Source organism: Burkholderia sp. Ax-1724 (assembly GCF_011752995.1).
In the GTDB taxonomy this organism is placed as follows: domain Bacteria; phylum Pseudomonadota; class Gammaproteobacteria; order Burkholderiales; family Burkholderiaceae; genus Paraburkholderia.
The window spans coordinates 1-57,671 of the sequence record NZ_VWWL01000028.1 but is presented as its reverse complement, the minus strand read 5'-3'; the positions used below and the strand labels follow the sequence as shown (position 1 = coordinate 57,671).

The following is a 57,671-nucleotide window of genomic DNA, read 5'->3' as shown; positions in this document are numbered from 1 at the left end:
CGTGATCATCATGAATCACGCCGGCGTGTGCGGCCAGCATCTGAACAACGTCGTCGTGTACACGCCGTGCTTCTTCGAAGGCAAGGTGGTGGCGTTCGCGGCCAACCGCGCGCACTGGGCCGACGTGGGTGGCCTGCGCACGGGCTTCGGCAACGTGCAGACCTACGAGATCTTCCACGAGGGCATCCAGATGCGCTCGATCAAGATCTACGAGGCCGGCCGCCGCAACGAAGGCGTGTGGCAGATGATTTCCGACAACATCCGCTTTCCCGAGGCGTCGCTCGGCGACCTGCGCGCGCAGATCGCGGCCTGCCAGCTCGGCGGCCGCCGGCTTGCCGAACTCTATGGGCGCTACACGGTGCAGACCGTGAGCGATTGCATCGAGGCCTCGTGGGACCAGGCGGAAGCCGAGGCGCGCGCGGTGGTGGCGAGCATTCCCGACGGCGTCCATACCGCCGAATCGCGGCTCGACAGCGACGGGCGCCGGCTCGATGTGCCGCTGCGCGTGAAGGTCACCGTGATCGTGGACGGCTCGAATCTCACCATCGACTATTCCGGCATGAACGAGCAGGTGCCGGGGCCGCTCAACTCCGGCTACTCGGGCGGCCTGTCGGCGGCGCGCGTCGCGTTCAAATGCATCACGATGCCGCACGCGCCCGTCAACGAGGGCTGCTTCCGCGCGCTCACGCTGATTTCGCCGGAAGGCACCATGCTCAACGCGCGCCCGCCCGCGGCGCTCGGCCTGTGGAGCATCGCCTTGCCGACCGTGATCGACACGCTGCTGCGCGCGCTCTCGCAAGCGCTGCCCGACTTCGTGCCGGCCGCTCACAAGGGCGACATGGGCGGCTGCTCCTTCTACGGGCAGCGCGAGGAAAACGGCGAGCGCTACGTGCTGATGAATATTTTCGGCGGCGGCTGGGGCGGGCGCGCGAAGGAAGACGGCGCATCGGCCTCGGTGTCGATCTGTCAGGGCGACGTGCGCAACACGCCGGTGGAGCTGCAGGAAATCCGCTATCCGTTCCTCGTCGAATGCCACCAGCTGCGCGAGGACAGCGGCGGCGCGGGCGAGCATCGCGGCGGTCTGGGCGTCGTGCTGCGCTACAAGGCGCTGCAAAAGAGCACCGTCAACGTCAACCTCGAACGCATCATCGAACCGCCGTGGGGCGCGAAGGGCGGCAATCCGGGCGCGAGCAACGCGGCCATGATCCGGCGCCACGACGGCGCGGAACGCTCGGTGACGAAGGAAAGCAATATCGCGCTGGCCGCCGGCGACACGATCACGTTCTGGACCGCGGGCGGCGGCGGTTACGGCGAGGCACGCGAGCGCGCGCGCGAGCGTATCGAGGACGATCTGCAAAAGGGCTATGTCAGCGTCGCGGGGGCACTGCGCGACTACGGCGTGCGGCTCGACGAAGAGGAGGCGACACCATGAGCGCGCAACTTCATCAGGAGCGTTCGGGCCGTCTGCGGCGCGCGATGGCCGACGCCGGGCTCGATCTGCTGGTGGTGCCGGGCGACGCGTGGCACAGCGACTATCTGCGTTACGCGCTCGACCTCACGCCGATGGAAGGCGAGGCCATCGCCTGCATCGAACGCGACGGCGCCGCGCGGGTGTTCGTCGCCAGCCACGCCGAGGCCGCGCGGTTCGCCGCCGAGCAGCCCGCGGTGCAGGTGTCGTGCTCGGCCGATCCGCTCGCGCAAGCCGAAGCCTGGATTGCCGCGCGCGGCGCGGCGCAGGCCGCGCTGGTGGCACCCGGCGTGGCGCCCACGCGTCTTGCCCGGGGGCCACTGGGCGCGGGCATGACGGCGGCCACCGCGTGGTTCGACCGGCTGATGGTCAGGAAGAGCGCGGCGGAAGCCGATGCGGTGGCGCGCGCCACCGCGCTGGCCGACGCCGGTTACGCGGTGTTCCGGGACGCGGCGCGCGTGGGCTGCAGCGAATACGAACTGATCGCCGAAGTCGAAGCGTGGTTCCGCAGCCAGGGATGCCCCGAGAACTTCGTGATTCTCGGCACGGGCGGTCGCGAAGTGCGCGGCATGCATCCGCCCGGCGACAGGCGCATCGCGGCGGGCGATCTCGTGACCACCGAACTCACGCCGTGCGTCGACGGCTACTACGCGCAGATCTGCCGCACGCTCGTGGTCGGCGAGCCGACCGACACGCAGCTGCGCGCCTATGCGGTCTACCGGGAGGCGCTCGAAGCGGGGATCGCGGCGGTGCGACCCGGCGCGACGCACGGCGACGTGGCGCGCGCGCAGAACGACGTGTTCCGCCGCCACGGTCTCGGGGACTACGTGACGTCGGCGTATACGCGGGTGCGCGGCCACGGCGTGGGCCTTTTCGTCGACGGGCCGCACGTGCTGGAAAACGTCGAACTCGTGCTCGAGCCCGATATGACGCTGATCGTGCACCCCAACACGTATCACCCCGAGGCCGGCTATATGGTGCTCGGCGATACGGTGCGCGTGACGGCGAGCGGCTGCGACGTTCTCACGGGAACGACGCGCGATCTCATCAGTGTACCGGCCTGACCGCCTGCGTAAAAGGAGTCCTGACTATGCGTCGAGGTTTGATCAGCTGGTCGCGGGAGGAAGTCCCGCAAGCGATACTGGAAGCCCGCGTGGCGCGGTTGCAGCAGGCGATGCGGGAGGCGCGCCTGGATGCGGTGCTGGCCTATACGTCGTTCGCGCAGCCCGCGCCCGTGCAGTGGCTCACGCACTTCGTGCCGTACTGGAGCGAGGCGCTCGCGGTGGTGTTGCCGCACGGCGCGCCGACGCTGCTCGCCGCGCTGACGCCGCGCGTGCATCCGTGGATTCGCGAGGTTTCGCATCTGGGCGAGGTCGTGTCGGCGCCGCGTCTTGGCGAGAAGACAGGGGAGTTTCTGCGCGAGCAGGGACTCGGAGATAGTTCTGGCGGCAAGGCGCGCATCGGCGTGATTGGTCTGGATGGGCTGCCGTGGTCCGTGGGCGAGCCGCTCGTGAAGGCATTCGGTGAAGACAGTCTCGTCGACGCCAGTGCGCTCTACGCGCAATTGCGGCAGACCGCGGATCGCGCCGAACTCGATCTCGCGAAACGCGCCACGGCGATCGGCGAGGCCGCGCTGCTCGCGATCCCGGCCGGCGCGACGCGTGCCGCCGAGGTGCTGGCGGCGATCGAAGCGTCGGCACGCCGCGCGGGCGCGGAAGAAGTGCTGCTGCGGATCGCGCCGGATTTCACGCGCAACGCCACGCTCTCGCGCATGGAGGGCGACGCGCCGCTCGGCGAACGCTACGCGGTGGAGCTGTCGGTCGCCTACAAGGGCAGCTGGGTGCGGGTGAACCGCTGTGTCGCGTCGGGTGGCGAGCCGTTGTCGTGGCAAACCTCGAGCCGCTGGCTGACGGATGCCGCTGCGTCGCTCTCCGTCGCGCGGGCGGCGCCGCGCTTCGCCGACGTGCCGGGCGGCGGCGCGCTGAACGCGTGGACGCTCGAGACCAGCGTGGGCGTGTATCCGCTGTCGGTCGTGGCCGCGCATGACCGGCCACCGGTCGCGGCGTTGTCCGCCGGCGGCCTCGCGGTGCTCTCGGTCGAACTCGCGTTGCCGGACGGCCCGTGGCGCGGCAGCGTGCCGCTCGCGGTCGCCGCCGACGGCCGCGAGAGCATCTCGCTCGCCTCATGAGCGGCACGCCTGTGTCCACGTTCATCGAGGAACTCGCCGGGTTCGCGGCGTCGGCGTCGAGCGAGCCGCATCGCGAGGCGATCGGCCTGCAACTCGCCGATTCGGCCATTGCTTTGCTCGCGGGCGCGGCGAGCGCGGAAGGCCAGGCCGTGCGGCGCTTCGTCGCCGATACCGACGGCGGGCCGCTCGCCGCCTGCGCGAGCCTCGCCGCGACGATGCGGCTGACCGAAGTCGATGACATTCACCGGTCTAGCGCCGTCACGCCGAGCGCGATCGTGCTGCCCGCGGCGCTGACGCTGCGTATGTCGTTCGCGCGGGAGGCTGCGCCGTCGCGCTTTGCCGATGCACTGTTCGTCGGCGAGGAACTGTCGATTCGCCTTGCGCTCGCGCTGGGCGGCGTGTCGTTGCTCACGCGCGGCGGATGGCCGAGCTACATGGTGGCGCCGTTCGGCGCGGCGGCGACGGCGGGCCGGCTACTCGGCCTGACGCCGGAGCGGATGCGTCATGCGCTCGCGCTGGCGGCGGCGCAAACGCCGCCGCCGATCGGCCGTGCCACGGGACAGCGTCCGGGCCGCTGGCTGCTGTTCGGCCAGGCGGTCCGTGCCGGTTGCGTCGCGGCGTTGGCGGCGGCCGACGGCATCGACGGCGACGTCGCTTTGCTCAACGATGCGTGGCTCGGGCGCATCGGCGGCGAAGCGGCGAATGCTGCGTGGCTGGCGCGCAAAGACAGCGATGCGCCCGCGCGCGAGTCGATCAGCGTCAAGCCTCACTGCGCGGCCAAGCAGGCGTTGGCGGCGGTGCACGGTTTGCAGGCGCTGCTTGCCGATGGCCTTGATCCCGCAGCGATCGAAGCGGTAGAGGTGCGTGTGCCGTCCGCCTACGCGGCGATGCTCGATCGCGAGCCGCCCGAGGCCGGCCGGCTCGCGAGCCTCGTCAGCGTGCGCGGGCAACTCGCGCTCACGGCGTTGCAGCCGGCGTCGCTCGACGACGTCGCGCGCGACGGCTTGCGATGGACGGCCGATCTCGCCGACTTTGCGGCGCGTGTGCGAGTGACGGCCGACCCGTCGCTCGACGGCCTGTACCCCGCCAAATGGCCGGCACGCGTGAGTGTGCGGGCGGGTGCGCGCACGCACGAGCTTACCGTTGCAGACAGCGCCGGCGATCCGGCCCTGCGTTTCGGCATGGACGAACTCGCCGGCAAGGCGACGCGGATGCTCGGCGCGCACCCGGCGGCGGACCTCGTCGACACGGCCCGTCGCGCCGCGACGGAGCCTGCGCAACTCGATGCGTTGTGCGCGCGGTTTTGGCATGATCTGCCGGGCTCATAGTGTTCGGGCTATAGAGGCATAGCCCAATGGCCGCTTGCTTCGGCCGGAACCGATTCGCTAACGTGTTCGCGTCCGCCGCGGCCTGCTTGCGCGGGCCGGATCGCGGTCACCGTCATCACGACATAAAGACAATGGAGACAACAGCATGAACGAAACGACGACGCTCAACGTCGGGACGTTACTGGGCAATCAGCCGCTGCGGTGGCTGCATATCCTGATCGTTGCGCTGCTGGCGGCGACGATGGTCGTCGACGGCTATGACATCTTCATGGTGGGGCTGATTCTGCCCGCGCTTTCGCACGGGCTGAACGTACATCCGGCCGCGCTGACCCAGGTCTTCGTCCTTCAGCAACTGGCGCTATTGATCGGCACGCTGGTTTCCGGCCCGATGCTGGACCGCTTCGGCAGACGGCGCGTGCTGCTCGTCGCCATGCCCGTGTTTGCCGTGCTGACGATCGCCACCTCGCAGGTTCGCAGCGTGCTGGAACTCGACGTCATGCGCTTCGCGGCGGCGCTGTTCTTCAGTGCCGTGATTCCCGCCGCCATTACGCTCGCCAACGAGTTCGCGCCCGCGAAGTATCGCTCGGCGGCGGTTTCGGTGGTGTTTTGCGGCTATGCGGGCGGCAACCTCATCGGCGCGAGCGTGCAGGCGTGGATACTGCCGTTCGGCTGGCAGGCGGCGTTCTGGGTGGGCGGCCTGCTGCCGCTCGTGCTGGCGGGCTGCCTGTGGCTATGGCTGCCCGAGTCGCTGCAATTCCTGGCGATGCGCGACCCCGCGAACCCGGCGATCGGCAACACGCTGCGCCGCCTCGATCCGGCGTTCGTGGCGGCGCCCGGGCAACGCTATGCCGTGCACGACAAGCATCAGCGCGTGTACAAGCTTTCGCCGAAGGTGTTGTTCACGAACGGCCGTGCGGCCGTTACGCTGCTGCTCTGGGGGGCTTACCTCGCGACCGGCATTTTCAGCTACATCAACAACTCGTGGACCACGACGCTGCTGCACCTCACGCGTCACATGCCCATGGCGCACATCGCAGGACTGCTTGCCGTCAGCGCGATTGCGGGCGTGATCGGCACGGCGAGCAGCGGCTTCGTGATGGACCGCTTCGGCGCGGCGCGCGTGTTGCCGAGCTATCTGACGGCGTCCGCGCTGATCGTCGCGGTCATTGCGACCATGGACGTGTATTCGCAATGGGCACCGTTCGCGTTCGCGGCGCTCGGCTTTCTGTACAACAGCAGTTGGGGCGCGCTGAATGCCTTTTGCGCGACGATCTCTCCCGCTGAGATGCGCGCGACCAGCGTGGCGTGGGCGCATGGCGCTTCCAAGGTGGCGGGCATGATCGGTCCGGCGATTGGCGGCGCGATGGTCCGGGCGCAATGGGACTTCACGCCGATCTTTCTCGTGGCCGCCGCGTTCGAACTCCTGTCGGCGTGCGCGGTATTGCTGCTCGTGACCCGTCGCAAGGCGGCGCCGGTTCCGCTGCGCGCGTGAGGGTTGCCATGGGGTGATCGGAATCGTTGATCGCGATAACCCTGATCTGGCTTGTGCGCCGCATTCCGCGCACATAGGATGGTCGGCCGACATTGCCATGTCATCGAATCGCGACAACGTGTGCCACCGCCCCATGACGACTTCACACCCGCCTGTACCGGAATACGATCTGGAACATTTCATTGCCACGGGGCAATCGCTTGCGATCGGCGCGCAGGGTGCGCCTGCGCTCGCCACGCCGCTCCAGCGCACGCTCATGTACGACACCGGTATCCGGGCGCTCGGCAAGCAGCCTCAAGCATTGGTCGATGCGTTCGAAGCGGAAGTCGAAACCTGTCTGTCCGGATTTGCCCATTGGCTTGGCCGTCTGCGGCCGGTGAGCCGGCCGGCGCATCGGACTATCGTCAGTGCGGTCGGCGTGGGCGGCGAAGAAATCGCCAACCTGCAACGCGACACGCCGCCCTATCGCGACATCGTCGAGCAGGTACGGTGGGCGCGCGCGGAAGCGCAGCGCCGCGGACTGACCTACCGCGTATCGGCGCTGGCGCTGATGCAGGGTGAAGCCGATGCGTTGCTCGGCACGGGACTCGTCGGATATCGCGCTCAGGTCGCCTTGCTGCAACGCACGCTCGAAGCGGACCTGCAAGCGGTGACCGGCGTGACCTGTCCGATTCCGATGTTTCTCTATCAGACCGCCAGCCATGGGCGCTATGCGGGAACCGCTCTGCATCCCTCGGTTGAAATTCCGCTCGCGCATTGGCAGGAAGCACGCGACAACCCGAACCTGCATCTCGTGGCGCCCATGTACCCGTTCCCGTATGCGGACGGGCTGCATCTGACCAATCACGGCTATCGCTGGTACGGGCACTATCTGGCAAAAAGCATCGCCCATTGGCTGACGACGGGCGAGAAATGGCGGCCGCTCGAGCCGACGCGTGCACGGCAACGGGACAGCGTTCGCGTTGGCGTCGACTTTCACGCGCCGGTGCCGCCGCTGCGCTTCGATACGTCGCTGGTCCGGCAACTCGACGACGGGATGAACGGCTTCGAACTGTATGACCAGACGGGCCGCGTCCCGATCTCGCACACGCGGATCGTCGATGGGACACAGGTCGAACTGGTTGCTGCTCGTGCGCTGAGTGGTGCCGTAATGGTCGGCTATGGCCTGACGCCGGTCAATCAGATGAACTGCGATGACACGGGGCGGTTTCTCGCCTGGAACGCGGGGCCGGCCTCGGGTGTGCGCGGTACGCTGTGCGATTCGGATCGATCGGCAAGCGATCTGAGCGACATGCACGGCAATCGCTATGCGCTTGCGAACTATTGCGTGATTTTCCGCTTGCCCTGCGATTGAACGGGCGCGGCGGGTGGTCCGCGACGCACCCGTGACGTGATCGCCGCGTGATGTGTTGAGCCCCGGCATCCGGCCATGCCGGGCACCGGGCGCATGCCGTCAGGTGCCCGGCATGCCTCGACGTTGCAGTGCTTAGAAGCGGTGGCGAATACCGAACGTGGTGGCGAACTGGCGATCATTCGACGACGCCGTCAGCCCGTCGATCGCCGCCACCGCGCTCTTGCCGGTCGTGTCCTGGCCGCTCGCGTGCTGATAGATAGCGACGAGATAAAGATCGGTGCGCTTGGACAGCGCATAGTCGGCGGCCAGATTGACCTGGTTATAGGTCGCGTTCTCCAGAGCGCCCACCGATGAACGGTTCGTCAGCGCGTATGAGGCGCCGAGCTGGAATGCCGGCGTAAGGTGGTACGACGCGGAAATTTCGCCGATATTGAAGATGCTTTCCCCGCTCAGGTGCTGCGGATTCAGGCCATTGCCCGGCTCATGGCCGAGATCCTGATATCGAACATTGCTATAGGCGCCTTTGAGCGTCACGCTGCCGAAGTTATACAGCGCACCGGCCACGATCCCCTGCATGAGTCCCGCCGAAGCGAGACCGCTGATCACCGGACTGGACATATTGAGGGAACTGGCGGACGTTGCCGTCGCGCTGCTCGGCTTGTCGCCCCAGTACGAATAGTTCGGATCGCGCTGATTCATATAGCCGACGCCGGCTGCGAAGCCGCCGTGCCGGTAGACGGATGCGAAGCTATAGATCTGATTCTGCGTGAAATTGCCGGCCACGCCGCCGAGGCTGTAGAACGCGCTGAACGTCAGGCCATGAAAGTCCGGCGAATTGTATTTGATCGAGTTGTTCGTGCGATTGGTGCCGCCGAGGTTATCGAGGTCGGCCGGGTGAGCGCCGAAGGGGCCGGCCCATTCCGTGACTTCGCCGTTGCCCGCGGCGCCGGCCGACGTGAACTGGGCGAGGCTGACGGTGACGGGGTCGTACTGGCGGCCGAGCAGCAGTGCGCCGTATTGATCGTTGTGCAAGCCAACCCAGGCGGCCCGGCCGAACAGGTCGCCGCCCTGGCCCAATGCACCGTTGTTGACGGTATAACCGCTCTCGAGCTTGAAGAGCACCTGCAGACCGCCGCCCAGGTCTTCCGTGCCGGTCATCCCCCAGCGCGAGCCCTGAAGATTGCCGGACGTCATCTCGAACTGCCGCTTGCCGCCCGCATTGCTGTTGATGACGAACCCGCTATCGATCAAGCCATAGAGCGTTACCGAACTCTGTGCAAAGGCACTGCCGCTTAAGGTCGCACCGATCAATGCGGAAAGTAGGGTCTTTTTCATTGCGATTTTTCTCAAGTTTAATATGGACTATCGTCGTGGTGATTCAGGAATGCCTTGATTGATTCGTATGGCTAAGTAATGACCGTTGTGAGGCGGCCGTTGCGAGGCGCGAGCATGCCAGGTCCGCATGAACGCAGGTTAAAGGGGGGCCGGGCACGCTGGATTCCCGGTCGGGGAATCGGAATGAGCGCGGGTGTGTCCGGCGCAGGACGCTACGCCACGCGGCGTTTCCTGCTTAGGAACGTTGCGGCGAGACAGGCGAAAGGCAGCCGGTCGGATTGCCTCTCGTCAAAAACGCGGTCCGGTTTGATAATCCCGCACGATTCACGGAGCAGTCCATTGCGAACCTGCGTACCTGTTTGGGGCGATCCATGAAGATCGCTTTCGCAATTCGTCCGACGAGATGAACCATGACGTTGTCAGCCTCCAAGATGACAGCCTGTTCTGAGCGATGGTTCTGTCGGTTCGCTCATCCGGCTTTGTATTGGGATGGAGTCTGCCACGCCATATTGGCGATAACGATTGCTTTTGGAGATCGCGATAGGCCTGATCGTCCGCCTGGCGAGCCGCCATCGCGGCGCGCGGGGAGGGTGGGTGCGAACGCGGAGTGCCGCGGCCGTCGAGCGGATCGGGACCTCGGATGGCGCGGATCGATGTGCTACGATCGCACGTCCTCCCTTCAGTGGCGCTCTTCGGTTGAACAGGCTTCCGTATGACGTTGAATCAGCTTCGGGTCTTTTGCACGGTATTCGATCAAGGTGGATTTCGCGCGGCCTCACGCTCTCTCGACATCTCGCAGAGCACGCTGACTCAGTCCATCCAGAGTCTTGAAACCGAACTCGGCGTTACGCTGCTCAGCCGCTCGCATCAGGGCGTTAGCCTGACTCCGCATGGAGAGCGTTTGCTGGCGCGCGCCCGGGCGATCATCAGCGACTGCGATCGCGTTTCCGAAGATATGCAGCAGTTGAGCGGGGAACCGACCGGCACGATCTCGCTCGGCATGACATCGGAGCCGCTCGGGGAAGTGCTGCTGCCGGTGCTCAAGCGATTCATGGCGAGCTACCCGCGTGTACGCGTGCATGTTTCGAGCGGATCGTCATTGCAATTGCTCGAACGGATTCGCGACGGCCGGCTCGATTTCGCGATCTTCCCCATCTCGCCGCAGGTCACCGATGCGGACATGAACATCGAGCGTCTTTACGAATCGACGGCCGGCATCATCGCGCGCAAAGGGCATCCGAAGGCATCCGCAACGTCGATCCGGGAACTGGCTAACTGCGAATGGATTGGCTTGCTGACGCGCAATATCATCGGCGGAGCCGAGAGCCGGCTCGTCAGCCTGTTCAGGTCGCAGGGCCTGGGGGTTCCGAAGGTCGTCATTACCGCGGAGTCGCTGCTCGAAACACTGCACATGGTTTCGGAAACGGACTATCTGACGCTTGAGCCGCGCGCGCTGGTCGATTTCAAACTGTATAAATCCTCGCTGATTTCCATACCGATCAAGGAAGGTTTCGATCCGCGCGAAGTCTGCCTCGTTCGCAGGCGCAATGCGCCATCCACGCCGGTCATGCAGGAACTCATCACCATGATGATTTCGTACTCGCGCATGGCGCATCGGCAGATTCTCTGACACGCCAGTCCGCTCACTCGACGGCTCGACCGGCGCAGCGTCGATTCCGCGCCGCGAGCGTGCTCGTGCTCGTTCTTTCGCACCCGGTCCCGTAGCCGTCGTCGCCTCGACGCAGGCTGCCGGCGCCACCATAACGCGGCCATAGCGCGCCGGCTTTCCCGGCAGTTTTCCCGACCTCCGTTTGCCGTTGCCGCTTTGGGCTTCGCGGTACGCGTGTGCTTCATCCGGTGATCGGAAATATGGATCGCGATATTTTGACCAGACTTCCTTGCGCCTATCCGTGTGCTTAGCATCGTCGTCAGCGGCGCGATAAACGCGCTCGCGCACCGTACACCGTGGCACTCAGGTTTGCCCGGCGCGACAGGGATATCGATCAGGAGACCGGATGTCAGATTCGAATGTCAGCACGCCAGCGCCATGGCCGCTTTCTTTTGCTTGCGCAGGGCACCTGCTCAGGACATCGCTCGGGATACCGTTATGACATCGCGCCGCTTCCGCGCCGGCCGCCTCGCGGGTCTGACTGCGGCAGGGCGCGCCGTGGCGATGCTCGGCGTGCTCGCGTGCGCGCATATCGGACTGCTGCCGGCCCTCGCCATGGCCGAGACGAACACGGCGGCGCAAAGCGAGATTCGCGTGGCCCAGGTCGCGGACACGCCGACCTCGATGCCCGGCAACGTCGCCCGCAACACCACGACCGACAATATCCTCGGCAACGTCGTCGAATCGCTGGTCGCCTTGCGGGCCGACCAGAGCGTGGGGCCGATGCTCGCGGATAGCTGGGACATTTCGCCCGATGGCCGGACCTATACGTTCCATCTGCGCCACGGTGTGCTGTTTCATGACGGCACGCCGATGACCTCGAAAGAGGTCAAGTGGAGTTTTGAATTCCTGATGAAGCGCAGCTCCGGCTTCGAGTGCCGTAATGCCTACGACGGCAGCCGAGGCGTGCGCGTCGTCGAGGTCCGCACGCCGGACCCCCATACGGTGGTGTTCGAACTCGATCGGCCCTACGCGCTGTTTCTGACGCGCATGGTCGATCCGCGCTGTCCGCTCGCCGTGCTGAGTCCGTCGAGCGTCGATGCCGACGGCCACTGGCTCAAGCCGGTAGCCACCGGGCCGTTCGTGTTTTCGGAGTGGAAGCGCGGACAGTATGTGCTGCTCAAGCCGTTTGCCGGCTATCGTCCGCGCCCGGAACCGTCCAGCGGTTACGCCGGCGCGAAGCTCGCGCACGGCGACGTGCGTTTCGTCGTGATTCCCGATGCGGCCGCGCAGAAGTCGGCGCTGGTCGCGGGCCAGATCGATCTGACATCGGTCGGCGAGAACGGCGTGCTGCCTCCGGACCCGCGCTGGCGTCTCGTCACCGGGCCCGGCACCGATCCGGCCGCGCTGCTGATGCAGACGCGCGACCCGCTGCTCTCCGACGTACGCATCCGGCGCGCGATTGCCCTCGCACTCGATCTGCCGGGCATCGTCAACGCGGTGACCGACGGGCACGCACGCTACAACCCGTCGCTCGTGCCCGACGCGAACACGCTGTTCACGCGGGCCGATGCGGTGGGCTACACGAAGAATCTCGCGCAGGTGAAGCAGCTGCTTGCGGCCGCGGGCTACAAGGGACAACCGCTGACGCTGGAGACGAACCGCAGTTTCGAGTCCATGTACACGCTGGCGGTGTATGTGCAATCGCTGCTGACCCAGGCCGGCATTCCGACGAAACTCGACATCGTCGAATGGGGCAAGCAGGAAGCGGACTTTCATTCGGGTCATTTTCAGATGATGGCGTTCGACTACTCCGCGCGTCTCGATCCGGCCTTGATGTATAGCGACGTGCTCGGCGACAAGACCAAGATTCCGATGGCGCAATGGGAGAACCCCGCGGCGCGCGCGCTGTTGCGCAGCCTGCAAGGCGAGACGGACGAAACCGTGCGCAGGAAGGTTTTCGAGCAGCTGCACGCCATGATGATCGCCGATGTGCCGATGATCATGCTGTATTACACGCCGGACCTGCTGCTCGTGAGCAGCCGCCTCGAAGGCGTGGCTTCGTGGCCGATGCGGCGCATCCGCGTATTCAACATCATCAAGCACTAAGGATCAGCATGGTGTCCTATCTACTCAAGCGCATTGCAATGGCGGTGCCGACCGTGGCGATCGTCACCGTGCTCGTGTTCGGCATGATGCGCGCCATTCCCGGCGACCCCGCCACGCTGATGCTCGGCGACATCAACGACCCGGCGTTGCTCGCGCAGATGCGTCACCAGTTCGGGCTCGACCGCTCCGTCGCCGATCAGTTTCTGCTGTGGCTCTCGCATCTGATGCATGGCGACCTCGGCATGTCGATCGTGCGGCATCAGCCGGTTTCCGAACTGATCGCCACCACCTTTCCGGTGACCGCCGAGATCGTGCTGGCCGCGACGTTCATGGCCAGCCTGATCGCGATTCCGGCAGGTCTTATCGCGGCATGGTCGCAGAACCGGCGCGCGGACCCCGCGATCGTCTTCACCGCGATCCTGTTCGTGTCGCTGCCGAGCTTCTGGGTCGGCATTCTGCTGATGTGGGTGTTCGGCGTGAAGCTGCACTGGCTGCCGACCTTCGGCTACCAGAGCTTCGGCGATGCGGGCTGGGGCACCGTGCGCTATCTCGTGCTGCCCGTGGTGGCGGTCGCGCTCGGCGAGATCGCGGTAATCATCCGCATCATGCGCGCGAGCAGCCTCGAAGTGTTGCGGCTCGAATACATCGCGCACGCGCGCGCCAAGGGCCTTTCCGAGCCGCGCGTGCTGATGCGCCACGCGCTGCCGAATGCGTTCGGTCCGGCGCTCACCGTGATCGGGCTTGTGCTCGGCCATCTGCTGGCGGGCGGGGCCGTGATCGAAACGGTCTTCACGCTGCCGGGCATGGGCCGTCTGCTCGTCGACAGCATCTACGCGCGCGACTATCCGGTGGTGCAAGGCTGTCTGCTCGTGATCGCGCTGCTCTACGTGCTCGTCAATCTGATCGTCGACCTGCTGCATCCGGTTTTCGATCCGCGCCTGAAAATGTAAATGAAACTCTCCCTGTTCAAACGGCTCAATCTCGCGATCGGCACGGTACTGGTGGGCTGGCTCGTGCTGACCGCGCTGCTCGGTCTCGTCTATACGCCCTACGATCCGACCGCGGTCGATCTCGTTACGCGCTATGCGGCCCCGAGCCTGCACCACTGGTTCGGCACCGACGAATTCGGCCGCGACGTTCTCTCGCGCGTGATGGCGGGCGCCGCCGTCAGCGTGACGGTCAGCATCGGCTCGGTGCTGTTCGCGCTCGTCGTCGGCACGACGCTCGGCACCGTGTCGGGCTATGTCGGCGGCTGGTTTGACCGGCTGGTGCTGATGCTGACCGATGCGCTGATGGCGTTTCCCGGCCTGCTGCTCGCGCTCGGCATCATGACCGTGCTCGGCGCTTCGGAAGGCGCGGTCGTGCTGGCGCTCGGACTGGCCTACACGCCCTCGGTCACGCGGCTCGCCCATAGCGGCACGCTTTCGCTGCGCAGCCGCGACTTCGTCGTCGCTTCTCAGGCGATGGGCAATGGCGGCGCGTGGACCTTGTGGCGGCATGTCCTGCCGAATACGGTCGCGCCGTTACTGGTCTTCGCGACCTCGCTGTTCGGCTCGGCGCTGCTCGCGGAAAGCGCACTGAGCTTTCTCGGTCTCGGCGTGCCGCCGCCCGCGCCGACCTGGGGCGGCATGCTGGCCGACAGCCGCGATGCGATCGACCGCGCGATCTGGCTTGCCATCTTTCCGGGCGTGGCGATTTCGCTCGCGCTGCTCGGCATCAACATGCTCGGCGATGCGCTGCGCGATCTGCTCGACCCACGCATGAAAGGAGTGACGCGATGAGCGCGCCTGTTTCGAACACGGCGCGGCCCGACGTGTCCGCGTTGCCCGGGTCCGGCGCGCCGCTGCTGAGCGTACGCGACCTGACGCTCGCCTTCAACGTGCCGGGCGGCGCGCCGAAGAAAGTCGTGGATGCCGTCAGCTTCGATCTCGACGTGGGCCGTTCGCTCGCGATCGTCGGCGAATCGGGCAGCGGCAAGACGATGATCGGCAAGACGCTGCTGGGGCTGCTGCCCGACTCCGCGCGGATCGCGGGCGGCGACGTTCGCTTCGACGGCCATTCGTTGCGCGAGCAGACGCGCGCGCAATGGTGCGAGGCGCGCGGCGTCGGTATCGGCATGGTGTTTCAGGAGCCGATGGTGTCGCTCAATCCGGCATTCAGGATCGGCGTGCAACTGACCGAGGCGCTGGTGCGCAGGCGCGGACTCGTGCGCGACGAAGCGGTGCGCCGCGCGGAAGTCATGCTCGAACGGGTGCGCGTGCGCAATCCGCAAGACTGCATGAAGCGCTATCCGCACGAATTTTCGGGCGGCATGCGGCAGCGGATCATGCTCGCCTCGGCGATGCTGCTGCGCCCGAAGCTGCTAGTGGCGGACGAGCCGACCACCGCGCTCGATTGCGTGGTTCAGAAGGAAGTGCTCGACGTGATGACGGAACTCACGCGCGAGGAAGGAACGGCGCTGATCTTCATCAGCCACAATCTCGCGCTTGTCGCCGCCTATACCGAGAGCGTGCTGGTCATGCGCGCAGGCGTCGCGGTCGAAACGGGGCCGGCCGCGCGCGTGCTGTCGCGACCTTCGCATCCTTATACGCTGGCGCTGCTCGATGCGTTGCCGCGCCGTACTGCATTGCTTGCCGACACGTCGCGTGAAGCGCCAGGTGATGAGCCAAGTGAGGCGCCAGGTGAAGCGCCAGGCGAGAGCGTGCCACCCGTGCTCGAAATGCGCGACGTCGCGATCGACTACGCCGCGCCGCGCGCGACTCTCGCGAACTGGCTGCGCGCGAAACTGCAACCGCACGGTGGTGCGCCCGCGCGCGTACGCACCGTTTTTCCCACGTCGTTGCGGCTGCGCGCCGGCGAAACACTCGCGATCGTCGGCGAATCCGGCAGCGGCAAGACGACTCTCGCGAAGGCGGTGCTCGGCCTCGTGAACCCGGCCGAGGGCAACGTGCTGCTGAATGGCGCGACCTATCTCGACGGCGGGCCGAAGTCGTTGCAGGCGGCGCGGCGTGCCATCCAGATCGTGTTTCAGGACCCGTACTCGTCGCTCGATCCGCGCATGCGCGTGGGCGAACTCGTCGCCGAAGGGCTGCGCGCGGACCGGACGCTCGACGCGGCGCAGCGCGACGAACGGGTGCGCTCGGCACTGGCCGACGTGGGGCTTGCCGAGCATGCGCAGCGCTTCGTGCACGAGCTATCCGGCGGCCAGCGGCAGCGTGTCGCCATCGCGCGCGCCCTGGTGAGCCGTCCCGCCGTCATCATCGCGGACGAGCCCGTGTCGGCGCTCGACGTGACCGTGCAGAAGCAGGTGCTCGACATGCTCACGTCGCTGCAGGCGCGCTACGGCTTCGCGTGCCTGCTGATCTCGCACGATCTCGGCGTGGTCGAGCAGATCGCCTCGCATGTGTTGGTGATGCTGCGCGGCCATATCGTCGAGGCGGGCACCCGCGATGCCGTGTTCGACGACCCGTGTCATCCGTACACGCGACGCCTGCTGCGAGCCGTGCCGGAACTGCGGGGCGACCGCGAGAGCGGATTTCGCGTGCAGGTGCGCGAGGTGCCGCCGCCGCGCCAGCCCGACGACGCCTATTTCGACCCGGATCGCGCGCAGGGCGCGCTGCCGCGGATGACCCGCGTGGACGGCGCGGCGGCGCACACGGTCGCGCTGCGTTGAAGGCGGGCCAGGACGCCGTGCGTGGCCGATGCCGGACCTGCGGGCCGCGCGCCCGGTTTGCGGCGGCGTTTGTGCCGGTGCCGGTGCGCGGCCACGGCAAGGCGGTGCTGCGCCCGCACCCGGCAGCGCGCCCGCCGATCCGCTCAATGGAGAAGTTCAGATGACCTTAGGCCAGCTGAAGGCATTTTGCACCGTGGTCGAGCAGGGCAGTTTCCGGGCCGCGGCCCGTTCGCTCGGCATCGCGCAGAGCGCGTTGACGCATGCGATCCAGAGCCTCGAAGCCGAGCTCTCGGTGTCGCTGCTGACGCGCTCGCATCTCGGCATCAGCCTCACGTCGTTCGGCGAAATGCTGCTCATGCGCGCAACCGCGATCCTCAAGAACTGCGAACGGATCGAGCAGGACATCCGCGAGGTCGAGGGCATGCCGTCGGGGCGAATCGCGCTCGGCGTGACCTCGGAACCGCTCGCCGATCTGTTGATGCCGGTGCTCAAGCGCTTCATGGCCGACTATCCGAACGTGCTCGTGCATATCTCGAGCGGCCCGTCGCTGATGCTGCTGGAGCGTATCCGCGACGGCCGTCTGGACTTCGCGCTCTGTCCGCTCTCGCCCGATATCGACGATGCCGATCTCGAGATCGACCGGCTCTATCGTTCGTCGCCCGCCGTGATCGCGCGCGCGGGGCATCCCAAGGCGAATGCCACCTCGATCGACGAGCTGGCCGACTGCGAGTGGATCGGCTTCAAACGCGAAGGTATTACCGGATTCGCCGCCAACCGGCTCGTCGGCATATTTTCGGAGCGCGGGCTCGGCGTGCCGAAGATCGTCATCACGGCCGAGACGCTGCTCGAATCGCTCTATTTCGTGAGCGAAACCGACTATCTGACGATGGACCCCGGCGTGCTGGTCGATTTCAAGCTGTTCTCCGGCTCGCTGATCCGGATTCCGGTTCGCGAAACCTTTAGCCCCGGCGACATTTGTCTGACCCGTCGCAGCGCGTCGCCGCTCACCACCTCGGCACAACTGCTGGCGAGCATGCTCGCGTCCTACGCGCGCCTGCGGCGCGGCGTGACGAGCGGCGCGAAGACGTAGCGCAGCGGGCGCGCGCCCCGCGCGGAATGCAAGCGAAATGCCAACTGCTTGCGAACCGGGCGCGAACCCAATGCGAACCAGATGCGAACTGGATACTAGTGATCTGAATCGTGGATCGCGATAGCCCGGAGCTGGCTTCCTGAGCTTGCCGCGCGTACTTAAGATGGTGTCATCCATGATGCGCTGCCTTTTCAGCCGTGCATCGCAACCGAGGAACTCCAGGTCCATGTCAATTCGCGACACTCACCGGCTGCTGCCGGGCGCCGACGGTACGGCGCATCATTTGTATGTTGATCGCTTCGGCCCGTCGGGCACCGGCAGGAAGGTTTACGTGCAGGCCGGCCTGCATGCGGACGAAGTGCCCGGCATGCTGGTCGCCGCGTGGCTGAAGACGCGCCTGCGGGCACTCGAGGAAGCGGGCAGCCTGCGCGCCGAGTGCGTGGTGCTGAGCGTGGCCAACCCGATCGGGCTCGGCCAGGCCGTGCTCGGCTACCCGCTTGGCCGTTTCGACCTGGCGAGCGGCCGCAACTTCAATCGCGGTTTTCCGATGCTCGCGGCGCAGATCGGCGACGCCATCGAAGGCCGGCTGAACGGCGACGCGCTCCACAACCGCGCAGTGGTGCACGAAGCCTGGCGCGAGCTGCTCGACAAGGCCGCGCCGCGCCACCCCGTGGACGACCTGCAGCGCACGCTCATGCAGCTCTCGATCGACGCCGACATCGTGCTCGACCTGCATTGCTCGCGCGAGGCGGCCATGCACATCTACACGGGCGAGGCCATCTGGAACGAGGCCGAGCCGCTCGCGCGCTATCTCGGCGCGCGGGCCTCGCTGCTGGCGTTCGATTCCGGCGGCCAGTCGTTCGACGAGGCGCACAGCCTCACATGGTGGCAATTGCAGGAGCGCTTTCGCGGGCGCTATCCGATTCCCAACGGATGCGTTTCGGTGACGGTCGAGCATCGCGGCCAACGCGACGTCAGCGACGAACTGGCTCGGCAGGATGCCGAAGCAATTATTTCGTACCTGACCTATGCGGGCATGATCGACGCAGCGGTCGAACCGCTGCCGCCCTTGCCGCATCCCGCCACGCCGCTCGCCGGCAGCGAGCAGTTCTACGCGCCGGCCACGGGCGTGCTGCTGCATCGCGTGGAAGAGGGCGCGCACGTGCAGGCCGGCGACGAGATGTTCGTGGTCGTCGATCCGGTCGAGGGCACGCGCACGGCCGTGCATAGCAGCACGAGCGGCGTGTTCTACATGCGGCGCGACGTGCGCTACGTGCGGGCGGGCGATCCGCTTGGCCGCGTGACCGGAGAAAAGACCCTGCGCAGCGGCTATCTGCTGGGCGCCTGATCCTGAACCATCGCACCAGACTGACGAGTGAGAACATGACTAGATATATCGACGTAAGCGACATGCGCCATCTGGCCGCATCGGTCGGCACGCAACGGCTCATCACGGAGATGGCCGAGTACATTCGCGCGGACTACCTGCGCTGGAACGAATTCGAGAAGTCCGCCCGGGTGGCGAACCATGTGCCGGGCGGCGTGATCGAGCTGATGCCGGCGTCGGACTCGACGCTCTACGGCTTCAAGTACGTGAACGGCCATCCGAAGAACACCCGCATCAACATGCTGACCGTCATGGCGTTCGGCGTGCTGGCGGAAGTGGAGACGGGTTTCCCCGTGCTCTTCAGCGAATTCACCATCATGACGGCGCTGCGCACGGCGGCAACCTCCGCGCTCGTCGCGAAGGCGCTGGCAAGACCCGACTCGCGCACGATGGCGCTGATCGGCAACGGCGCGCAAAGCGAATTCCAGATCCTCGCGTTTCGCGCGATGCTCGGCATCGAGGAAGTGCGTCTCTTCGACGTGGACCCGGCGGCCACCGACAAGCTGATGCGCAATCTCGCCGACGTGCCGGGGCTGAAGCTCGTGCGCGCGGCGAGCGCGGCCGAGGCCGTGCGCGGCGCCGACATCGTCTCCACCGTGACGGCCGACAAGACCAACGCGACCATTCTCACACCCGACATGATCGAGCCGGGCATGCACGTTAACGCCGTCGGCGGCGACTGCCCGGGCAAGACCGAACTGCATGCGGACGTGCTGACCGACGCGCGCGTGGTGGTCGAGTTCGAACCACAAACGCGCATCGAAGGGGATATCCAGCAACTGCCGCCGGAATTCCCGGTGATCGAGCTGTGGCGCGTGCTGTCGGGCGAGGTGGCGGGGCGCACGAGCGCCTCGGAAGTGACGGTGTTCGATTCGGTGGGCTTCGCGCTCGAAGATTTCTCGGCGCTGCGCTATCTGCGCGATGCCGCGAACCAGTACGGTATCGGCCGCGATATCGATCTGATTCCGGCGCCCGAGAATCCTAAGGATCTCTACCAGTTCGTGGCGGCGCCGCTCGACGCGCCGGCGCTGACTCCGGCGCATGCTCCGGCGGCGAGAGCCGCCTGAGCCCGACGGCAGCGTTGCATCATCCGGCCTTTCTGACCCTTCTGGCCGTTCGTCATTGCTTTATCGCCAACCGGTTTTCTTCTCCATGACGCGCTTCAACTGGCAAAACCCGTATCCGACACCGCGCTCGCCCGTGTTCGCCCGCAATATCGTTTCGACCTCGCATCCGCTCGCCGCGCAGGCCGGCCTGCGCATGCTGTGGAAGGGCGGCAACGCCGTCGACGCGGCCATCGCCGCGGCGGCGGCCATCACCGTGGTCGAGCCGGTCTCGTGCGGCCTGGGCGGCGACGCGTTCGCGCTCGTGTGGGACGGCCAGAAGCTGCATGGCCTGAACGCGTCGGGCGCGGCGCCCGCCGCGTGGAACCTCGACTATTTCCGCAGCCGCTACGGCGAGGAAAACGGCATCGCGAAACGGCCCCGACGCGGCTGGGACGTGGCGACAGTGCCGGGCGTGATCGCCGGTTGGGAAGCCTTGCATGCGAAGTTCGGTTCGCTGCCGTTCGCCGATCTGATGGAGCCGGCCATCGAAATCGCCGAACGCGGCCACGCGGTGGCCGGGGTGGTGGCGCGCAAGTGGAATGCCGCGATTCCCGAATTGCAGAATCAGCCCGGTTTTGCCGGCACGTTCATGCCGCATGGACGCGCTCCCGAGGTCAGCGAGCGCGTGTGCTTTCCGGGCCACGCGGCGACCTTGCGCCTGCTCGCGGAGCAGGGTCCGCGCGCCTATTACGAAGGCGAGATTGCCGAGCGCATCGCCGCGTTTTCGCGCGAGTGCGGCGGTGCGATGACGCTGGACGATCTGCGCAACTGTCGCGCGGACTGGGTCGAGCCGATCGGCAAGGAGTATCGCGGCCATACCGTGCACGAGATTCCGCCGAACGGGCAGGGCATTGCCGCGCTGATCGCGCTCGGCATTCTCAAGCAGTTCGACGTGAAATCGCTGAAGGTGGACAGCGTCGAGTCGCAGCATCTGCAGATCGAAGCGATGAAGCTCGCGTTCGCGGACATCTATCGCTATGTGGCCGACCCGCGTTCGATGGAAGTCACGCCCGAACAGATGCTCGACGACGCTTACCTCGAATCGCGCGCGAAGCTGATCGACCCGAAGCGCGCGACGCATTTCGGCTTCGGCATGCCCGCCTCGGGCGGCACGATCTATATGTCGGCCGTGGACGAGCGCGGCATGATGGTCAGCTTCATCCAGTCGAACTACATGGGCTTCGGCTCCGGTGTGGTGGTGCCCGGCACCGGTATCGCGCTGCATAACCGCGGCTGGGGCTTTTCGATGGACCCGAAATCGCCGAACGTGGTGGCGGGCGGCAAACGGCCGTTTCATACCATCATTCCGGCGTTCCTCACGCAGCAGGTCGATGGCCGGCAGGAAGCGGTGATGAGCTTCGGCGTGATGGGCGGCGACATGCAGCCGCAAGGCCATCTGCAAACGGTGGTGCGCATGCTCGACTACGGCCAGCAGCCGCAGGCCGCATGCGATGCGCCGCGCTGGAAGATCAACCGCGACTTCACGCTCGACCTCGAAGCGACGCTCGATCCCGCGACCGTGCAGGGGCTGCGCGAACGCGGCCATCAGATCAAGAGCATGAACGACCCGTATATGGACTTCGGTTCGGGCCAGTTCATCTGGAGGCTCGATCGCAACGACCCGGAGCGCGGCTACGTGGCCGCGAGCGATTCGCGGCGTGACGGACTCGCCGCGGGCTTCTAGGCGTTTTCTCATTCTTTATAAGGTATTTCGCACGATGCACGGTGGAGGCCCGTCATATGACCAATGATAAAAACAGCGAAACCAGCAAGCTCCGGAAAGTCATCGTATCGACCATAGTCGGCGGCATGCTCGAATGGTTCGACTTCATGGTGTACGGCTACTTTTCGACGCTGATCGCACAGACGTTCTTCGTCGGCGTCAGTCGCGCCGAATCCTTGTTGCTCACGTTCGCGACGTTTGCCGTCGGCTTTCTGGTGCGGCCCATCGGCGGCGCCGTGATGGGCATGTACGCGGACCGGGCCGGCCGGGTCAAGGCCCTGTCGATGATCATGGTGGCGATGTCGGTCGGTTCGCTGCTGCTCGGTTTGACGCCGGGCTATGCCGCGATCGGCATCGCCGCGCCGCTGCTGGTGGTGGCCGGACGGCTGGTGCAGGGCTTCGCGGTCGGCGCGCAGTTCGCGCTTTCGTCGGTGACGATTTACGAAATGGCGCCGCCGGGCAAGAAGATGTTCTACGGCAGTTTCAACATGCTGACGTGGGGAATCGCAGCCATCCTGTCTTCGGGGTGCAGCTATCTGCTGTCGCGGCATCTGTCGCACGAGGCCATGCTGGCCTGGGGCTGGCGCCTGCCGTTCCTGGTCGGCGCGCTGGTCGGGCCGTTCGGTTTCTACATCCGGCATAGCGTCGGGGAGTCGGCGGAGTTCCGTCAGATGCAGGCGAATGCCGTCGCGCGTCTGCCGCTCGGTCGCCGCATACGCGACTTCGTCGGCGAGAATGGCGACGCGCTCGTTTGCGCGATCGGCATCATCATGGGCGGCACGTCGCTGCTCTATGTGTGGCATGCGTACCTGCCGCACTACGCGCAAAGCCAGCTGCATCTGCCGATCAGTTCCTCGCTGCAGGCGGTGTTCGTCACGAGCATCATCTCGTGCGTGCTGTCGCCGGTATTCGGCGCGCTGGCCGATCGTGTCGGACCGTACCGGGTGTTCTGCTTCTTTATCGGCAGCTGGCTGATCTGCGTGTTCCCGCTGTTCTGGTTCCTGCTGGCCACGCCCACGGCGACGCGGCTGATACTCGTGCAACTGGTCGGCATTCTGTTCGTGACGCTGCAAGGCGCCGCGCATCCGGGCATGCTGGTGAGGCTCTTCACGGTGCAGGGCCGCTCGACGGGCGTGGCGATCTCCTACAACATCGGCGTGATGCTGTTCGGCGGGCTCGCGCCATTCTATATCTCGGTGGTCTCGCGCTTTACCGATGCCCGGTTCGTTCCGCCGGCTTATCTGGTCGGTACGACCGTACTGTCGTTCGTGCTGGTCGTGGGCACGCGCACGGGGCGGCGCGCGTTCAGGCTCGAGAGCGAGGAGCGGCGGCAGGCAGCCGCTGCGCGCGACGAGGCCGGTGCGGCAGGCGCCGTTCCTTCCAGCAAATAGATAGACCGGCAAGATGCATCGGCTTTAGCGCGTGGCCGCCGAAGCCGATAAAAATGGCGCCTTGATGCGAATCAAGGCGCCATTTTTCCTGTAGCGCATTTGAAAATTGTTCCCGGATGTGGTTTAAATGCGGGACGTGGAAAAAGAACCTCGGGATCGTCAGACGGTACCGGCCGCAAGGGAGGCAGGTGTTTGTCGAGGGGGATACGATCGCCTGGCGTTGACGGACAAAGGCGGCAACGCTCGGGTTCGTCGCTGAGGTGGTGAATTTTCAAACACGCTACAAGAAAACCATGAAGCAACAGACGTCGAGAAAAACAACATGGAAGCACTATGTCGCCGTGGCTTGTCTGTCGGTTGCGAGTGGATATGCGAATGCGCAAACGGTGAAAATAGATTTGCCGGCATTGCCCTTGTCGGAAGCACTGGCGAAGCTCTCCCTGCAAGGCAAAGTTAACATTCTTGCGTCGGACGCATCGGTGGCAAATCGCATGGCGCCGGCGGTCTCGGGCACGCTGAGTATCCATGACGCGCTGGATCAACTGCTCAAAGGCACGAATCTCAAAGCCGAACAGAAGCAGGAGGGGACATGGGTCATCTCGGCGTCGTCAAAACAGGCGGCAACGGGTGCCACGGATGCCGCTACGGTGTTGCCGGCGATTACGGTAACGGGCAATGTCCTCTCGGATAACACGGGCTTCCTCGCGTATTCGAGCAATACCGCTACGCGTACCGACACGCCGATTAGCGAAACGCCGCAGTCGATCCAGGTGATTACGGCGGATCAACTCAAAAGCCACCAGACGCAATCGGTTCTGGACGCACTCGAGATGGCCGGCTTGCCGATCGTGAGCCAGTCTCAGGGAAATAGTGCGGCCATTATTTCCAGAGGTTTCACGGCCAATGTCATGAGAAACGGAATCAATGACGTCAGCGGGAACCAGACCGCGCTTTCGATTCCCATGGCCGGTATCGAGCGGATCGAGGTGATCAAGGGCGCGGATTCGATCGTGGCCGGCGTCATGTATCCGGGCGGCGTGGTCAATATCGTGACGAAGCAGCCGACCGCGGACCCGGTTCGCGAATTAACCGTTCAGACGGGATCGTATGGGGACTGGCTGGGCGCAGTCGATCTGGGCGGGCCACTGACGCCGGATAACCATCTGACCTACCGGCTGGTGGTGTCAGGTGAGCGTTCTGGTGAAAGCTATGGCGGATACGATGGTAACCGGACGTTCTATGTGGCGCCGACGCTGGGCTGGAAATCGGGGGGGACGGACATCGTGGTCGGCTATCAGCATCAGGCCCAGAACCTCCCGGCCACGGCCATTACTTTTGTCGGCCCGGATGGGCCGCTTCGACTCGACGCGCGTGCTACCCCTCCGGACAACCAGTTCATTAAATCCGACACGCTGTTTTATGACATCAAACAGAAACTGGGGCATGACTGGGAAGTCGAGAGCCGGACGCAGTATCAGAATATCAATGACTGGAGTGAAAATAATTATTTCCCCTTCGGATACGACCTGACATCAATGCCCTATTCGGGCGGGACATACACCACCAGTTCATCTTCGATTGAAACTGATAATCATATAAAAACGGCATTCCAGATCGGCGCCGTCAAGAATAGCCTGATGTTCGGGGGGGAGTACCAGATTTACCGGACGAATATCAATGAAATCGCCTCCGGGGTCCTCGCCCCTTTTCCTTCGCCGACACTCCCGCCGGTCGCAGGGGATTTCTACAACATCAGTTCAAGGCAGTACTTCAACAACCTGTATCTGCAAGACCAGATGAGCTGGGGGCGACTGCGCGTATTGGCGAGTCTCGCGCGCGGAACCTCCTGGTCGAACAGTCAGCCGGCGCAATCGGCCTGGTTGCCTAATATCGGTGTGCTGTATCAGTTGAGTGATGATGTGTCCGTCTTCGCCAACACCTTCCGGAGTTTCGTTCCCAATACATTCAGTCCTCTGATTCAGGGCGTGCTCGTGCCGCCGGCACTGGGGCGTTCGGTAGAGGCCGGCGTCAAGCTCAATCTGCTCGACGATCAACTGAGTGTCACGGCCGACGTATTTCGGACCGCAATGTCAAATACGTTCTATCCGGCGCCGGGATCTCCCAGCGGATACCTTCCGGCGGAAAATGAAGCCTATCGGGGTGCCGAAATAAATGTGGCGGGCCAGGTACTGCCCGGCTTGAACCTGACGTTCAACTATACGTACACCACTGGGCAGCAGTTACCGACAAACAATACTCCACCCGTGCGTCATATGGGCGGCCTGTGGCTGAGCTACGACCTGCAGTCCGAGCATCTGCGGGGATGGGGAGCCGGCATCGGCCTGCAGGCGCGCAGCAGCTACGAGATACCGGTGCAACCGCTGGTGTACAAGATTCCCGGGCAGATGCAGACCGATCTGAATGTGCATTATCAAACCAAAAACTGGTCGACCATTCTTGGCATCAAGAACGTCTTTAATCGCACGCTTTACCAGGACGCTGTGTACTACGTAGATTTCGTCACGCTCAATCCGGGCCGCTTGGTTTTCTTGACCAGTTCCTATAAATTCTGAGTGCATGAATCGAATCAACTCAGCGCAAGACGGTAGGCGTGGGCCGCCGTTGCGCTAAACAACGCGCGTTTCTCGTCAGGCGAGCATCGCGCGGTCAAGCGCTTGAATGCATTCCAGACGACACTGTAGCTCGCGCTCTGCTGGTCCACGGGGAAATTGCTTTCGAACATGCAGCGAGTCACACCGAACGCTTCCAGACATTCGTGAACATACGGGGCCCATGAGCGTGCGAGTACTTCCGAGCCGGGGGGCACCGCGTTCAGATGGAATGGAAAGCCGGTGTATAGCATGCCGAGTCCGCCCAGCTTCATATACACGTTCGAATGCGCGGCGACTTGTGCGAGCCCCGACTTCCATTCGGCAAAGACGGCATCGCGTTGGCCCTCGTAAGGACCGACGCCCAAGGGACCGCCGACGTGGTTCACGATGATGCGGGTCTCGGGAAAACTTCCCGCCAGAGCGGCGATTTCGTTCAACTGATGGTGGTAGACGAACGCATCGAAACTCAGGTCGAACGCGCGAAGGTGGCGGAATGCCGCGCGAAAGGATCGGTCGGCGCTGCGTCCTTGCGCGTACGTGTGCCCCCACATGCCGATGCCGGCTGCATCCCAGCGGATCGGGAAACGGATGCCCCGCAAGCGGCCTGCCGCCGCTTCATGCTGCGCTTCCAGCACCGGCACCACCTGGTCGCCCAGCATCAGGTCGGCTCTCGCGACAATGCCGGCGCAGATTGCGTTACGCCATCGCGCGGGCGCCGCGAGCGCGGATGCCACCGCAAACCGCGTTTCTCCGACGGGGCGCAACGCCGGACTTGCATGCTCGCAATAGGAGGTGCCGCCTTCCACGAAAACGGTCGCTCGAATATGGTGGCCGGTCGTCAGGTCCGCGAGAAAGTCGTCGACGAGATAGTCTCCGTTCTTGCGCTGCCAAAGATGATGATGACAATCGACGATCGGCAGATCGGGGTCGAGAGCCGGCTCGGAACTTTGCCGATGCCATGCGTCGAGTTCTGCCGCTGTTCGAAAACTACTGGTTCTGAAGTCGTAGGCGAGGCGCATGGGAATGGGTAGGGAATCATCAGGCCGATCGGAGCGGGCGCGATTTACTTGCTCTCGACGAGGCGCACGAGGACGGCGGCGAGAATCGCCGAGACGAACAGGAAACCCGACATTGCCCATATGCCGGCCGAGAAAGCACCAGTCGTCTCTTTGAGTATGCCGATGATGTACGGCCCCGCAAAGCCGCCGAGTGTCCCGATCGAATTGATGAATGCGAGTCCGCCCGCCGCGGCCCGCTCGCTCAGGAAGGTGGTGGGGATCGTCCAGAGAATACCGACGGCCGAGATGGTTGACGCGGAGGTCAGGGTGATGCCCAGCATGACGACCCCCAGCGAGTTGAAGTGCGCCGCCAGTGCGAGGCCGATGCCGCCGATCAGGCACATGATCGCGAGGTTCGTCACGGGCCTCCCCCTGAGCGTGACGACATACGACCAGGTCAACAGGACGCAGGCGGAGGCGAGCGGCGGGATGGTGGCGAGCAGGCCGATTTCCGACAGCCGCAGGCCGTGGCCCCGCAGGATTTGCGGCAGCCACACTCCCACCCCATAGCCGCCCAGCACGAAGCCGCACTGAATGGCCGCCAGCATGAGAACGCGCGGGTCCTTCAAGGCGGAGGTCAGGTCTTTCTTGATGTGCTGACCCGTGCCTTCATTGAGCATCTGGGCGAGTTCGGTCCGCTCGTCCGGTGTCAGCCAGTGGGCGTCTTCCGGCTTGTTCCGCAGGACGGCGTACACGACGAAGCCGACGAGCACGGCCGGCAAGCCCTCGATGATAAACATGGCCTGCCAGCCATGCATCCCCGCGAATCCGCCCCACCGCAGAATGGAGGTCGACAGCGGCGCGCCGATGATCGCCGACAGCGGAATGCCGAGCGCGAACAGCGCCTGCACGCGTACTCGCTCCCGTGGCGGGAACCAGCACGAAAGAAACAGCGTGACCCCGGGAAAGAAACCGGCCTCGGCGACACCGAGCAGGAAGCGCATGATGTAGAAACTGGTCGGGCCTTGCACGAGCGAGGTCGCCGCTTCGGCGAGTCCCCACGTAATCATGATGCGGGCGAGCCAGCGCCGGGCCCCGTAGTGATGCAAGGCCAGGTTGCTCGGGATTTCAAAAAAACAATAGCCGGCAAACAGGATGCCGGCGCCCCATCCGAACTGCGCGGGCGTCAGGCGCAGGTCTGAGTTCATCGTCAGGGCCGCGTAACCGACGCTGGTGCGGTCCAGATAGTTGATGATGAACGCGACCAGAAGCAATGGCATGAAGCGCCACGTATTCTTGCGCAGCGCACTTCGCTGTATCTCGGTTCTTGCTTCCTGGGCCGTGTGAACGCCGTTTCGCCCGATCGATTCGACTTGCATCTTCCGTTCTCCGCTATTGCTGCGTCTTTTTCCTGGCGAGGCACACGACCGCTTGCGTTGCCGTGCGCTCCCGATGAAAGGCTCTCCCGCTTGCCTGCTTGATGCAGTCCTGTACGAGTGGCGAGCGACGTTCTCCGGCCTGATTACGCGCCAGCGAGCGCTTGCGCGACCTGCTTGCCGAAAGCGCTGCAACCCATCGTGCCGCCCAGGTCCGCCGTGCGAGTCAGCGGGTTTTCGAGCGTGGCGTCCACGGCGGCTTCGATGGCCGTTGCGGCTGCCACGAAGTTCGCCAGCCGGCGTCGTTCGCCGATCCAGCGCATCAGCATGCCGACCGACAGCATCATCGAGGTCGGGTTGGCGGTGTCCTTGCCTTCGAGGTCGGGTGCGGAACCGTGCTGGGCCTGTGCGCAGCAGAGCGTTTCTCCGGCCATGACCGAGCCGGCCAGCCCGAGACTGCCGGACAATTCGGCCGCGAGGTCGCTCAGGATGTCGCCGTAGAAATTCGTCGCGACGATCACGTCGAAGCGTTCCGGCGAGCGCACCAGGTGCGCGGTCGAGGCGTCGATCAGAAGATCGTCGAATTCGACTTCCGGAAAATCCTTGCTCACGTTGCGCACGCATTCGAGAAACAGGCCGTCGGTCATGTGGAAGCTGTTGGCCTTATGAATCGCGGTGACGCGCCGCTTGCGCTTCATGGCCAGTTCGAAAGCGCGCCGCGCGATGCGCTCGCTGCAATGGCGCGTAATCTTGCGGACCGACAGCGCCATATCTTTCGACGGCATCATTTCGCCCCAGCCGAGATGCATGTTGCGATCGGGATAGAACCCCTCCGTCGCTTCGCGCATGATGACGAGATCCATCTGCCTGCCTTCGCGAAGGTTCGAGCTGAGAAACGGGCGCGTACGGGCCGGGCGGATATTCGCGTACAGATCGAGATCGCAGCGGAATGCCGCCGAGACATTGCGGCCGCCCTGGTCCGGCGGCGGGTAGTCGGCGTGCGAGATGGTGCCGAGAATCAGGCCGTCGTAGCCGGCGGCTTTTTCGAGTACTTCCGGCCTGAGGGTCGTGCCGTATTTTGCGAGGCTCGCGAAGCCGATGTCTTCGACGTCGTACTGCAAACGCAGATCGAACACGCGATCGGCCTGGGCGAGAACGGTCATGGAGGCGGCGATGATTTCGGGACCGATACCGTCGCCGGGACAAACGAGAATACGCATGGCGGATGTTGACGCTCAGGGAGAGGGAGTCTGATGTTCGGCCGAGACGGGGCGCGTTTCGCCGCTGGCGACGAGCGTGCGGGTGGCATCGAGCCGCGCGTAGATCCAGAGGATCTTCATGGGATTCGTCTTCGACATGTTGCGAAAGCGATGCGGCACGTTCGGCGGAATAAAGGTCGTATCGAGTGGCTTCAAACGGTATTCGAGCCCGTCGATGTCGAGGATCGCATCGCCCTCGACCAGCACCACGCTTTCCTCGCAGTTATGGCTGTGAAACGGGATTTCCATGCCCGGCTCGAACGACGTGTACCCGGTGATGAAGCTCGCGGACCCGACGTTCTTGCCGACGAGCGGCGTCGTGCTCGCGCCGCCGCCGCGATCGTAGCGCGGCAGGTCTTCGGGGCGCAGCAGGGCCGCGCCCGATGGTGTTTTGATCGTCATGATGTTCTCCTGAAGGTGGATCGGGCTCAGCGAGCCGGATTGATCCAGACGGTCTTGATGTTGGTGAATTCACGCATGCCGACGGCGCCGAGTTCGCGCCCGTAACCGGACTGCTTGATGCCGCCGAACGGCAGCCGCGCGTCGGACGCCACCACGCTGTTGACGAAAACGGCGCCCGCCTCGATCTTCCGCACGAGTTGCTGTGCCCGCGTCAGGTCGGTGGTCCAGAGCGCGGCGCCGAGACCGAACTCCGTATCGTTCGCCAGCGCGATGGCCGCATCGGTATCCTTGACCCGCATGACCGCCGCAACGGGGCCGAAGGTTTCCTCGCGAGCGGCGGCCATGTCGGGCGTCACGTGGTCGAGAACGGTCGGCGCGTAGAAAAAGCCCTGGCCCGGCAGCGGCTGTCCGCCGGTCTTCAGCACGGCACCGGCGGCAACGCTCAGTTCAACCTGGCGATGCAGCTCGTCGCGAAGATTGGCGCGCGCGAGCGGCCCGATGGTTACGCTGCGATCGGTGGGGGCGCCGACTTTCAGTTGAGCCACACCGGCACAGAACAACTCGACGAAGCGGTCCGCGACGGCTGCGTCGACGATGAAGCGCTTCGAGGAAATGCAGCTTTGACCGGTGTTCGAAAAGCGTGCCTTGACGGCCGCTTGCGCGGCGCGCTCCACATCCGCGTCCGCCAGCACGATGAAGGGATCGGAGCCGCCGAGTTCGAGTACCTGCTTTTTCATGGCGGCGCCCGCTTGCGAGGCGACGAGCTTGCCGACTGCGGTCGAGCCGGTCAGCGTGACCGCGGCGATTCGCGAGTCGCTAATCAGTGCCGCCACGTTCTCGGGCTGGATCAGCAGGGACGCAGCGAGTCCTGGCGGCACACCGGCATCGGCGAATACTGAGTTGATCGCCAGCGCGCATTGCGGCACGTTGCCGGCGTGTTTGAGGATGATCCCGTTGCCGGCGCAGAGCGCGGGCGCGGCGAAGCGGATGAACTGCCATATCGGGTAATTCCACGGCATGACCGCGAGCACGACACCCAGCGGGTCGTAGACGATCTGGCTGCCCGTGGCACTGGCGACCGGTTCGTCGGCGAGGAACTGCGCCGCGTTGGCGGCATAGAACCCGCAGGTCGCGGCCGACTTCTCGATCTCGGCTTCGGCCTCGACGATGGGCTTGCCCATCTCCAGCGTAATCAGTTGCGACAACGTTTCCTTGCGACGCAGCAGTACTTCGCCGATGCGCGCGACGACTGCCGCGCGCTGCGCGATCGGCACTTGCGACCACGGCCGCTGAGTGGCGACGGCGTCGTCGAGCGCCTGTTCGATGCGGGCCGGCGAAGCGGCGTCGAACATTGCCACGACGGATTCGGTGGCCGGATTCAAGGTGCGAAACATGAAGGTTTGCCTTTCGATGAGGGTTCCGTTTCCGTGCGTGCCGCGGGTTGCCGCACATGAAATCTGTTTGGTATTTTGTTTTTTCAATATACCATTCGATTGGTCTTTTGAAGATGATTTGTACCACTGGGGTATACCCGTTCTATGGTCGCTACGGTGCTATCGCGCAGAATATCCCGAGAAATATGCAGTGGCATGGAGGTGTATTGAAAGCCTGTTCGGTCGGCAAAGCGGTGAGAGAGGTATATTTATCAATCAAAATACCTGATAGTGGCATGCTACAATCCCCGGCAAATCTATTACTCTGGACGACAGAATGAGCCGCCCATTAGCCGATGCGCTCGCGGCACATATTCATCAGCACATTCGCGTTGCCGGCATCGAACCCGGGACACGCCTGCCCGAGCGGACCCTCGCGGAGCAGTTCAACGTGTCGCGCTCGCCGGTGCGGGAAGCCTTGAAGCGCCTTGCGGTGCAGGAGATCGTCATGGCGCATCCCGACGGCGGCTATGCCGTCTCGGAAGCGGCATTCCGCAGGTCGGCCGACGCCGGTGAGATGGCCGCCGCCGGCGATGACGAAGCGGTCTATCTCGCGATCGCCGAAGACCGGCTGGCCGGCAAGCTGGCCGACCGCTTCACGGAAAACGCGTTGATGCGCAGTTACGGCGTGACCCGCGCGCAACTGAATGCGATCCTGCGCCGCATGGCGCAGGAGGGCTGGATCGAACGGCGGCCCGGGCACGGCTGGATGTTCCTGCCGATGCTGACTTCGGCCGAAACCTATCGGCAGGGCTATCGCTACCGGTTGCTGATCGAATCGGCCGGCATTCTGGAGCCGACTTTTCAGCTCGATCGCGAGGCGCTGCTGCAATGCCGGGCGGAGCAGGAGGCGCTCGTCAACGGTGAGGTGCGCACGGCTTCGCCCGCCGCGCTGTTCGACGCGAATAGCCGGCTGCACGAAACCATTGCCGCCTGCTCGGGCAATGCGTTCATTCTCGATGGCCTGCGGCGTCTCGACCGGTTGCGTCGCCTGATGGAGTATCGGAAAGCCGTCGATCGCAATCAGGCGGAGAGACGTTGCCGCGAGCACCTGACCTTGATCGATCTTCTGCTGTCCGACCAGCGCGAGGCCGCGGCCAATTTTCTCAAGATGCACCTTCACAACGCGGCCCGGGAAAAGGCCGGCGACTGATGCGATGCCGCGATCGCATGCCCGTGAGCGTACAGGCCGGGCGGCGGCGGGGTGATCGGAATTACACATAGTGATCGGCTGTAGCGACTTCCTCAATCCGGTTCGCGCCGCTACAGTCTTTTCGTGTGGTCAGCCCCGATGAGGGAGACCGTGTCATGTCTGTTTGTCATTGAATCAGGGTGCCTATGCCAGAGTCGACCGCTGTTTCCAATGGGCTGCCTTCAGCGTCGCCGTCGAATGTTTTCAGCGACGGGCTGGAGCGTGCCGTGCCATCCATGACCGGCGTGAATGCCGATGCCGTGGTCTCGTTTCTCGACGATGTCGAGGCCGCGGGTCTCGATCTGCACGGTTTCATGCTGAGCCGTGATGGCCGCGTCGTGGCGGAAGGGTTTCGCTGGCCTTATCGGGCCGATCGCACGCGCATCATGCACTCGGCGACCAAGAGCTTTGTCGCGTCGGCAATCGCGTTCGCGCTTGCAGAGGGCCGACTCAAGCTGACCGACAAAGTCGTCTCGTTCTTTCCGGAGCTTTATGCCGGTCCCGTGGAAGGCTGGCTCGCGCAGATGACGGTCGAAGATTTGCTGACCATGCGCGCCGGGCATGAAAGCGAAACATCGGGCGCGGTGTGGCGCGTTCTGAATACCAGCTGGATCGCCGAATTCTTCAAGATTCCGCTCGCTCATGAACCGGGTTCGACCTTCGTGTACACGAGCGCGGCCAGCTACATGCTTTCGGCGATCCTGAGCCGTGTGACCGGTCAATTGGCGCACGACTATCTGAAGCCGCGTCTGCTCGAACCGCTAGGCGTGACGGGCGAAACGTGGGACGTCAGCCCGGACGGCATCAATCCCGGCGGCAACGGATTCTCGGCCAGGCTGGTCGATCTGCTCAAGCTCGGCATGCTGCATGCTCAGGACGGCGTGTGGAACGGGCAGCGCGTGCTGCCGGAAGATTGGGTGCGCGTGGCGACCCAGCCGCATGGCGAGCCCTTCAAATATGGTTATCACTGGTGGACCCGGCCGGACGGCAGCTATAGCGCAATCGGACGATTCGTGCAGATGGTGACGGTATTTCCGGAGCACAACGCGGCGCTTGCCGTGATGGGGGCGATCCAGGGCAGTTTCAGGCTCTTTCCTCATATCGAACAGCATTTTCCCGCGGCATTCACGAATGGCGATACCGCGGCTTCTGCTTCCGCCTCGGCCGATAAGCGGCTTATCGAAAAGCTCGCGCACTGGCAGCACGAAGAGGCGCCGACTCTCTGGAAGGAGCCGCTCAGGAAATCCGCGACGGCGGCATGGACCGGCGCGCGACGCTTCGAGATCGAAGCGAATCGGTATGGTGTCGAAGCGGTCCAGTTCGCATGCTCGGACGATCGATGCTCCTTCACGCAGTTCGATGCGCGCGGGGCACACACGATCGTGGCCGGAATCGGGCATTGGATCGAAGGTCGAACCGATATGCCGGGCAGCGATCTGCACCACGGTTACGAGATGAATAACAGCGCGGTGGTCGCGCGCGCGACGTGGATCGACGACAAGCGTTTGCAGATGGTCTGGATTTTCCCCGAGACCGCATTCCGCGATACCGTTGAAGTTCTGTTCGACGGCACCGGCATCACGGCTCAGAGGTCGGTCAATGTCAACGGCAGTTCGCTTCGGCATGACGAGCTGGTCGGCCGCGAAGCGCGGTAGACGATCCGGAGCGTGATGAGGTTCGCTCCGTTTTTTGCCGGCGTGGATCGTCCCGCACGGCGGGTCGAGTGCAAATTGCAGGTGGCTTTGAGGGATGCTGCGGGGCTTTGACGGGGCGGCCACTTTTATCGCAACCGGCGCGAGGTTGCATGGGTGGCGGGCGAGAACAGTCGCTTCGAAGTACTGCGAATGGACTGGGTGTGGTTTGGCGGGTGTTTGGGAGGCAACGGCTGGCGTCCGCCGCATTTCTTCAGATCAATGCTTCCGGAGTGCTGCCGATATTTTTCTCAGGCTCGATTCACCATAAAACTTCCAGGCGGAAGCTTTATGGTGTCTTCTTCTCTATGTACAGGCGCCTCATCCCGCATCCGGCGCAGCGCGCTTTCTTCTGGCAAAGAAAGCCGCTTGTGCTTCCTTCTGCGCGGCCGAGCCCCACAGCCGGCCCACTCCGCGAGCTTCCGCTTCGAGGCCGGTTGCGCGACCCTCGCGCAATCCGGTGCGCACTACCGATTTCAACTCGGCCAGCGCTTCGCCGGCATGCCGCGCGATCGCGTTCGCAAGCGTCAGCGCCTGATCGCGCAGCGTGTCCGCGTTGGCCACCTCGTTCGCCAAACCCGCATCGAGTGCCCACTGTGCCGATACGGGATCGCCCGTGAGCATCATTCGCATGGCGCGCGATGCGCCGATCAGCGCGGGCAGGCGCTGAGTTCCGCCCCATCCCGGGAAACTCGCCAGCGTGATTTCGGGCAGGCCGAGCCGCGCGGTGTCGGCGACGATCCGCAGGTCGCACGCCAGCGCCAGCTCGAGGCCGCCACCGAAGGCGACGCCGTTGATGGCGGCGATCGTCGGTTTGGCAAACGTCTCGATGCGATCGAAAATCGCCTGCCCCCAACGCATATGCTCGTAGGCGTCCGTGGGCGAGAAGTCGCGCTGCTCGTTGATATCCGCGCCCGCGGAGAAAGCCTTCGTGCCCGCGCCCGTCAGCACGACGACGCGCGTTTGCGCATCGTCGGCAAGGCGTGTCAGCGCGTCGTCGAGACTTTGCAGCAAAGGCTTGCTGAGCGCGTTCATGCGCTCGGGCCGGTTCAGCGTGAGTACGGCGACGGCGTCAAAGCGTTCCTGCGTGATCGTTTCCATGATGATTCACTCGCGTCGAGTCTTGTCGTGTTCTATCCGTTCGAGGTCTGTGCGAGCGAGCCTTGCGCGCCGCTTCCGCGTTGCCCATTCTGTTCCTTGATGCCGCGCAACGTCAGCAGTGCCTTGAGGAAATAGTAGTCGCCATAGATGACCGATTCATCGATGCCGAGGCCGTGCGGCAAATCCGCCGTGGCGTGCGCGAGAATCGGCGCGCGGTCGTCGCTCGCGAGGCAATCTTCGCACAGCGCTTTGAGCATCGCTTCGGCGAGGGCAAGATGGCGCGCATCGGAACTGAGTTCCCAGAGCCGGATGAGGCCATACGCGGTGATCGCGCCCGCCGACGAATCCTTGACCGGTACGCCGTCCGCCGAGTAATCCCACGGCGGAACGCGATCTTCCGGCAAGTGCTTTTCCACGTAGTCGGCAACGCGCTGGGCCGCCGCGAAGTACTCCTGCGAGCCGGTCATGTCCGCGAGCATCGCGAGGCCGGCGAGCGCCCAGCCCTGGCCGCGCGACCATGCGCTCGATGCGTCGAGACCCTGGTAGGTGTCGCCGGCAATCGGCGTGCCGTCGGCGGTATTGAACTTGTACACATGAAAGACCGAGCCGTCCTCGCGCTGATGGTTGGCGAGCGCCGTTTTCGTATGGCGCTGCACGACCTTGAGCAACTGCGCGTCGGCGCCATGATTGACGGCCCAGACGAGCAGCGGAAGATTCATCAGCGTGTCGATCAGGACCGAGCCCGACCAGTCTTCGCTGCCGAAGAAGCCCCAGCCCGGAATGAAGCCGCCTTGCGGATTGAACTGCCCGGCGAGGCTGTTGGCGGCGGTGAGCGCGGCCTGGAAATAGCGCTCGTCGCCGGTGAGACGCCAGCCCTTGATCGCGCTCGGATAGAACATGAAGCCGAGATCGTGGTTGACGGGGTCCGACGCGCGCGGCAGCAGGCGCTCGGTGAACGACACCGCGGCCGCGAGCAGTGCGTCGCTCTTCTGTTCTTCGTAGCTGAGCCAGAGCAGGCCCGCCCAGAAGCCGCCGGTCCATACGCCGTCGGGCGTCGTGCACCATTGCCCGGCCTCGGTGATATGCGGAAAGTCGCCGCCGCGGCTCGCCTGGGCGCGTACCTTGTTTACGGCCGCTTCGATGCCGTCGTTCAACCAGCTGCTCATGTTTTCTCCTGTCATGGATATGCCCGGCGTAATGACAGAGCCAGGCAGGAATTTGACAACGTTGTCACTGTGCGTCAATTTGCCTGCGAAGGCAAGACCCAGTGGCAAGAGACGGCAACGTGAAAATCTCCTAAAGGCCCTTGATATAAGGCTATTCAGAGAAATGCCAGGGTTTACAGGGTGATCGAAATGAAAAAGAGTGGATTGACAACGATGCCAAATCGGGCCTATTGTTCTTGCAATCGTTGTCAGAGATGGATCAGGACGCGAGCAACGGACCGCGCATCGCGGCCGAATCGACAGCAAACCAGAACACAAGGAGACCGGAGATGGCCGGAACAACCCTTCCCATCAAGCGATGGTGGATCATCCTGCCCGTCGCGTTTATCACCTACAGCCTCGCGTATCTCGATCGCGCGAACTACGGTTTCGCGGCCGCCGCGGGCATCGACCACGATCTCGGCATCAGCCGCTCGACCTCTTCGCTACTCGGCTCGCTGTTCTTTCTCGGCTATTTCTTCTTCCAGATTCCGGGCGGCATGTACGCGGAACGACGCAGCGTGCGGCGCCTGATCTTCTTCAGCCTGATCGCGTGGGGCGGCCTCGCCGCGCTGACGGGCGTCGTCACCAGCGTGCCGATGCTGATGGCCGTGCGCTTCGCGCTCGGGATCGTCGAGGCGGCCGTGATGCCGTGCATGCTCGTGTACGTGTCCAACTGGTTCGTGAGGCGCGAGCGCTCGCGGGCCAACACGATCTTCCTGCTCGGCAATCCGGCGACCATCCTGTGGATGTCGGTCGTGTCGGGCTATCTCGTGCAGTCGTGGGGCTGGCGCGTGATGTTCATTGCGCAAGGTCTGCCGGCGGTGCTGTGGGCGTTCGTCTGGATTGCCGTCGTGCGCGACCGGCCTTCGCAAGTGGGCTGGTTGAGCGCCGAGGAAAAGGCCGCGATCGAGAACTCGCTGGCCGAAGAGCAGAAGGACCTCGCGCCGGTGAAGAACTATCGCGAAGCGTTCCGCACGGCCGCGGTGTGGAAGCTGGCGGGCGTGCTGTTCTTCCAGAGCCTCGGTTTCTACGGTTTCCTGTTGTGGCTGCCGTCGATCCTGCGGCACGGCGCGACGCTCAGCATGGTCAACACGGGATGGCTGTCGGCCGTGCCGTACTTCGGCGCCGTGGTCTGCATGCTGCCGGTCGCGTGGATGTCGGATCGCCTGCAGAACCGCAAGCTCTTCGTCGCGGTGCCGCTCGCGATCGCCTCGCTGGCGTTCTTCGCGCTGTACTTCGTGGGCGCGTCGAATTTCTGGCTGTCGTTCGCTCTGCTGACCGTTGCCGGTATCGCCATGTACGTCGTCTTTCCGCCGTTCTTCTCGATTGCGCCCGAAGTCCTGCCGCGGACCGTGGCAGGCGGTGCGTTAGCATTGATCAATAGCGTGGGCGCACTCGGCTCGTTCCTCGGCTCCTACGCGGTCGGTTATCTGACGGGGCTCACGGGCGACCCGGCCTCGTCGTATCTGTTCATGGGCGGCGCGCTGATCGTGGCCGTGTTGCTGGCGAGCAGCGTGAAGCGTGCTCACGCGGCGGCGTCGCTGCCGCTCGCGGCCAACTCCGCGCGCTAGGCCGATTTCAACAAGCGGATTTCAATCTATCGTTTTCTGGAGAAAACAATGCTCGAAGGTATGCGCATCGTCAGCTTTTGCCACTATCTGCAAGGGCCGGCATCGACTCAATATCTCGCCGACATGGGTGCGGACGTCGTCAAGATCGAGGCGATCGGCGGTGCCTACGAGCGGCACTGGTCCGGCGCGGGCGTGTTCGTCGAGGACGTCAGCGCGTTCTTTCTCTGCGCGAACCGCAACAAGCGTGTCATCGCGCTGAACCTGAAGTCGCAGGAAGGCCGCGAGATTGCGTTGAAGCTGATCGACGAGGCCGACGCCGTGGTCGAGAACTTCCGGCCCGGCGTGCTCGATCGCCTCGGCCTCGGCTATGACGCGGTGAAGGCGCGCAAGCCCGGCATCATCTACGCGTCGGCGAGCGGCTTCGGCGGTTCCGGCCCGATGCGCGACATGCCCGGCCAGGACCTGATGATTCAGGCACGCACCGGGCTCGTGGCCGCCTCGGGCGGCGGCGCGACGGCGGTCGGTGCGGCGATCTGCGACCAGCATGGCGGCGCGTTGCTCGCAATGGGCATTCTCGGCGCTTACGTGAAGCGCATGAAGACCGGCGAGGGCACGCGCGTGGAAGGCAACCTGTTCAACGCGGGCATCGATTTGCAGGCCGAAGCGATCACCAACTATCTGACCGCGGAGAAAAGCGCGGCCGTATTCGAGCGCGACGCGCATCTGTCGACGTGGTTCCATCAGGCGCCGTATGGCATCTATCGCACGGCGGACGATCGCGCGGTGGCGATCTCGCTGAACAATCCCGCGGTGTTTGCCGAAGCGCTCGACGACGATGGGCTGCGCGCGCTCGCGAACTGCAACCCCTACGAGGAGCGCGATGCCTACGCGCGTGCCACGGCGAACGCGGTGAAGCGCTACCGTCTCGATGCGCTGGCCGAAGCGCTCGATGCCAAGGCCATGTGGTGGGCGCCCGTGCAGGACTATAGCGACTTGCGCGACAACCCTCAGGCGCAGCACAACCGCGTGTTCGAAACGGTCGATATCAAGGGCGGCACGGCGACGCTCATCAATCATCCTCTGCGTTACGACGGAGAAGTGCCCGCGGTACGGCACCTCGCCATCGAGATCGGACACGATACGCAGCAGATTCTGCAAGAACTCGGCTATGGCGCCGACCGGATCCAGACGCTCGCCAACGAGGGCGTCGTGTCCGGACGCGGTCTCGCGAACACGAACGCGCCGGCCTGATGCCATCGGAGAGGCCAATGAGCGATTTCTATCTGAAGCCGGGCGATACCGTTTCGCTCGAACAACACGTCAGTGCCGAGGCAATTCGCGCATTTGCCGATGTCAGCGGCGACCACTCGCCGAACCACGTCGACGAACAGGCCATGGCCGCCAGCGCGTATGGCCGCGTGATCGCGCACGGCGCACTGATGGTGGCCTATATGTCGGCCTGCTCGACGGCGATCGTGGAGCGCGTGCAAGGCGTGCGCGAGCGCGAGACGCCGGTGTCGCTCGGCTACGACCGCGTGCGCTTTCTGAAGCCCGTTTTCGCGGGCGATACGCTCAGGCTCGACTATACGATTCGCGATGTCGATCCCGAACGCCGCCGCACGGTGGCCGAGATTCGCATCGTCAATCAGGAGGGCGAACTGGTGAGCGTGGCCGAGCATATTCTCAAATGGGTGGTGACGCCGTGAACGCAGCGAATCAGGACATGAGCATGGCAGGGCGCGACTTCGACGGCCTGAATGTGGGCGACTCGGTCGAGCTGGGCGGCTTCACGATCACCGATGCGAACATCGTCGCCTTCGCGGGCGTCGGCGGCGATTTCTACGAGGTTCATACCGACGACGAGGCGGCCCGCGCGCTCGGCTTCGAGCGGCGCATCGCGCATGGCCTGTTGATCGTCTCGCTCGTCGATGCGATGAAAATGCGTTGTGCGTGGCGCTTGCAGGCGGTCGCCACGCTTTCGCTGACGTGGGACTACAAGCAGGCCGTGCTGAGCGGCGACCGTATCACGGCCGTGATGCGCGTGGAATCGAAGCGCGAGACGAAGCGCGCCGACCGTGGCATCGTGGTGCTCGCGATCGACGTGTTCAATCAGCGCGGCGAGTGCGTGCAACAAGGCAGGACGACGACGATGATGGTCCGGCGCAGCGGACTATAAGGCAGCCTCGCGGGCCGTATGGTCCGCGCGCCGCGCAGCCGCGCGCTTGCTCAGGCGCGGCGTTTCTTCGAAGCGGCCGGCTGTCCCGTGGTGCCGCGAATGATGAGCCGTGCTTCGAGCTCGACGCGGTCGAGCGGCGACTTGCCCTCCAGCGTATCGATCAGAAAGCGCCCGGCCTGGGTGCCCATTTCAATCGCGGGAACCTGCATCGTCGTGAGCGGCGGGTTCAGATGCGCGGCGAAGTCGAGGTCGTCGAAGCCGGTGATCGACAGTTCGCGCGGCACGGCAATGCCCGCGCTCACGCATTCCGCGAGACAGCCGAACGCGAGAATGTCGCTCGTGCAGATGACGGCCTCGGGCCGCACGGCAAGATTCAGCAGCCGGCGCATGCCGTTGCGTCCGGCCGTAATCGAATAAGGCCCTTCGATGATGCGTTCCTGCGCGATCGTCAGGCCGCGTTCCTTCAATGCTTCCTCGACACCCTGGATGCGCGCGCGAACGCGGTCGTTGTCCTTGCGTACGCCGGTGAGCATCGCGATCCCGGTATGGCCGAGGCTCAGCAGATAGTCGGTGGCCTGCCGCGCCGCGCGCCGGTTGTCGAAGCCGACGCACGGATGCGCCGCTTGCCGCGTATAGACATAGGTGTTGATATACGGCACGTTGCGCAGGCTCAGGAATTCGTAGAGCGCGCGCTCGTGCGCATCGCCCACGAGCACCACGCCTTCCGCGCCGCGCTCGATCATCAGTTGCGTCTGCTCCAGTTCCTTGTGCGCGTCGAATCCCGAGGTCGTGACGATCAGCGAGTAGCCGTCGGCCGCGAGATCGCTTTCGAGCGCATTGGCGAGGCGAGCGTAGATCGCATGTTCAAGCGTGGGCAGCACGGCGCCGATCATTCGCGTGCGGCGCGAGCGCAGCGCCCGCGCCGCGTTGTTCGGGGTGTAGCCGAGCTTGCGCACGGCCGCGAGCACGCGCTGCACGACTTCATCGCGCACGACGTGCGGCGTGCGCAGTACGCGCGAAACCGTAGAGGCGGAACAACCGGCCGCGCGAGCGACGTCGTTTAAACTAACCGGAGCCATGGAGCTTGCAATCGTTATCTGAATTATTGAGTGTCGCGTTGTGAATTGCCGCTCGTACCTGGGTACGCCGACACTCGGGCACTGACCTGTTGAAGGGTAACACGATAGCGTATGCGGGCGGCTACGCTCATCACTCTGTCAGTGACGACGTTTTCATTATTTTGCGGGTTTTTATGATCAGACTTTGCATCCTCGATTTCGACGGTACGCTGTGCGGCAGTCATGACGCCATTCGTCACTGCATCAATCTGACTTTCGATCACTATGGCGTCGAGCGGCCCGCACCCGATCGCCTCGAAGCCGCGATCGCAGCCGGTGTGGTGATGAGCGAAGCGATGTCGATGCTGACGGACGGGCGCCTCGGCACGGACGGCGCCGGGCAGTGGGCGGCGACGTATCGCGCGCTCTATCTGCAGCATGGTCTCGCTCACTCGTTTATCTTTCCGGACGTCGAGCGGACTTTGGCGGCTTTGAAGCAGAAGGGCGTGGCGATGGTGATCGCCAGTAACAAATCGGAAGCCGCGGTGCAACAGGCCATCGATCATTTCGGTATTGGCCGCTTTATCGATCTGCTCGTTTGCGATCCACCGGGCATCGCGAAGAAGCCCGATCCGGCGTGTTATAGCACCTTGATCGCGCCGGCGTTTCCCGATGTCTTGCCGGAGCAGATCGTCGTGGTCGGCGACACGCATGCCGATCTGGGGCTCGCGCGCAATATCGGCGCTCACGCGTGCTGGGCCGCTTACGGTTACGGCGATCGCGAGCAGTGCCAGCGAATGTCGCCGGACATGGTGCTCGAAGGATTCGGCGAGCTTGCCGAACGGCTGGACGTTTTCGTTTAGACGACGTGGCCGGCGCGCGGAATCCGTCCGCGCGCCGCGGATCGTTCCACGAGCCGGCAACATACCTAAGCAGTACTCCGCATATCGGTTTCACTCGCTGCACGGCTCGTGCGTGAGCAGCGGCTCGATCTCGATGCGGCGGCCCGTCACTTGCGCGGCTCGCACGCCTTAATGTGCCGATCATCGGGGGTGTAGCAGGCGGAAATCGTGGGCCCGCCGGGCTTCCCATGGCCTTAGGTGTTTATACCAATGCCGGTTTTGATATGAGAAAGAGCGAATATTTCATTAGAAGGATATCGCGTTTATCCCTAGACTAAGCCGAACATTGAATCCCACACCACGCACCCATGTCGGCAACCAAACCCAAACTACGCTCCCAACAGTGGTTCGGCACCACGGATAAAAACGGCTTCATGTACCGAAGCTGGATGAAGAACCAGGGCATTCCCGAGCACGAATTCGACGGCAGGCCGATCGTCGGCATCTGCAATACGTGGTCGGAGCTGACGCCCTGCAACTCGCATTTCCGCAAGCTCGCCGAACACGTGAAGCGCGGCATCTACGAGGCGGGCGGCTTTCCGGTCGAATTCCCGGTGTTCTCGAACGGCGAATCGAACCTGCGCCCCTCGGCCATGCTCACGCGCAATCTCGCCGCGATGGACGTGGAAGAGGCGATTCGCGGCAACCCGATCGACGCCGTCGTGCTGCTGTGCGGCTGCGACAAGACCACGCCCGCGCTGCTGATGGGCGCGGCGAGCGTGGACGTGCCGGCCATCGTCGTGACGGGCGGCCCGATGCTGAACGGCAAGCTCGAAGGCCAGGACATCGGCTCGGGCACGGCGGTGTGGCGGCTGCACGAATCGCTGAAGGCGGGCGAGATCGACCTGCATCATTTCCTCGCGGCCGAAGCGGGCATGTCGCGCTCGGCGGGCACCTGCAACACGATGGGCACGGCCTCGACGATGGCCTGCATGGCCGAATCGCTCGGCGTTTCGCTGCCGCACAACGCCGCGATTCCCGCCGTCGATGCGCGCCGTTACGTGCTCGCGCATATGTCGGGCATCCGCATCGTGCAGATGGCGCTCGAAGACCTGACGCTCTCGAAGATCCTCACGCGCGAAGCGTTCGAGAACGCGATTCGCACCAATGCGGCGATCGGCGGCTCGACCAATGCGGTGATTCACCTGAAGGCGATTGCGGGCCGCATCGGCGTGCATCTCGAACTCGAAGACTGGCAGCGCATTGGCCGCAATACGCCGACCATCGTCGATCTTCAGCCTTCTGGCCGCTTCCTGATGGAAGAGTTCTATTACGCGGGCGGCCTGCCGGCGGTGCTGCGCCGGCTCGGCGAAGCGAACCTGCTGCCGCATCCGGGCGCGTTGACGGTCAACGGCAAATCCCTCTGGGACAACGTGCGCGAAGCGCCCAACTATAACGACGAGGTGATTCGCCAGATCGACAATCCGCTTATCGCGGACGGCGGCATCTGCATCCTGCGCGGTAATCTCGCGCCGCGCGGCGCGGTGTTGAAGCCGTCGGCGGCTACCCCCGAGCTTTTGAAGCATCGCGGCCGTGCCGTCGTGTTCGAGAACTTCGATCACTACAAGGCGACGATCGGCGACGAATCGCTCGACGTCGACAAGGACTCGATTCTCGTGATGAAGAACTGCGGTCCGCGCGGCTACCCCGGCATGGCCGAGGTCGGCAACATGGGCCTGCCGCCCAAGCTGCTGCGCCAGGGCGTGAAGGACATGGTGCGGATTTCCGATGCACGCATGAGCGGCACGGCCTACGGCACGGTGGTGCTGCACGTCGCGCCCGAAGCGGCGGCGGGCGGACCGCTGGCGGCGGTGCGCAACGGCGACTGGATCGAACTGGACTGCGAAGCGGGGCGCCTGCATCTCGACATCAGCGACGAAGAACTGAAGCGCCGCTTGAGCGACGTCGATCCCGCCGCCGCGCCCGGCGTGGCGGAGCAGATGGGCAAGGGCGGTTACGCGCGCCTCTATGTCGATCATGTGCTGCAAGCCGATGAGGGCTGCGATCTCGACTTTCTCGTCGGCAAGCGCGGGTCGGCCGTGCCGCGTCACTCGCATTGACGGATTTAAAAAACTAATCAGGGCGATCCGGCTCGCCGGCTGACGCCCGCTCGATGGCCGTGCGCGACGCGGCCATCCGCGTGCCCGACGCGCCAGCCGGCGGCGCGGCACGACGTCGGCTGGCGAGCGCAATCAAGGAGACAGTATGACGAACGCGTTGCAATCCGGTGAGGCGGTCGCGCCGGCGGCCGCTGAAAGCGGAGAGGAAAAGCAGATCGTCGGCCATATCGCGCGCCGGCTCGTGCCGTTTCTCGCGCTGATCTACGTGGTCGCGTATGTCGATCGCACGGTGGTCGGCTTCGCGAAGCTGCATATGAACGCGGCCGTGGGCCTGTCCGATGCCGCCTATGGACTCGGCGCGGGCCTCTTCTTTATCGGCTATTTCCTCTGCGAAGTGCCGAGCAATCTCGCGCTCGCGCGCTTCGGCGCGCGCGTATGGTTCGCGCGAATTCTCTTCACGTGGGGCGTGATCACGATGGCGATGGCGCTCGTGAGCGGCCCGACCAGTTTCTATGCGCTGCGCTTTCTGTTGGGCGCGGCCGAGGCCGGGCTCTATCCCGGCATTCTGTATTTCCTCACACACTGGTTTCCGATGCGCCACCGCGCGCGCGTGATCGGTCTGCTGGTACTCGCTCAGCCCATCGCGGGCATCGTTACCGGCCCGATCGCCGGCGCGCTGCTCGAAACGCACGGCTTTCTCGGCATGTCGAACTGGCAGACGCTGTTCGTCGTGAGCGGCTTGCCGGCCGTGCTGCTGTGCATTCCCACGCTGCGTCTGTTGCCGGAGTCGCCCGCGCACGCGCATTGGCTCGGCGAAACCGAGCGCCGCTGGATCGAGCGCGAGCTTGCCGCCGACCAGCGCGCCTACCAGCTCGACACGCATCGCAATCCGTTCAGTGCGCTCAAGGATCACCGCGTGCTGCTGCTCGCGCTGCTGTTCCTGCCGTTTCCGCTGTGCATCTATGGTTTGTCGCTCTGGTTGCCGACCATCATCAAGGCGTTCGGCGTGAGCGATTCGACGGCGGGCCTGCTTTCCGCCGTGCCGTATCTGTTCGCGGTGGTGGGGCTGCTCGTCGTGCCGCGTCATTCGGACAGGCATCGCGAACGCTACGGCCATATCGTCGTGGTCTCTGCCGCCGCGGCGCTGACGATGGCCGCAAGCGCATGGTTCCGCGCGCCGGCGCTGCAACTGCTGTTTATCTGCCTGACCGCTTTCTCGATCTATTCGATTCAGGCCGTGGTCTGGGCGCTGCCCGGCGAGTTTCTGACGGGCGCGAGCGCGGCCGTCGGGATCGCGACGATCAATTCGCTTGCCAATCTCGGCGGCTATTTCGGCCCCTATGGCATCGGGCTCATCAAGGACGCAACGGGCAGCCTCGCGGCCGGCCTATACTTTCTCGCGGCCACGCTCGTGTTCGCGGTGCTCGTGACGTTCGCCGTGCGCGCGGCGTTGCGCACGCCGCCGCGTGCCGCGAGCGGGTCGTGAAAGCGTGGACGCTGATTCTTTCTCAAGCAGGACTGACGATATGACTACGAGCCGTACGCCCCGTTATCAGGGCATTTTCCCCGTCGTGCCGACAACCTTTACCGAAACCGGCGAACTCGATTTGCGCAGCCAGAAGCGCGCCGTCGACTTCATGATCGACACGGGCTCGGACGGGTTGTGCATTCTCGCGAATTTCTCGGAGCAGTTCTCGCTCTCGGACGACGAGCGCGAGATCATCACGCGCAGCGTGCTCGAACACGTGGCGGGCCGCGTGCCCGTGATCGTCACGACCACGCACTATGGCACGAACGTGGCCGCCGCGCGCAGCAGGCGCGCGCAGGAGCAGGGCGCGGCGATGGTCATGCTGATGCCGCCGTATCACGGCGCGACCTTTCGCGTGCCCGAGCCGCAGATTTACGACTTCTACGCGCGCGTGTCCGACGCGATCGACATTCCGATCATGATCCAGGACGCGCCCGCGAGCGGCACGGTGCTGAGCGCCGCGTTCCTCGCGCGCATGGCGCGCGAGATCGAGCAGGTCTCGTACTTCAAGATCGAAACGCCAGGCGCGGCGAACAAACTGCGCGAACTCATCAGGCTCGCGGGCGAGGCGGCCGAAGGACCATGGGACGGCGAAGAAGGCATCACGCTGCTCGCGGACCTCAACGCGGGCGCAACCGGCTCGATGACGGGCGGCGGCTTTCCGGACGGCATTCGCCCGATTATCGAAGCGCATCGTCAGGGCCGCACCGACGAAGCCTTCGCGCTCTATCAGAAGTGGCTCCCGCTGATCAATCACGAAAACCGCCAGGCGGGTCTGCTCGCCTGCAAGTCGCTGATGAAGGAAGGCGGCGTGATCGACTGCGAACTGCCGCGTCATCCGCTACCCTCGATGCATCCCGAGACGCGCAAGGAACTGGTCGATATCGCTCGCCGGCTCGACCCGCTCGTGCTGCGCTGGGCGAAATAGCCCGGTAGCGATCCAGTTCCAGTCAGAATAACAAGGTGACGGAGACACTCATGAATGCGTCGTACAAGCTGGGTATCGTCGGCGTCGGCAAGATCGCGCGCGACCAGCACCTGCCCGCCATCGCCGGCAATGCGGGCTTCGAGCTCGTGGCCAGCGCGAGCCGCAATGCGCAGGTGGAGCGCGTGCGCAACTACACCGATATCGGCGCGCTGCTGGCCGCCGAGCCCGACCTCGACGCCGTCTCGCTCTGCGCGCCACCCCAGGTGCGTTATGCGCAGGCGCGCGCCGTGCTCGAAGCAGGCAAGCATGTGATGCTCGAAAAACCGCCGGGCGCGAGCGTGAGCGAAGTCGAGGCATTGCGCGAGCTTGCGCAAAAACGCGGCCGTACGCTGTTCGCGACGTGGCATTCGCGCTGTGCGAGCGCCGTCGAACCGGCGCGCGCGTGGCTCGCCGGGAGAACGCTTCGCGCCGTGCACGTGCGCTGGAAGGAAGACGTGCGCCGCTGGCATCCGGGCCAGCAATGGATCTGGGAGCCGGGCGGGCTCGGCGTGTTCGATCCGGGCATCAACGCGCTCTCGATCGTCACGCGCATCTTGCCGCGCGAGGTGCTGCTGCGCGGCGCGACGCTGCATGTGCCGCGCGACTGCTCGACGCCGATCGCCGCCGAACTCGATTGCATCGATACCGACGGCGTGCCGGTGCGCGCCGAATTCGACTGGCGCCACGGCCCTGTCGAGCAATGGGAAATCGATGTCGAAACGACCGACGGTTTGCTCTCGATCGCGGCGGGCGGCAAGCGCCTCGCTATCGCGGGCGAGCCGGTCGAGCTCGAAGCCGAGCGCGAATACGCGGCGCTCTACGAGCGCTTTCACGAGCTTATCGCGCAGGGCATCGACGACGTGGACGTGCGTCCGTTGCGCCTCGTCGCCGACGCGTTCCTGCTCGGCAGGCACGTCGAGGTCGAGGCCTTCGGTCACTGAACGCTTGCCGTGCGCTACCATGCGGTGCGGCCGATTCCGGTGCGGCAAGCGCGGTCCGAGTTAACTGCGACGGCGCGCATGAAGCGCCCGGGTGATTCACTACGGTTCCCTAACCATTTCGGCGCGGCCTTGCGCGGGTCTCGCGAAGATTATTCGAGAAGATCATGAGCGACCTACCCATTCTCGAAATGACCGGCATCGACAAGACGTTCCCGGGCGTCAAGGCGTTGCAGCAGGTCGATTTCCGGCTTTTCTCCGGTGAGATTCATACGCTGATGGGCCAGAACGGCGCGGGAAAATCCACGCTCATCAATGTGCTGACGGGCGTGTTTCCGCATGATCTCGGCGAGATTCGCCTTGGCGGGCGGCCGGTCCGCTTCGCCGCGCCGCTCGAAGCCGAAGCGGCCGGCATCCAGACGCTCTACCAGGAAGTGAATCTTTGTCCGAACCTGTCGGTGGCCGAAAACATCTTTGCCGGCCGGCATCCGAAGAAGCGCGGAACGATCGACTGGAAGGCGATCAATACCAAAGCGCGCGAGGCCCTGGCCGCGCTGGATCTGTTCGTCGACGTCACGCGTTCGCTGGACTCCTATCCGATTGCGGTTCAGCAGATGGTGGCGATTGCGCGCGCCGTGTCGGTTGACGCGAGCGTGCTGATTCTCGACGAACCCACTTCGAGTCTCGACGACGGCGAAGTCGCGCGGCTTTTCGCCGTGCTGCGCCGCTTGAGGGAAGCGGGCATGGCGATTCTGTTCGTGACGCACTTTCTCGAACAGACCTATGCGGTATCGGACCGCATTACCGTGATGCGCAATGGCACGCGCGAAGGCGAGTATCTGGCCAAAGACTTGCCCGTCGACGTACTGGTGGCCAAGATGACCGGCCGCGAAGGCGCGAACGAGGCGCTCAAGGCCGATGCGTCGGACGCTGCACGTTCGGCGAGCGCGGCTGCGCCTTTCCTTTCCATGCAGGGAGTAGGGCGGCGCGGGCTGATGAGTCCCGTCGATCTCGACGTATGCCCCGGCCAGATCGTCGGCCTTGCGGGACTGCTCGGCTCGGGCCGCACCGAGACTGCGCGGCTGGTGTTCGGCGCCGAACGCGCGGACACCGGAACGATGCGGATCGACGGGCACAGCGTGAAGCTCGCTTCACCGCGCGACGCGGTGCGCCACGGCATCGCCTGTTGTCCCGAGGACCGCAAGAAGGAAGGCATCGTCGCCGCATTGTCGATCCGGGAGAACATCATCCTGGCATTGCAGGCGCGACGCGGCTGGTGGCGTCCGCTGAGCTACGCCCGCCAGCGGAAAATGGCCGAGCAGTACATCGCGCAACTCGGCATCAAGGCACACGACGCCGAGCAGCCGATCGGGCTGCTGTCGGGCGGCAATCAGCAGAAAGTACTGCTGGCGCGCTGGCTTGCCACGGAGCCCAAACTCCTGATTCTGGACGAGCCGACACGCGGCATCGACGTGGCCGCGAAGTTCGAGATCATGGACCGCGTGCGCTCGCTGTGCGCGAAAGGCCTCGCGATTCTGTTCATCTCCTCCGAAATGAGCGAAGTGGTGCGCGTCAGCCACAAGATCGCCGTTTTGCGCGACCGGCGCAAGGTCGCCGAGATTGCCGGCGAACATCTTTCGGAGGACCAGGTGTATCAACTCATTGCAGGAGGTCAGTCATGAAACGGCTCCACGCGCTGGCGCGGCATCAGTTGCTCTGGCCCGCCCTCACGCTGATCCTGCTGATTCTTCTCGACGTTGCGCATCGCGCGAGTTTCCTTTCCCTGACGATTCTCGACGGCCATCTTTTCGGCGCACCGATCGACATCCTCAATCGTGCCGCCCCGCTCGTGATCGTCTCGCTCGGCATGACGCTGGTCATCGCGACGCGCGGCATCGACATCTCGGTCGGGGCGACGGTGGCGATGGCCGGCGCGGCTGCCGCGGTCATTCTCGAAGCGGACCCGTCGCGCGTCGGCATGGCGCTTGGCGCGGCGCTCGCCGTCGGGCTGCTGGCCGGGATGTGGAACGGCCTGCTGGTCGCGTTCGTCGGCATGCAGCCGATCATCGCCACGCTCATCCTGATGGTGGCCGGGCGAGGCGTGGCGCAACTGCTGACCGGCGGGCAGATCATTCCCATCGGCGCGGAAGGCTACCTCAGGCTCGGCGACGGCTATCTGGCGATGGTGCCGTGCTCGGTCTGGATCGCGCTCGTCGTCAGCGTGGTGCTCACGCTGCTCGTGAACCGCACGGCGCTCGGACTTTTCGTGCGCGCCATCGGCATCAACCCCGTTGCAACGCGGCTGGTCGGGCTGCGCTCCAGCGCGATCGTGTTCGGCGTGTATGTGATCTGCGGGTTGATGGCGGCGGTGGCCGGGATCATCATCAGCTCGAACGTGCGGAGTGCTGATGGAAACAATGCCGGGTTGCTGCTCGAACTCGATGCGATCCTGGCCGTGACGCTCGGCGGCACGTCGCTGCTGGGCGGGCGCTTCAGCCTGGGCGGCACGGTGCTCGGGGCCCTGATTATCCAGACGCTGACGTATACGACCTATTCGATCGGCGTGCCGCCCGAGGCCACGCTCGTCGTCAAGGCGGTCGTGGTGATCGTGGTCAGCGTGATCCAGTCGGAAGCCGCGCGGGCGATGCTGCTCAAACCGATGAAAAATCTTTTTTCCCCGGCGCGTCAGCGCGCATCCACCGGAACGAGCACATCATGAGAAAGTTGACTGGCCGGCTGGCCGATCCGAGAACCTTGCCCATTGTCGCCACGATCGTGCTGTTCGTCGCGCTGTTCGGCTTTGGCTCCGTCATGTACACCGGATTCTTTTCGATGCAGGTACTCACGGGCCTGCTCGTCGACAACGCGTTCCTGCTCGTCGTGGCTATCGGCATGACGTTCGTGATCCTGTCGGGGGGCATCGACCTGTCGGTCGGGGCGGTGGTCGCGTTGACCACGATACTGTGCGCGGTGGGCGCGGAGTGGCTGCATTGGCCCATCTGGATCGTCGTGCCGATCGTGCTCGTATTCGGCACGCTGTATGGCGCGGCGATGGGAGTGCTGATTCACTTCTTCCGTCTGCAGCCGTTCATCATCACACTGGCCGGGATGTTTCTTGCGCGCGGCGCGTGCTTTCTGATTACGACACAGTCCATCACGATCAACGAGCCGACTTTCCATGCGGTTGCGTCATTGAGCCTGCCGCTGGGCGGCGGTTCCCTGAATGCGGGGGCGCTGATCGGCATCGCGGCGCTCGTCGTCGCGATTTTTATCGCGCACTTTACGCGCTTCGGGCGCAACGTCTATGCGATCGGCGGCAATGAGCGTTCCGCGTTGCTGATGGGCTTGCCGGTCGCGCGAACGAAGATCGCCGTCTATGCGTTGAGCGGTTTCTGCGCGGCGCTCGGCGGCGTGATCTTTACGCTGTACGTGCTCTCGGGCTACGGGCTTCAGGCGCAGGGCATGGAACTCGACGCTATTGCCGCGACGGTGATCGGCGGAACGCTATTGACGGGGGGCGTCGGCTACGTCATCGGTTCGCTTTTCGGCGTCGGCATTCTCGGCACGATTCAGACGCTGATTACTTTCGACGGAACGCTGAGTTCGTGGTGGACGCGCATTGTCATCGGCGCACTGCTCTGCGTGTTCTGCCTTCTGCAACGGATGATCGAGCGACAGGCGGGACGCCGCCGCACGGGCGGCGCCGGTCTGGGGCCCCGCTCGAAAGAGCCGTCGAACGGCGGGCAGCGCAGGCCGGAGCAGCATGGCGGCGGCGATCCTGTCACGATGGTCTGAGCGTTTCCGGTTGCCATCCAGTCTGTCTGATCGGGGAGAGGAACGTGCTCGATACATGGGAAGCGGATTTACGAGAACCTGTCTTCGTGAAGGCCGCGAGCCTCGGTGGCCCCGATTGCGGCGCAGCGGAGAGGATGCACCGGCAAACGATGCTTTCGAACGCTTATCTGCGGCTCGGCATCGAGGCGGGGCCGCACGGCGGCATCACGCAACTGGACTGGCATGACCGGGGCATCTGGACACCCGTTTTTCGACGGGCGGAACGATCGGGTCATATGCCGGCTCGTGGGCTATCGTGTCAGCCGTTGATTCGGATAACGAAGCCGGGAAAGGTACTCGGGGCTTCGAGGAAGTCGTCGGGGGTGCGGCTGACCGGTGTCGGACGACCGTTTCCGCTTGCCTACGTCGTGCTCGCGGATGACTGGAACGTCGAATCCGCCGACGAGCGAACCGCCCGTCTCAAGACTGAAGTTGCCGGTTCCTGTCGGGCGATCCAGACCTACGAGCTTGATGGGCCGACATTGGCCATCACCGTGGAACTCGAGAATTGCGGCCGTGCGCCGCTACAGTGCGGAATCGATATCAAGCCTGTTCTGACGCGGGATCTGGATACGCGCATTAGCGCACCAGCAGGCGGAATCTGGCTGGCCGGAGAAAGCGGCCATGCGCCGAGGCTCGTGCCGACGCCGGTGGCCTGGCAGTTCGGAGTGACGCACCATTTGCCGGCGACAAAGATCGATCACACGTTTACTCGCTGGGGCGGGAGAGCGCTGGTTGAATGGCCTGCGCGCCAGTTTTCTCTCGCGATCGTGGGCAATACGGACTGTTATCGGCTTCGCGCGCATCCGCAGGAAGATTCGTTTTCGTTTCAGGTGGTCAATGACCAGTCGGAACACAACTGCATTCAGGACGGCGATAACGTGTGCGGGCTGACGGTTCTCGGCGCGGGAAAGACGCTGACGCGCCGGGTCAGTTTCACGGTCGAACGTCTTGTGTCCTTGACCCGGACCACGCGCCCGTCATACGCGTCGTTGTGAGATCAATGGGCAAAAAAGCGGGAAAAACATGAACAAGGCTGCCTTCTGGGGAACACTCCCCGATGGACGAAACGTGCGAACGTATCTTCTTGCAAATTCGCAGGGAGGTTGTGTACGGATCAGCGAACTTGGCGCGGCGTTCGTATCGTGGCTCACGCCGGACAGGACCGGCCGATGCGCGGAGATCCTGCTCGGGAACGATACGCCGGCGGAGTACCTGGCCGCGGGTGCTTATATGGGCGCGCTCGTGGGCCGTTGGGCTAACAGGATCGCAGGTGCCAGATTCGCACTTGACGGTATCGACTACAGGCTCACGCCAAACGAAGGTCAGAACCTGCTGCATGGTGGTGCCGGCGGGTTTCACGCCAGGTTGTGGATGGCCGAATACGAGGGGCAATCCCTGGTCATGCGGCTGGAATCGCGTGACGGAGAAGAAGGCTTTCCGGGAAACGTGCAGGTCGAGGTGCGTTATACGTTGAGTGAAGATCACGCACTGACTATCGAATACACCGCCCATACCGATCGCGCGACTCCGTTGAACCTGACCAGTCATCCGTATTTCAATCTGTCGGGGCGGCATGATGGCGATATTCGCAATCATCGCCTGACCATAGATTCCGGTGAGTACTTTGAAATTGACGAGGAACTGATTCCGCAACGGCGTGCATTCGTGGAAGGCAGTCCGTTCGACTTTCGCGAGGGCGCGACGATCGGTTCGCGGCTGGACGTGTCGAATCGGCAACTGGAACTCGCCTACGGTTTTGACCATTGCTATGTGCTTGATCGCGCGGGGAACGAGCAAGCGGACTGGACCCGCAAACCGCGTACCGTGGCGAAGGTGGTCGAACCCGAAAGCGGGCGTGTGCTTTCGGTCGAGACTGACCAGCCAGGGCTGCAGTTCTATAGCGGAAACCGGCTCGAAGGAGTACGAGGGAGAGACGGCTCGACATACAGGCGGAATTCCGGACTCTGCCTCGAAGCCGGCGGCTTTCCGAACCAGATCAATATGCCCGATCGTGAGAGCATGATTGTGACGCGCGAGAAGCCTTATAGGCAGGTCACGGTCTATCGCGCTGGCGTGATGGAGTAGGGCGCGCAAATTGGCACCGGAGACATAACGAGTGGGGCGGCTTGCGACTGCATGCAGCGAATGCGAGAAGTCTCAGTGCAGGAAGTCAACCTGCCGCCCACTTTGGCCACGCGAAACCCTGTCGCGTGTTCGGCGCTTTACCAGCGATGGTGAACATGAGGCGCAATATGGCGCTCGTAGACTTCCCGCGCACGTCGCATGGCCTCTTCGGACAGTGAAGCGAGGCTTGCCGCCGAGACATTCGACGCCGCCTGAGCTGCGTTCTTGCTGCCCGGAATAATGACCGAGACGGCCTCTTCCATGAGAATCCAGCGCAGAGCCAGTTGTGCCATCGATGCCTCTACCGGTACGAGGCCGCGCAGTTCGTCGACCGCTTTCAACGCGACGTCATAGGGTACGCCGGAGAACGTTTCGCCAACGTCGAACGCCTCGCCATGGCGATTGAAGGCGCGATGGTCGTCGGGCGCGAAAACGGAATCGGCGGACATCTTGCCTGTGAGCATGCCGCTCGCGAGCGGTACTCGCGCAATGACCGCGATGTTCTTCTTTTGTGCCTGATCGAAGAACAGACCGGCGGGACGTTGACGGAACATGTTGTAGATAATCTGCACCGAAACCACATTGGGATATTCGATCGCCTTCAGTGCTTCTTCCACTTTTTCGACCGACACGCCGTAGAAGCGGATCTTGCCGGCAGCGACGAAGCTCTCCATCGCGTCGAACACTTCGGGGCGGTAATAGACTTCGGTCGGCGGGCAATGCAATTGCACGAGGTCGAGCGTGTCGACGCCGAGATTCGACAGACTCCGGTCGATAAAGCCTTCGAGCGCCTGCTTGTTCATATAGCCGCTGGTCACGTGCGGGTCGAGCCGGCGGCCGAGCTTGGTGGCGACGATGGGACGTTCGCCACCCCGCTGCCGCAATACGTCGCGAATGATTCGTTCCGAGCGGCCGTCGCCGTAGACGTCGGCGGTGTCGATGAAATTGACGCCGTTATCGAGAGAGGCGTTGAGCGCGGCCTTGGCATCGTCTTCCGCGACATCGCCCCACGAGCCGCCGATCGCCCATGCCCCAAAACCGATTTCCGACACGTCCCAGCCCGTGCGGCCGAATTTTCTTTTCGAAAGCGTCATTGAAGTACTTGTCCTCTATTTATGAAGTGACGTCGCAGGCGTTGCAATTGCCTTTGCATAAAGGTCGCCGTTCTCTTCGTAGTGTAACAGGCAGAGCGATAGATACGGAGTGACTGAATATCTGACTGGCATGAATTGAAATGAGCCTGGAAATAGGCCTTGATTTTGCGTAGTGAATATCTTGAGCCATTCGCAAAAGAATTATCTGTCCACTTCATAACTTGGTCACCTGAAATCTCTAATTTCATTCGTGCTGTACTCCTTCAACTAATGAGAGCCTGAATGACAAAGATCAAGTGGAATCATGCAGCAGCCCTCGCACTCTTCGCGGCGTCCCAGGTCGCCCACGCCGGCGCACCGAGCGTCGGCAGCCGCGAATACAAGGTACTGCTTATGCCGTCCGCATTCGACAGTTCTCCCGTCGATACCGCCAACCGCTTTCTGACCGACCTGCAGGCGAGCCTCGCGGCCAATGGTTTCGACAGCACCGTGAAGAAGAGCTTCAAGGCCGACCACGACCGCACCGTGCTGTACTACGATTCGCCGGGCACCTGCGTCGTCAGGCAGACCGGCTATTCGATGCGTGAGCGCGACGAAAGCGGCGATCGCAAGATCGAGTTGAAGTTCGGTTCGCTGAACGAAACCACGTCGGCCAATACCGATGTCACCGGCAGTTCGTCGAAGGCAAGCAGCAAGCTCGAAGACGACATCACGCCGCCGTCGAACGAAACCTTCTCGCATTCCACGAGCGAGCCGCTTTCGGATTCGAAGAACATCAACCACCTCAGCGATATCAACGATCTGTTCCCGACTACGCACGCGTTCGACAGCATCAGCTCGCAGCCGCTTGTGCCGGTGAGCGGTCTGTCGATCCATGAACTGACCTTCGATGGGCCCACCAGCGATATCGGTCAGGAAGATGCCGACTTCACGATGACCGTTTGGTATGCGAATGGCTCGACCACGCCGGCACTTGCGGAAATTTCATTCGAAGTCGACGTGAGCGACAAGGGTGTGTTTACCGACAAGGTCACTGCGCGCTCGCAGCTGATCTTCAACACGATTCAGGGCATGACGAACTGGGTGCAGTCGCCGAGTTCGACGAAAACGGCCTGGGTCTACAAGTACCAGCCGAGCTTCTGTAGCCAGTAACGTTCGTGGCGGCACCGCGCTGGCGTATTGCGATAGCCGGTGCGGTGCGATTCAGAGGTGGATACGGAGGTCGTTGCAGAGGCGCAGTGGTGCAGAGACGGATCAATGCAGCGTATCGAGCCGTCGCGTCCAGAGCGACGCAAACGCTACGTCCGACGCGTGGCGGGACGCTGCGCGAGCACGCCGGCCATCAGTGTTCGCCGAACAGTGCGTTAAAACGCGAGAGCACTTCGGTTCGCGATTTCGTGTTGCCGCCGCCATCCTGCGGCAACAGCTTGAGGTCTTTCAGACGCGGGCGCGGCGTGTCGATGTCGTCGCGCGCGGGCATCAGGTGCGCGGCCGTGATCCGTTGCTGGCCTTCGTCCGAGAGCACGTAATCGATAAAGGCGCGCGCGTCCGCCTGCGCATGCGACGATTTGAGGATCATCATCGGACGCGGCGCGATCACGGTGCCGCTGCTCGGGAAGATCACTTTCACCGATTCGCCGTTGGCCGCCGCGCCGTAGGCGACATAGTCGACCGCGCCGAACACCGCGGATTTCGCGCCCTGCAGAACCGGGTTGATCGCCTGCGCGTTCGGCCCGAGCATGACCATGCCGTTCTTGTGCAGATTGTCGAACAGCGTCCATGCGGCTTCGCCGAGACGCGCCTGCAAGCCGCCGCCGAGGTTTTCGTTGCTGGTGATGCCCCAGCAGGGGCCGGACATGTCGCCCGACGCCATGCGCGTGATGCTATGGGTTTGTCCGTTCGACGACGATGCGTGGGTGAGGTATTCGAGTCCGCTATCGAGAATGCCGTAGAGCGTGACCGAGGAACCGGAGATGGCTGCCGTTTTGCTGGCGTGTGCGCAGGCATCGAGAATTACGTGGCTGGCGGTTTGTCGCTATCGCTTGCATTCGTTGTGATGGCGAGGTGGCTTTGCAGCGAGGGATAGCGTCCAGCTAAAGTCAGCAGGATTGTTGCACCAAGCTTGCGCGCAAACTCATCGTCGAGCGTGTATCCGAAATCCGCGATTGGAACATCGAAGCTGGTGCTTTTCGCCATTGCGCTGGTGATCGCGCTTTGCGCGACGTGATGATGGGAGATCGTTTGTGTTTCTTCGTCGTGGAGAGTGATGATGCATGTTGGGCGTTTGGGTTGCATTAAGAGCCTCTGCATTGGGTCTTTTTCGATGGATCACGATGCGACCAATTGACTGGCGCTTCGGTAGATATCTGCAAGCGCGATCGCAATTCCGGATTAGGCCCGGAAAGAGCCATGATGGCCATGCCACCTAGCTTGCGTGCGTCGTCGTCGGTGAAGGGGGCTGAGGAATGTTCGGGCGCGTCCGGCGGTACTGTAATAGCCATGACGCGGTTGATCGCGGTCTGCACAAATGGACGTGGAACGACGCAAAATTTCACCTGACCTGTTTGCTCGTCGTAGAAAGTGATGAAAGCGGTTTGCCGGTCAATCATTGATAACCTCGACAGTTCTGGTAGTTCTGCATTGCACGATCAGCGAGCAAACCTGTCATGTCGTCGAATCGCGTATTACAAAAGAATGAATCGCTGAAGCCGTTGCGAATGCCGTAGTACTCCCTGGCAGGCGCAGAAACATGCCGTGTGGGAGTTAGAGCGTGTTAGGCACTTTGTGCCAAACCTGGTAACCTGGCGCAATGCCAGAACGCAAACCGTACCCAACAGATGTATCGGACGAGGAGTGGAGCTTTGCCGCTCCGTACCTCGTCCTGATGAGCG

Annotated in this window: 47 protein-coding genes and 1 pseudogene (1 of these 48 running past the window's edge); 35 read left to right on the top strand and 13 right to left on the bottom strand. The window is 64.0% G+C overall.

Annotated elements, in window-relative coordinates:
* From F3J19_RS27915 to F3J19_RS27890, 6 genes are all read left to right on the top strand, one after another.
* Positions 1-1,432, top strand: the 3' portion of a protein-coding gene (locus F3J19_RS27915; RefSeq protein WP_167048940.1) for a hydantoinase B/oxoprolinase family protein. It extends 305 nt beyond the left edge of the window; the window shows 1,432 of its 1,737 coding nt (coding positions 306-1,737); its start codon lies beyond the left edge, outside the window; it ends in the stop codon at positions 1,430-1,432.
* Entirely contained in the window at positions 1,429-2,532 is a 1,104-nt protein-coding gene (locus F3J19_RS27910) for a Xaa-Pro peptidase family protein (RefSeq protein ID WP_167048938.1), read from the top strand. The genes F3J19_RS27915 and F3J19_RS27910 overlap by 4 nt, the downstream gene beginning before the upstream one ends.
* 26 nt (positions 2,533-2,558) lie before the next feature.
* Positions 2,559-3,656, top strand: coding sequence for an aminopeptidase P family N-terminal domain-containing protein (locus F3J19_RS27905; RefSeq protein WP_167048936.1), 1,098 nt, complete (start codon positions 2,559-2,561; stop codon positions 3,654-3,656).
* Positions 3,653-4,984, top strand: coding sequence for an MmgE/PrpD family protein (locus F3J19_RS27900; protein WP_167048934.1), 1,332 nt, complete (start codon positions 3,653-3,655; stop codon positions 4,982-4,984). Before F3J19_RS27905 ends, F3J19_RS27900 begins: the two co-directional genes overlap by 4 nt.
* A gap of 145 nt (positions 4,985-5,129) precedes the next feature.
* A complete protein-coding gene (locus F3J19_RS27895; protein WP_167048932.1) occupies positions 5,130-6,476 on the top strand; it encodes an MFS transporter in 1,347 nt (448 codons plus the stop codon).
* Between the two features lie 133 nt (positions 6,477-6,609).
* Positions 6,610-7,830, top strand: a complete 1,221-nt coding sequence (locus tag F3J19_RS27890; RefSeq protein ID WP_167048930.1) for a sialate O-acetylesterase — start codon at positions 6,610-6,612, stop codon at positions 7,828-7,830.
* Positions 7,831-7,962: 132 nt separating this feature from the next.
* Here the strand turns inward: F3J19_RS27890 and F3J19_RS27885 are convergent, their stop codons facing one another.
* Complete coding sequence (locus tag F3J19_RS27885; protein ID WP_167048928.1) at positions 7,963-9,165, bottom strand: porin; 1,203 nt, start codon at positions 9,163-9,165, stop codon at positions 7,963-7,965.
* A 712-nt stretch (positions 9,166-9,877) separates the two neighbouring features.
* On the opposite strand from F3J19_RS27885, the gene F3J19_RS27880 reads away from it, so the two are divergent.
* The 11 genes from F3J19_RS27880 to F3J19_RS27830 all read left to right on the top strand — a co-directional run bounded on the left by F3J19_RS27880 (position 9,878) and on the right by F3J19_RS27830 (position 25,826).
* Entirely contained in the window at positions 9,878-10,795 is a 918-nt protein-coding gene (locus tag F3J19_RS27880; protein WP_167048926.1) for a LysR substrate-binding domain-containing protein, read from the top strand.
* Between the two features lie 477 nt (positions 10,796-11,272).
* Positions 11,273-12,883 carry an ABC transporter substrate-binding protein gene (locus tag F3J19_RS27875; RefSeq protein ID WP_167048924.1) on the top strand — a complete coding sequence of 537 codons (1,611 nt, stop codon included), beginning with the start codon at positions 11,273-11,275 and terminating at the stop codon, positions 12,881-12,883.
* Positions 12,884-12,891: 8 nt separating this feature from the next.
* Positions 12,892-13,833: an ABC transporter permease gene (locus tag F3J19_RS27870; protein ID WP_167048922.1), complete on the top strand. Its 942-nt coding sequence runs from the start codon at positions 12,892-12,894 to the stop codon at positions 13,831-13,833.
* Positions 13,834-14,664, top strand: coding sequence for an ABC transporter permease (locus tag F3J19_RS27865; RefSeq protein WP_167048920.1), 831 nt, complete (start codon positions 13,834-13,836; stop codon positions 14,662-14,664). It begins immediately after the preceding gene.
* A complete protein-coding gene (locus F3J19_RS27860) occupies positions 14,661-16,556 on the top strand; it encodes an ABC transporter ATP-binding protein (protein ID WP_167048918.1) in 1,896 nt (631 codons plus the stop codon). The genes F3J19_RS27865 and F3J19_RS27860 overlap by 4 nt, the downstream gene beginning before the upstream one ends.
* A 160-nt stretch (positions 16,557-16,716) precedes the next feature.
* The gene (locus F3J19_RS27855) at positions 16,717-17,646 is read left to right on the top strand and encodes a LysR substrate-binding domain-containing protein (protein ID WP_167048916.1); all 930 of its coding nucleotides are present in this window, start codon (positions 16,717-16,719) and stop codon (positions 17,644-17,646) included.
* Positions 17,647-17,872: 226 nt separating this feature from the next.
* The gene (locus F3J19_RS27850) at positions 17,873-18,994 is read left to right on the top strand and encodes a M14 family metallopeptidase (protein ID WP_167048914.1); all 1,122 of its coding nucleotides are present in this window, start codon (positions 17,873-17,875) and stop codon (positions 18,992-18,994) included.
* A 35-nt stretch (positions 18,995-19,029) separates the two neighbouring features.
* A complete protein-coding gene (locus F3J19_RS27845) occupies positions 19,030-20,100 on the top strand; it encodes an ornithine cyclodeaminase (RefSeq protein WP_167048912.1) in 1,071 nt (356 codons plus the stop codon).
* 85 nt (positions 20,101-20,185) lie between these two features.
* Positions 20,186-21,823 carry a gamma-glutamyltransferase family protein gene (locus F3J19_RS27840; protein ID WP_167048910.1) on the top strand — a complete coding sequence of 546 codons (1,638 nt, stop codon included), beginning with the start codon at positions 20,186-20,188 and terminating at the stop codon, positions 21,821-21,823.
* Between the two features lie 56 nt (positions 21,824-21,879).
* Positions 21,880-23,253, top strand: a complete 1,374-nt coding sequence (locus F3J19_RS27835; protein WP_167048908.1) for an MFS transporter — start codon at positions 21,880-21,882, stop codon at positions 23,251-23,253.
* Positions 23,254-23,546: 293 nt separating this feature from the next.
* Positions 23,547-25,826, top strand: a complete 2,280-nt coding sequence (locus F3J19_RS27830; protein ID WP_167048906.1) for a TonB-dependent receptor — start codon at positions 23,547-23,549, stop codon at positions 25,824-25,826.
* A gap of 14 nt (positions 25,827-25,840) precedes the next feature.
* Here F3J19_RS27830 and F3J19_RS27825 read toward each other — a convergent pair whose 3' ends face one another.
* The 5 genes from F3J19_RS27825 to F3J19_RS27805 form a co-directional block, all read right to left on the bottom strand.
* Entirely contained in the window at positions 25,841-27,004 is a 1,164-nt protein-coding gene (locus F3J19_RS27825) for an amidohydrolase family protein (protein WP_205193312.1), read from the bottom strand.
* The gene (locus F3J19_RS27820; protein WP_167048904.1) at positions 26,929-28,242 is read right to left on the bottom strand and encodes an MFS transporter; all 1,314 of its coding nucleotides are present in this window, start codon (positions 28,240-28,242) and stop codon (positions 26,929-26,931) included. The genes F3J19_RS27825 and F3J19_RS27820 overlap by 76 nt, the downstream gene beginning before the upstream one ends.
* Before the next feature lie 143 nt (positions 28,243-28,385).
* The gene (locus F3J19_RS27815) at positions 28,386-29,459 is read right to left on the bottom strand and encodes an isocitrate/isopropylmalate dehydrogenase family protein (RefSeq protein ID WP_167048902.1); all 1,074 of its coding nucleotides are present in this window, start codon (positions 29,457-29,459) and stop codon (positions 28,386-28,388) included.
* A 15-nt stretch (positions 29,460-29,474) separates the two neighbouring features.
* Positions 29,475-29,900: a cupin domain-containing protein gene (locus F3J19_RS27810; RefSeq protein ID WP_167048900.1), complete on the bottom strand. Its 426-nt coding sequence runs from the start codon at positions 29,898-29,900 to the stop codon at positions 29,475-29,477.
* 26 nt (positions 29,901-29,926) lie between these two features.
* On the bottom strand, positions 29,927-31,294 hold the full coding sequence (locus tag F3J19_RS27805) for an NAD-dependent succinate-semialdehyde dehydrogenase (protein WP_167048898.1): 1,368 nt from the start codon (positions 31,292-31,294) through the stop codon (positions 29,927-29,929).
* Between the two features lie 316 nt (positions 31,295-31,610).
* Here F3J19_RS27805 and F3J19_RS33025 point away from each other — a divergent pair, with 316 nt between their 5' ends.
* Both F3J19_RS33025 and F3J19_RS27795 read left to right on the top strand, forming a co-directional pair.
* A complete protein-coding gene (locus tag F3J19_RS33025; protein WP_167048896.1) occupies positions 31,611-32,486 on the top strand; it encodes a GntR family transcriptional regulator in 876 nt (291 codons plus the stop codon).
* A gap of 275 nt (positions 32,487-32,761) precedes the next feature.
* Entirely contained in the window at positions 32,762-34,180 is a 1,419-nt protein-coding gene (locus tag F3J19_RS27795; protein WP_240159285.1) for a serine hydrolase, read from the top strand.
* A gap of 357 nt (positions 34,181-34,537) precedes the next feature.
* On the opposite strand, the gene F3J19_RS27790 is transcribed toward F3J19_RS27795, so the two are convergent.
* Together F3J19_RS27790 and F3J19_RS27785 are read right to left on the bottom strand one after the other, a co-directional pair.
* On the bottom strand, positions 34,538-35,317 hold the full coding sequence (locus tag F3J19_RS27790) for an enoyl-CoA hydratase/isomerase family protein (protein ID WP_167048893.1): 780 nt from the start codon (positions 35,315-35,317) through the stop codon (positions 34,538-34,540).
* A 32-nt stretch (positions 35,318-35,349) separates the two neighbouring features.
* Positions 35,350-36,483, bottom strand: coding sequence for a glycoside hydrolase family 88 protein (locus F3J19_RS27785; protein ID WP_167048891.1), 1,134 nt, complete (start codon positions 36,481-36,483; stop codon positions 35,350-35,352).
* A 329-nt stretch (positions 36,484-36,812) separates the two neighbouring features.
* On the opposite strand from F3J19_RS27785, the gene F3J19_RS27780 reads away from it, so the two are divergent.
* Genes F3J19_RS27780 through F3J19_RS27765 form a run of 4 tightly spaced genes read left to right on the top strand, consistent with a single transcriptional unit; the run spans position 36,813 to position 40,272 of the window.
* On the top strand, positions 36,813-38,096 hold the full coding sequence (locus F3J19_RS27780; RefSeq protein ID WP_167048889.1) for an MFS transporter: 1,284 nt from the start codon (positions 36,813-36,815) through the stop codon (positions 38,094-38,096).
* Between the two features lie 48 nt (positions 38,097-38,144).
* Positions 38,145-39,347 carry a CaiB/BaiF CoA-transferase family protein gene (locus F3J19_RS27775; RefSeq protein WP_167048887.1) on the top strand — a complete coding sequence of 401 codons (1,203 nt, stop codon included), beginning with the start codon at positions 38,145-38,147 and terminating at the stop codon, positions 39,345-39,347.
* 17 nt (positions 39,348-39,364) lie between these two features.
* Positions 39,365-39,802, top strand: coding sequence for a MaoC/PaaZ C-terminal domain-containing protein (locus F3J19_RS27770; RefSeq protein ID WP_167048885.1), 438 nt, complete (start codon positions 39,365-39,367; stop codon positions 39,800-39,802).
* Positions 39,799-40,272, top strand: a complete 474-nt coding sequence (locus F3J19_RS27765; RefSeq protein WP_205193308.1) for a MaoC/PaaZ C-terminal domain-containing protein — start codon at positions 39,799-39,801, stop codon at positions 40,270-40,272. Before F3J19_RS27770 ends, F3J19_RS27765 begins: the two co-directional genes overlap by 4 nt.
* A gap of 50 nt (positions 40,273-40,322) precedes the next feature.
* Here F3J19_RS27765 and F3J19_RS27760 read toward each other — a convergent pair whose 3' ends face one another.
* Positions 40,323-41,351, bottom strand: a complete 1,029-nt coding sequence (locus tag F3J19_RS27760) for a LacI family DNA-binding transcriptional regulator (RefSeq protein WP_167048883.1) — start codon at positions 41,349-41,351, stop codon at positions 40,323-40,325.
* A 173-nt stretch (positions 41,352-41,524) separates the two neighbouring features.
* Here F3J19_RS27760 and F3J19_RS27755 point away from each other — a divergent pair, with 173 nt between their 5' ends.
* The 10 genes from F3J19_RS27755 to F3J19_RS27710 all read left to right on the top strand — a co-directional run bounded on the left by F3J19_RS27755 (position 41,525) and on the right by F3J19_RS27710 (position 53,647).
* Positions 41,525-42,193 carry an HAD family hydrolase gene (locus F3J19_RS27755; RefSeq protein ID WP_167048881.1) on the top strand — a complete coding sequence of 223 codons (669 nt, stop codon included), beginning with the start codon at positions 41,525-41,527 and terminating at the stop codon, positions 42,191-42,193.
* A 347-nt stretch (positions 42,194-42,540) separates the two neighbouring features.
* Positions 42,541-44,292, top strand: coding sequence for an IlvD/Edd family dehydratase (locus F3J19_RS27750; protein WP_167048879.1), 1,752 nt, complete (start codon positions 42,541-42,543; stop codon positions 44,290-44,292).
* Positions 44,293-44,437: 145 nt separating this feature from the next.
* A complete protein-coding gene (locus F3J19_RS27745; RefSeq protein ID WP_167048877.1) occupies positions 44,438-45,778 on the top strand; it encodes an MFS transporter in 1,341 nt (446 codons plus the stop codon).
* A gap of 40 nt (positions 45,779-45,818) precedes the next feature.
* Positions 45,819-46,748 carry a dihydrodipicolinate synthase family protein gene (locus F3J19_RS27740; RefSeq protein WP_167048875.1) on the top strand — a complete coding sequence of 310 codons (930 nt, stop codon included), beginning with the start codon at positions 45,819-45,821 and terminating at the stop codon, positions 46,746-46,748.
* 50 nt (positions 46,749-46,798) lie between these two features.
* On the top strand, positions 46,799-47,728 hold the full coding sequence (locus F3J19_RS27735; protein WP_167048873.1) for a Gfo/Idh/MocA family oxidoreductase: 930 nt from the start codon (positions 46,799-46,801) through the stop codon (positions 47,726-47,728).
* A 164-nt stretch (positions 47,729-47,892) separates the two neighbouring features.
* Positions 47,893-49,407 (top strand): sugar ABC transporter ATP-binding protein, encoded by a 1,515-nt coding sequence (locus tag F3J19_RS27730; RefSeq protein ID WP_167048871.1) that lies wholly within the window; start codon positions 47,893-47,895, stop codon positions 49,405-49,407.
* Complete coding sequence (locus F3J19_RS27725; protein WP_167048869.1) at positions 49,404-50,444, top strand: ABC transporter permease; 1,041 nt, start codon at positions 49,404-49,406, stop codon at positions 50,442-50,444. Before F3J19_RS27730 ends, F3J19_RS27725 begins: the two co-directional genes overlap by 4 nt.
* On the top strand, positions 50,441-51,520 hold the full coding sequence (gene yjfF / locus F3J19_RS27720; RefSeq protein ID WP_167048867.1) for a galactofuranose ABC transporter, permease protein YjfF: 1,080 nt from the start codon (positions 50,441-50,443) through the stop codon (positions 51,518-51,520). Before F3J19_RS27725 ends, yjfF begins: the two co-directional genes overlap by 4 nt.
* A gap of 44 nt (positions 51,521-51,564) precedes the next feature.
* Positions 51,565-52,557, top strand: coding sequence for an aldose 1-epimerase (locus tag F3J19_RS27715; RefSeq protein WP_167048865.1), 993 nt, complete (start codon positions 51,565-51,567; stop codon positions 52,555-52,557).
* A gap of 28 nt (positions 52,558-52,585) precedes the next feature.
* On the top strand, positions 52,586-53,647 hold the full coding sequence (locus F3J19_RS27710; RefSeq protein WP_167048863.1) for an aldose epimerase family protein: 1,062 nt from the start codon (positions 52,586-52,588) through the stop codon (positions 53,645-53,647).
* A gap of 137 nt (positions 53,648-53,784) precedes the next feature.
* On the opposite strand, the gene F3J19_RS27705 is transcribed toward F3J19_RS27710, so the two are convergent.
* Complete coding sequence (locus F3J19_RS27705; RefSeq protein WP_167048861.1) at positions 53,785-54,780, bottom strand: aldo/keto reductase; 996 nt, start codon at positions 54,778-54,780, stop codon at positions 53,785-53,787.
* Between the two features lie 282 nt (positions 54,781-55,062).
* On the opposite strand from F3J19_RS27705, the gene F3J19_RS27700 reads away from it, so the two are divergent.
* Positions 55,063-55,932, top strand: coding sequence for a hypothetical protein (locus F3J19_RS27700; RefSeq protein WP_167048859.1), 870 nt, complete (start codon positions 55,063-55,065; stop codon positions 55,930-55,932).
* A 190-nt stretch (positions 55,933-56,122) separates the two neighbouring features.
* On the opposite strand, the gene F3J19_RS27695 is transcribed toward F3J19_RS27700, so the two are convergent.
* The 3 genes from F3J19_RS27695 to F3J19_RS27685 all read right to left on the bottom strand — a co-directional run bounded on the left by F3J19_RS27695 (position 56,123) and on the right by F3J19_RS27685 (position 57,389).
* Positions 56,123-56,638 carry an extracellular solute-binding protein gene (locus F3J19_RS27695; RefSeq protein WP_240159284.1) on the bottom strand — a complete coding sequence of 172 codons (516 nt, stop codon included), beginning with the start codon at positions 56,636-56,638 and terminating at the stop codon, positions 56,123-56,125.
* A 155-nt stretch (positions 56,639-56,793) separates the two neighbouring features.
* A complete protein-coding gene (locus tag F3J19_RS27690) occupies positions 56,794-57,075 on the bottom strand; it encodes a hypothetical protein (RefSeq protein WP_167048857.1) in 282 nt (93 codons plus the stop codon).
* The gene (locus F3J19_RS27685; protein WP_167048854.1) at positions 57,075-57,389 is read right to left on the bottom strand and encodes a hypothetical protein; all 315 of its coding nucleotides are present in this window, start codon (positions 57,387-57,389) and stop codon (positions 57,075-57,077) included. The genes F3J19_RS27690 and F3J19_RS27685 overlap by 1 nt, the downstream gene beginning before the upstream one ends.
* A 200-nt stretch (positions 57,390-57,589) precedes the next feature.
* Here F3J19_RS27685 and F3J19_RS32825 point away from each other — a divergent pair.
* Positions 57,590-57,671 (top strand): annotated as a pseudogene (locus F3J19_RS32825) (IS5/IS1182 family transposase); the annotation flags it as partial.

Coding starts and splice junctions, on each gene's coding strand:
- F3J19_RS27685 (WP_167048854.1), bottom strand. CDS start 57,389: ATGATTGACCGGCAAACCGCTTTCATCACTTTCTACGACGAGCAAACA.
- F3J19_RS27875 (WP_167048924.1), top strand. CDS start 11,273: ATGACATCGCGCCGCTTCCGCGCCGGCCGCCTCGCGGGTCTGACTGCG.
- F3J19_RS27890 (WP_167048930.1), top strand. CDS start 6,610: ATGACGACTTCACACCCGCCTGTACCGGAATACGATCTGGAACATTTC.
- F3J19_RS27755 (WP_167048881.1), top strand. CDS start 41,525: ATGATCAGACTTTGCATCCTCGATTTCGACGGTACGCTGTGCGGCAGT.
- F3J19_RS27710 (WP_167048863.1), top strand. CDS start 52,586: ATGAACAAGGCTGCCTTCTGGGGAACACTCCCCGATGGACGAAACGTG.
- F3J19_RS27865 (WP_167048920.1), top strand. CDS start 13,834: ATGAAACTCTCCCTGTTCAAACGGCTCAATCTCGCGATCGGCACGGTA.
- F3J19_RS27835 (WP_167048908.1), top strand. CDS start 21,880: ATGACCAATGATAAAAACAGCGAAACCAGCAAGCTCCGGAAAGTCATC.
- F3J19_RS27810 (WP_167048900.1), bottom strand. CDS start 29,900: ATGACGATCAAAACACCATCGGGCGCGGCCCTGCTGCGCCCCGAAGAC.
- F3J19_RS27775 (WP_167048887.1), top strand. CDS start 38,145: ATGCTCGAAGGTATGCGCATCGTCAGCTTTTGCCACTATCTGCAAGGG.
- F3J19_RS27860 (WP_167048918.1), top strand. CDS start 14,661: ATGAGCGCGCCTGTTTCGAACACGGCGCGGCCCGACGTGTCCGCGTTG.
- F3J19_RS27900 (WP_167048934.1), top strand. CDS start 3,653: ATGAGCGGCACGCCTGTGTCCACGTTCATCGAGGAACTCGCCGGGTTC.
- F3J19_RS27870 (WP_167048922.1), top strand. CDS start 12,892: ATGGTGTCCTATCTACTCAAGCGCATTGCAATGGCGGTGCCGACCGTG.
- F3J19_RS27850 (WP_167048914.1), top strand. CDS start 17,873: ATGTCAATTCGCGACACTCACCGGCTGCTGCCGGGCGCCGACGGTACG.
- F3J19_RS27690 (WP_167048857.1), bottom strand. CDS start 57,075: ATGCAACCCAAACGCCCAACATGCATCATCACTCTCCACGACGAAGAA.
- F3J19_RS27735 (WP_167048873.1), top strand. CDS start 46,799: ATGAATGCGTCGTACAAGCTGGGTATCGTCGGCGTCGGCAAGATCGCG.
- F3J19_RS27780 (WP_167048889.1), top strand. CDS start 36,813: ATGGCCGGAACAACCCTTCCCATCAAGCGATGGTGGATCATCCTGCCC.
- F3J19_RS27700 (WP_167048859.1), top strand. CDS start 55,063: ATGACAAAGATCAAGTGGAATCATGCAGCAGCCCTCGCACTCTTCGCG.
- F3J19_RS27790 (WP_167048893.1), bottom strand. CDS start 35,317: ATGGAAACGATCACGCAGGAACGCTTTGACGCCGTCGCCGTACTCACG.
- F3J19_RS27760 (WP_167048883.1), bottom strand. CDS start 41,351: ATGGCTCCGGTTAGTTTAAACGACGTCGCTCGCGCGGCCGGTTGTTCC.
- F3J19_RS27695 (WP_240159284.1), bottom strand. CDS start 56,638: ATGTCCGGCCCCTGCTGGGGCATCACCAGCAACGAAAACCTCGGCGGC.
- F3J19_RS27725 (WP_167048869.1), top strand. CDS start 49,404: ATGAAACGGCTCCACGCGCTGGCGCGGCATCAGTTGCTCTGGCCCGCC.
- F3J19_RS27805 (WP_167048898.1), bottom strand. CDS start 31,294: ATGTTTCGCACCTTGAATCCGGCCACCGAATCCGTCGTGGCAATGTTC.
- F3J19_RS27795 (WP_240159285.1), top strand. CDS start 32,762: ATGACCGGCGTGAATGCCGATGCCGTGGTCTCGTTTCTCGACGATGTC.
- yjfF (WP_167048867.1), top strand. CDS start 50,441: ATGAGAAAGTTGACTGGCCGGCTGGCCGATCCGAGAACCTTGCCCATT.
- F3J19_RS27705 (WP_167048861.1), bottom strand. CDS start 54,780: ATGACGCTTTCGAAAAGAAAATTCGGCCGCACGGGCTGGGACGTGTCG.
- F3J19_RS27740 (WP_167048875.1), top strand. CDS start 45,819: ATGACTACGAGCCGTACGCCCCGTTATCAGGGCATTTTCCCCGTCGTG.
- F3J19_RS27905 (WP_167048936.1), top strand. CDS start 2,559: ATGCGTCGAGGTTTGATCAGCTGGTCGCGGGAGGAAGTCCCGCAAGCG.
- F3J19_RS27730 (WP_167048871.1), top strand. CDS start 47,893: ATGAGCGACCTACCCATTCTCGAAATGACCGGCATCGACAAGACGTTC.
- F3J19_RS27770 (WP_167048885.1), top strand. CDS start 39,365: ATGAGCGATTTCTATCTGAAGCCGGGCGATACCGTTTCGCTCGAACAA.
- F3J19_RS27840 (WP_167048910.1), top strand. CDS start 20,186: ATGACGCGCTTCAACTGGCAAAACCCGTATCCGACACCGCGCTCGCCC.
- F3J19_RS27815 (WP_167048902.1), bottom strand. CDS start 29,459: ATGCGTATTCTCGTTTGTCCCGGCGACGGTATCGGTCCCGAAATCATC.
- F3J19_RS27825 (WP_205193312.1), bottom strand. CDS start 27,004: ATGGGCAATGTCGGGTTTCCTGTTCGTCTCGGCGATTCTCGCCGCCGT.
- F3J19_RS33025 (WP_167048896.1), top strand. CDS start 31,611: ATGAGCCGCCCATTAGCCGATGCGCTCGCGGCACATATTCATCAGCAC.
- F3J19_RS27745 (WP_167048877.1), top strand. CDS start 44,438: ATGACGAACGCGTTGCAATCCGGTGAGGCGGTCGCGCCGGCGGCCGCT.
- F3J19_RS27845 (WP_167048912.1), top strand. CDS start 19,030: ATGACTAGATATATCGACGTAAGCGACATGCGCCATCTGGCCGCATCG.
- F3J19_RS27750 (WP_167048879.1), top strand. CDS start 42,541: ATGTCGGCAACCAAACCCAAACTACGCTCCCAACAGTGGTTCGGCACC.
- F3J19_RS27830 (WP_167048906.1), top strand. CDS start 23,547: ATGAAGCAACAGACGTCGAGAAAAACAACATGGAAGCACTATGTCGCC.
- F3J19_RS27885 (WP_167048928.1), bottom strand. CDS start 9,165: ATGAAAAAGACCCTACTTTCCGCATTGATCGGTGCGACCTTAAGCGGC.
- F3J19_RS27785 (WP_167048891.1), bottom strand. CDS start 36,483: ATGAGCAGCTGGTTGAACGACGGCATCGAAGCGGCCGTAAACAAGGTA.
- F3J19_RS27895 (WP_167048932.1), top strand. CDS start 5,130: ATGAACGAAACGACGACGCTCAACGTCGGGACGTTACTGGGCAATCAG.
- F3J19_RS27820 (WP_167048904.1), bottom strand. CDS start 28,242: ATGCAAGTCGAATCGATCGGGCGAAACGGCGTTCACACGGCCCAGGAA.
- F3J19_RS27855 (WP_167048916.1), top strand. CDS start 16,717: ATGACCTTAGGCCAGCTGAAGGCATTTTGCACCGTGGTCGAGCAGGGC.
- F3J19_RS27880 (WP_167048926.1), top strand. CDS start 9,878: ATGACGTTGAATCAGCTTCGGGTCTTTTGCACGGTATTCGATCAAGGT.
- F3J19_RS27910 (WP_167048938.1), top strand. CDS start 1,429: ATGAGCGCGCAACTTCATCAGGAGCGTTCGGGCCGTCTGCGGCGCGCG.